53 protein-coding genes (1 of these 53 running past the window's edge) are annotated in these 57,671 nt (G+C 46.2%); 31 read left to right on the forward strand and 22 right to left on the reverse strand.

The window, feature by feature from the left end; genetic code table 11:
* Positions 1 to 57: 57 nt before the first annotated feature.
* The 7 genes from QUA74_RS19360 to QUA74_RS19385 form a co-directional block, all read right to left on the reverse strand.
* Positions 58 to 447 (reverse strand): Uma2 family endonuclease, encoded by a 390-nt coding sequence (locus tag QUA74_RS19360; RefSeq protein ID WP_445302158.1) that lies wholly within the window; start codon positions 445 to 447, stop codon positions 58 to 60.
* 22 nt (positions 448 to 469) lie between these two features.
* On the reverse strand, positions 470 to 592 hold the full coding sequence (locus QUA74_RS29910) for a hypothetical protein (RefSeq protein ID WP_445302159.1): 123 nt from the start codon (positions 590 to 592) through the stop codon (positions 470 to 472).
* A gap of 362 nt (positions 593 to 954) precedes the next feature.
* Positions 955 to 1,533: a HEAT repeat domain-containing protein gene (locus QUA74_RS19365; RefSeq protein WP_445302160.1), complete on the reverse strand. Its 579-nt coding sequence runs from the start codon at positions 1,531 to 1,533 to the stop codon at positions 955 to 957.
* 6 nt (positions 1,534 to 1,539) lie between these two features.
* Positions 1,540 to 1,632, reverse strand: a complete 93-nt coding sequence (locus tag QUA74_RS19370; protein ID WP_445302161.1) for a HEAT repeat domain-containing protein — start codon at positions 1,630 to 1,632, stop codon at positions 1,540 to 1,542.
* A 6-nt stretch (positions 1,633 to 1,638) separates the two neighbouring features.
* On the reverse strand, positions 1,639 to 2,505 hold the full coding sequence (locus tag QUA74_RS19375; protein WP_333332402.1) for a HEAT repeat domain-containing protein: 867 nt from the start codon (positions 2,503 to 2,505) through the stop codon (positions 1,639 to 1,641).
* Positions 2,506 to 2,647: 142 nt separating this feature from the next.
* Complete coding sequence (locus QUA74_RS19380) at positions 2,648 to 2,944, reverse strand: type II toxin-antitoxin system MqsA family antitoxin (RefSeq protein ID WP_333332405.1); 297 nt, start codon at positions 2,942 to 2,944, stop codon at positions 2,648 to 2,650.
* A 4-nt stretch (positions 2,945 to 2,948) separates the two neighbouring features.
* Complete coding sequence (locus tag QUA74_RS19385) at positions 2,949 to 3,248, reverse strand: DUF4258 domain-containing protein (protein ID WP_333332408.1); 300 nt, start codon at positions 3,246 to 3,248, stop codon at positions 2,949 to 2,951.
* Between the two features lie 52 nt (positions 3,249 to 3,300).
* On the opposite strand from QUA74_RS19385, the gene QUA74_RS19390 reads away from it, so the two are divergent.
* The 15 genes from QUA74_RS19390 to QUA74_RS19460 all read left to right on the forward strand — a co-directional run bounded on the left by QUA74_RS19390 (position 3,301) and on the right by QUA74_RS19460 (position 22,069).
* The gene (locus tag QUA74_RS19390) at positions 3,301 to 4,113 is read left to right on the forward strand and encodes an ABC transporter ATP-binding protein (RefSeq protein WP_333332410.1); all 813 of its coding nucleotides are present in this window, start codon (positions 3,301 to 3,303) and stop codon (positions 4,111 to 4,113) included.
* A 170-nt stretch (positions 4,114 to 4,283) separates the two neighbouring features.
* Positions 4,284 to 5,021 (forward strand): ABC transporter ATP-binding protein, encoded by a 738-nt coding sequence (locus QUA74_RS19395; RefSeq protein ID WP_333332412.1) that lies wholly within the window; start codon positions 4,284 to 4,286, stop codon positions 5,019 to 5,021.
* Complete coding sequence (locus tag QUA74_RS19400) at positions 5,018 to 5,878, forward strand: EamA family transporter (protein ID WP_333332415.1); 861 nt, start codon at positions 5,018 to 5,020, stop codon at positions 5,876 to 5,878. The genes QUA74_RS19395 and QUA74_RS19400 overlap by 4 nt, the downstream gene beginning before the upstream one ends.
* 189 nt (positions 5,879 to 6,067) lie before the next feature.
* On the forward strand, positions 6,068 to 9,889 hold the full coding sequence (cobN, locus tag QUA74_RS19405) for a cobaltochelatase subunit CobN (RefSeq protein ID WP_333332418.1): 3,822 nt from the start codon (positions 6,068 to 6,070) through the stop codon (positions 9,887 to 9,889).
* 45 nt (positions 9,890 to 9,934) lie between these two features.
* Positions 9,935 to 11,053 (forward strand): ATP-binding protein, encoded by a 1,119-nt coding sequence (locus QUA74_RS19410; protein ID WP_333332421.1) that lies wholly within the window; start codon positions 9,935 to 9,937, stop codon positions 11,051 to 11,053.
* On the forward strand, positions 11,053 to 11,736 hold the full coding sequence (locus tag QUA74_RS19415; RefSeq protein WP_333332424.1) for a DUF3226 domain-containing protein: 684 nt from the start codon (positions 11,053 to 11,055) through the stop codon (positions 11,734 to 11,736). Before QUA74_RS19410 ends, QUA74_RS19415 begins: the two co-directional genes overlap by 1 nt.
* 41 nt (positions 11,737 to 11,777) lie before the next feature.
* Positions 11,778 to 13,379, forward strand: coding sequence for a hypothetical protein (locus tag QUA74_RS19420; RefSeq protein ID WP_333332427.1), 1,602 nt, complete (start codon positions 11,778 to 11,780; stop codon positions 13,377 to 13,379).
* A 394-nt stretch (positions 13,380 to 13,773) separates the two neighbouring features.
* Positions 13,774 to 14,694: an NAD(+) kinase gene (locus tag QUA74_RS19425; RefSeq protein ID WP_333332430.1), complete on the forward strand. Its 921-nt coding sequence runs from the start codon at positions 13,774 to 13,776 to the stop codon at positions 14,692 to 14,694.
* Positions 14,695 to 14,856: 162 nt separating this feature from the next.
* Entirely contained in the window at positions 14,857 to 15,342 is a 486-nt protein-coding gene (locus QUA74_RS19430; protein ID WP_333332433.1) for a hypothetical protein, read from the forward strand.
* A 168-nt stretch (positions 15,343 to 15,510) separates the two neighbouring features.
* On the forward strand, positions 15,511 to 17,487 hold the full coding sequence (locus QUA74_RS19435; protein WP_333332436.1) for a carbamoyltransferase: 1,977 nt from the start codon (positions 15,511 to 15,513) through the stop codon (positions 17,485 to 17,487).
* A gap of 92 nt (positions 17,488 to 17,579) precedes the next feature.
* Entirely contained in the window at positions 17,580 to 17,987 is a 408-nt protein-coding gene (locus QUA74_RS19440) for an SxtJ family membrane protein (protein WP_333332438.1), read from the forward strand.
* Positions 17,988 to 18,152, forward strand: a complete 165-nt coding sequence (locus QUA74_RS19445) for a DUF5989 family protein (protein ID WP_333127910.1) — start codon at positions 17,988 to 17,990, stop codon at positions 18,150 to 18,152.
* 4 nt (positions 18,153 to 18,156) lie between these two features.
* On the forward strand, positions 18,157 to 19,389 hold the full coding sequence (locus QUA74_RS19450; RefSeq protein ID WP_333332441.1) for an SGNH/GDSL hydrolase family protein: 1,233 nt from the start codon (positions 18,157 to 18,159) through the stop codon (positions 19,387 to 19,389).
* 13 nt (positions 19,390 to 19,402) lie between these two features.
* On the forward strand, positions 19,403 to 20,728 hold the full coding sequence (locus QUA74_RS19455) for a hypothetical protein (protein WP_333332444.1): 1,326 nt from the start codon (positions 19,403 to 19,405) through the stop codon (positions 20,726 to 20,728).
* A gap of 6 nt (positions 20,729 to 20,734) precedes the next feature.
* Complete coding sequence (locus QUA74_RS19460) at positions 20,735 to 22,069, forward strand: hypothetical protein (RefSeq protein WP_333332447.1); 1,335 nt, start codon at positions 20,735 to 20,737, stop codon at positions 22,067 to 22,069.
* A gap of 67 nt (positions 22,070 to 22,136) precedes the next feature.
* On the opposite strand, the gene QUA74_RS19465 is transcribed toward QUA74_RS19460, so the two are convergent.
* A complete protein-coding gene (locus tag QUA74_RS19465) occupies positions 22,137 to 23,465 on the reverse strand; it encodes a hemolysin family protein (RefSeq protein ID WP_333332450.1) in 1,329 nt (442 codons plus the stop codon).
* Positions 23,466 to 23,888: 423 nt separating this feature from the next.
* Here QUA74_RS19465 and mfd point away from each other — a divergent pair, with 423 nt between their 5' ends.
* From mfd to QUA74_RS19480, 3 genes are all read left to right on the forward strand, one after another.
* Entirely contained in the window at positions 23,889 to 27,446 is a 3,558-nt protein-coding gene (gene mfd / locus QUA74_RS19470; RefSeq protein WP_333332453.1) for a transcription-repair coupling factor, read from the forward strand.
* 126 nt (positions 27,447 to 27,572) lie between these two features.
* Positions 27,573 to 28,232, forward strand: a complete 660-nt coding sequence (locus QUA74_RS19475; protein WP_333332561.1) for an S-layer homology domain-containing protein — start codon at positions 27,573 to 27,575, stop codon at positions 28,230 to 28,232.
* A gap of 112 nt (positions 28,233 to 28,344) precedes the next feature.
* Entirely contained in the window at positions 28,345 to 28,572 is a 228-nt protein-coding gene (locus tag QUA74_RS19480) for a hypothetical protein (RefSeq protein WP_333332456.1), read from the forward strand.
* Here the strand turns inward: QUA74_RS19480 and QUA74_RS19485 are convergent.
* Positions 28,559 to 29,275 (reverse strand): heme oxygenase (biliverdin-producing), encoded by a 717-nt coding sequence (locus QUA74_RS19485; RefSeq protein ID WP_333332458.1) that lies wholly within the window; start codon positions 29,273 to 29,275, stop codon positions 28,559 to 28,561. The genes QUA74_RS19480 and QUA74_RS19485 overlap by 14 nt on opposite strands.
* Before the next feature lie 248 nt (positions 29,276 to 29,523).
* Positions 29,524 to 31,464, reverse strand: coding sequence for a DNA topoisomerase (ATP-hydrolyzing) subunit B (gyrB, locus tag QUA74_RS19490; RefSeq protein WP_333293594.1), 1,941 nt, complete (start codon positions 31,462 to 31,464; stop codon positions 29,524 to 29,526).
* Between the two features lie 257 nt (positions 31,465 to 31,721).
* Here gyrB and miaA point away from each other — a divergent pair, with 257 nt between their 5' ends.
* Positions 31,722 to 32,624: a tRNA (adenosine(37)-N6)-dimethylallyltransferase MiaA gene (gene miaA, locus QUA74_RS19495; protein WP_333332461.1), complete on the forward strand. Its 903-nt coding sequence runs from the start codon at positions 31,722 to 31,724 to the stop codon at positions 32,622 to 32,624.
* 109 nt (positions 32,625 to 32,733) lie between these two features.
* On the opposite strand, the gene QUA74_RS19500 is transcribed toward miaA, so the two are convergent.
* A complete protein-coding gene (locus QUA74_RS19500) occupies positions 32,734 to 33,396 on the reverse strand; it encodes a Uma2 family endonuclease (protein ID WP_333332464.1) in 663 nt (220 codons plus the stop codon).
* Between the two features lie 267 nt (positions 33,397 to 33,663).
* Positions 33,664 to 34,647 carry a protein-methionine-sulfoxide reductase catalytic subunit MsrP gene (gene msrP, locus QUA74_RS19505; RefSeq protein ID WP_333332468.1) on the reverse strand — a complete coding sequence of 328 codons (984 nt, stop codon included), beginning with the start codon at positions 34,645 to 34,647 and terminating at the stop codon, positions 33,664 to 33,666.
* A 425-nt stretch (positions 34,648 to 35,072) separates the two neighbouring features.
* On the opposite strand from msrP, the gene QUA74_RS19510 reads away from it, so the two are divergent.
* Positions 35,073 to 37,127, forward strand: coding sequence for a serine/threonine-protein kinase (locus QUA74_RS19510; protein ID WP_333332471.1), 2,055 nt, complete (start codon positions 35,073 to 35,075; stop codon positions 37,125 to 37,127).
* On the opposite strand, the gene QUA74_RS19515 is transcribed toward QUA74_RS19510, so the two are convergent.
* A complete protein-coding gene (locus tag QUA74_RS19515; RefSeq protein ID WP_333332474.1) occupies positions 37,102 to 37,380 on the reverse strand; it encodes a hypothetical protein in 279 nt (92 codons plus the stop codon). The genes QUA74_RS19510 and QUA74_RS19515 overlap by 26 nt on opposite strands.
* A gap of 123 nt (positions 37,381 to 37,503) precedes the next feature.
* Here QUA74_RS19515 and QUA74_RS19520 point away from each other — a divergent pair, with 123 nt between their 5' ends.
* The 3 genes from QUA74_RS19520 (at position 37,504) to QUA74_RS19530 (ending at position 39,480) form a co-directional block, all read left to right on the forward strand.
* Positions 37,504 to 38,073 carry a tetratricopeptide repeat protein gene (locus QUA74_RS19520; protein ID WP_333332477.1) on the forward strand — a complete coding sequence of 190 codons (570 nt, stop codon included), beginning with the start codon at positions 37,504 to 37,506 and terminating at the stop codon, positions 38,071 to 38,073.
* A 55-nt stretch (positions 38,074 to 38,128) separates the two neighbouring features.
* Positions 38,129 to 39,037, forward strand: a complete 909-nt coding sequence (locus QUA74_RS19525) for a hypothetical protein (RefSeq protein ID WP_333332480.1) — start codon at positions 38,129 to 38,131, stop codon at positions 39,035 to 39,037.
* Positions 39,038 to 39,186: 149 nt separating this feature from the next.
* The gene (locus tag QUA74_RS19530) at positions 39,187 to 39,480 is read left to right on the forward strand and encodes a DUF3288 family protein (protein ID WP_333332482.1); all 294 of its coding nucleotides are present in this window, start codon (positions 39,187 to 39,189) and stop codon (positions 39,478 to 39,480) included.
* A gap of 57 nt (positions 39,481 to 39,537) precedes the next feature.
* Here the strand turns inward: QUA74_RS19530 and secA are convergent, their stop codons facing one another.
* Both secA and QUA74_RS19540 read right to left on the reverse strand, forming a co-directional pair.
* Positions 39,538 to 42,354: a preprotein translocase subunit SecA gene (secA, locus tag QUA74_RS19535; protein WP_333332485.1), complete on the reverse strand. Its 2,817-nt coding sequence runs from the start codon at positions 42,352 to 42,354 to the stop codon at positions 39,538 to 39,540.
* A 475-nt stretch (positions 42,355 to 42,829) separates the two neighbouring features.
* Positions 42,830 to 43,762: a ribonuclease Z gene (locus QUA74_RS19540; protein ID WP_333332487.1), complete on the reverse strand. Its 933-nt coding sequence runs from the start codon at positions 43,760 to 43,762 to the stop codon at positions 42,830 to 42,832.
* Between the two features lie 268 nt (positions 43,763 to 44,030).
* Here QUA74_RS19540 and QUA74_RS19545 point away from each other — a divergent pair, with 268 nt between their 5' ends.
* Positions 44,031 to 45,206 (forward strand): SpoIID/LytB domain-containing protein, encoded by a 1,176-nt coding sequence (locus tag QUA74_RS19545; RefSeq protein WP_333332490.1) that lies wholly within the window; start codon positions 44,031 to 44,033, stop codon positions 45,204 to 45,206.
* On the opposite strand, the gene QUA74_RS19550 is transcribed toward QUA74_RS19545, so the two are convergent.
* Entirely contained in the window at positions 45,187 to 45,333 is a 147-nt protein-coding gene (locus QUA74_RS19550) for a hypothetical protein (protein WP_333332493.1), read from the reverse strand. The two genes, QUA74_RS19545 and QUA74_RS19550, sit on opposite strands and share 20 nt — an antisense overlap.
* An 85-nt stretch (positions 45,334 to 45,418) precedes the next feature.
* Between QUA74_RS19550 and QUA74_RS19555 the strand changes: the two genes are divergently transcribed.
* Complete coding sequence (locus tag QUA74_RS19555; protein ID WP_015174403.1) at positions 45,419 to 45,643, forward strand: hypothetical protein; 225 nt, start codon at positions 45,419 to 45,421, stop codon at positions 45,641 to 45,643.
* A 310-nt stretch (positions 45,644 to 45,953) separates the two neighbouring features.
* On the opposite strand, the gene QUA74_RS19560 is transcribed toward QUA74_RS19555, so the two are convergent.
* Positions 45,954 to 47,267: a hypothetical protein gene (locus tag QUA74_RS19560; RefSeq protein WP_333332496.1), complete on the reverse strand. Its 1,314-nt coding sequence runs from the start codon at positions 47,265 to 47,267 to the stop codon at positions 45,954 to 45,956.
* A gap of 145 nt (positions 47,268 to 47,412) precedes the next feature.
* Positions 47,413 to 47,562: a hypothetical protein gene (locus tag QUA74_RS19565; protein ID WP_333332499.1), complete on the reverse strand. Its 150-nt coding sequence runs from the start codon at positions 47,560 to 47,562 to the stop codon at positions 47,413 to 47,415.
* A 338-nt stretch (positions 47,563 to 47,900) separates the two neighbouring features.
* Between QUA74_RS19565 and QUA74_RS19570 the strand changes: the two genes are divergently transcribed.
* From QUA74_RS19570 to QUA74_RS19580, 3 genes are all read left to right on the forward strand, one after another.
* Complete coding sequence (locus QUA74_RS19570) at positions 47,901 to 48,422, forward strand: photosystem I assembly protein Ycf3 (protein ID WP_333332502.1); 522 nt, start codon at positions 47,901 to 47,903, stop codon at positions 48,420 to 48,422.
* Positions 48,423 to 48,567: 145 nt separating this feature from the next.
* Positions 48,568 to 48,849, forward strand: a complete 282-nt coding sequence (gene gatC / locus QUA74_RS19575; RefSeq protein ID WP_006635952.1) for an Asp-tRNA(Asn)/Glu-tRNA(Gln) amidotransferase subunit GatC — start codon at positions 48,568 to 48,570, stop codon at positions 48,847 to 48,849.
* Between the two features lie 209 nt (positions 48,850 to 49,058).
* Positions 49,059 to 49,775: a TrkA family potassium uptake protein gene (locus QUA74_RS19580; RefSeq protein WP_333332504.1), complete on the forward strand. Its 717-nt coding sequence runs from the start codon at positions 49,059 to 49,061 to the stop codon at positions 49,773 to 49,775.
* On the opposite strand, the gene QUA74_RS19585 is transcribed toward QUA74_RS19580, so the two are convergent.
* The 3 genes from QUA74_RS19585 to QUA74_RS19595 all read right to left on the reverse strand — a co-directional run bounded on the left by QUA74_RS19585 (position 49,732) and on the right by QUA74_RS19595 (position 55,272).
* Entirely contained in the window at positions 49,732 to 51,363 is a 1,632-nt protein-coding gene (locus QUA74_RS19585) for a sodium:proton antiporter (protein ID WP_333332507.1), read from the reverse strand. The two genes, QUA74_RS19580 and QUA74_RS19585, sit on opposite strands and share 44 nt — an antisense overlap.
* 585 nt (positions 51,364 to 51,948) lie before the next feature.
* A complete protein-coding gene (locus tag QUA74_RS19590; RefSeq protein ID WP_333332510.1) occupies positions 51,949 to 52,476 on the reverse strand; it encodes a hypothetical protein in 528 nt (175 codons plus the stop codon).
* Positions 52,477 to 52,557: 81 nt separating this feature from the next.
* Entirely contained in the window at positions 52,558 to 55,272 is a 2,715-nt protein-coding gene (locus QUA74_RS19595) for a cation-transporting P-type ATPase (protein WP_333332513.1), read from the reverse strand.
* 338 nt (positions 55,273 to 55,610) lie between these two features.
* Between QUA74_RS19595 and QUA74_RS19600 the strand changes: the two genes are divergently transcribed.
* Entirely contained in the window at positions 55,611 to 56,015 is a 405-nt protein-coding gene (locus QUA74_RS19600; protein WP_333332516.1) for a BON domain-containing protein, read from the forward strand.
* Between the two features lie 132 nt (positions 56,016 to 56,147).
* On the opposite strand, the gene QUA74_RS19605 is transcribed toward QUA74_RS19600, so the two are convergent.
* Positions 56,148 to 56,525, reverse strand: a complete 378-nt coding sequence (locus QUA74_RS19605) for a hypothetical protein (RefSeq protein ID WP_333332519.1) — start codon at positions 56,523 to 56,525, stop codon at positions 56,148 to 56,150.
* Between the two features lie 157 nt (positions 56,526 to 56,682).
* On the opposite strand from QUA74_RS19605, the gene rppA reads away from it, so the two are divergent.
* Positions 56,683 to 57,360, forward strand: a complete 678-nt coding sequence (gene rppA / locus QUA74_RS19610; protein WP_333332522.1) for a two-component system response regulator RppA — start codon at positions 56,683 to 56,685, stop codon at positions 57,358 to 57,360.
* Positions 57,361 to 57,378: 18 nt separating this feature from the next.
* Positions 57,379 to 57,671: the start of a HAMP domain-containing sensor histidine kinase gene (locus QUA74_RS19615; protein ID WP_333332525.1), read on the forward strand. 988 nt of this gene lie beyond the right edge of the window; the window shows 293 of its 1,281 coding nt (coding positions 1-293); the start codon lies at positions 57,379 to 57,381; the stop codon falls past the right edge of the window.

The following is a 57,671-nucleotide window of genomic DNA, read 5'->3' on the forward strand; positions in this document are numbered from 1 at the left end:
TTAAGACTCAGATGTGCATATTTAAATAATGAGATTAAAATGGGTAGGTATGCTTAGTTAAAAAGCGGGATGCTCCCCCTCATCTTCAGTTCCCGGTGACAGCACTTCTACTACTACCAGAGGACTGACATTTTCTTGCCACATCACGTAGCTGAGGCGCAATTCGTCACCTCGATAAAATCTCGGAGCCCCCAAGACGACAAACCAATCAGGTCTTTTGTACCAATTGAAATGGTTAGAATCGTAGTAGAGATTTAGGTCTGTCGCTATAAATATTTGTTCTGGCGGATGATTGGCGGGGCGGCAGGTTAGACGCAGCAGTTCGGGTTGAAAGTCGTGGAATTCGTCAGGCAAACCGGGTTCCTCCGGGTCTTCACTGGGTAAATCATACATCGTAGGGAGGACTTTTGTTTGCGAAGGCGACGAATCCGGTTCGTACATCGTCATAAGATTACCCAGGCGAGACGGCTTAAGGAGATTGAGGCGGTACGGTAATTGTAATATTATAGCGCGATGTGATTTCTTGCGGCAGAAATTCGGTATCTTTTGCACCTGGGATTTTATCGAGATAGCAATTTTTTACTGCTAACAGAAAGCCTTAGATGGCCGCTGGTGAATTTTGGGACTCTGCCACCTTCAAAAAAAATTCCCATTTACTCTAATCTTGACCGTTGATATCTAGCCAATATAGGGCAGCTAAATACTCCGCTAGCGGCTCTAAAGCAAAGTTAAGTGGGGCATGGATTACAGCTTTTGTGCGGATAATAATGAGTTTTTATTCTAGATAGTTGAGCCGTAATTCTGCCTTTTCTTCACCCAGAAAACTTATCGCATTTTGACAGTTGGTAACTGCGGGGCGATAGGTTGGTTTCAGGGATTTCCAGGCTAGGATTTTAGCATCTTTGTGGACGGTTGAATCGCTGAATTTATTCCCTGGTACACTTCTGTCGTCGGCTATTTCGGTTTTAAAGTTTCGTAGATTTTTCGCCACCACCGCCTGGGAGTGGCAGAGGTTCCGAAGAGGAAAAATAAGTAAATTCCCCAGATGTAGGGATTTGTGGGAATTGATTGGATGAATGGGCGATTGCTTTGTGCGGCTTTGAGAGCATTGATGTATATGCGGAGATTTGCGATCGTGGATTGTGAGAAATTAGCTTCAGGTTCTGCTACAATTTTTAAGGCCGATTCTAAGTTTGATACAGCTATATCTAACTCCAGTGAAGTTAGCCAATGTGCTTTTTTTTGAAGGCTAAGACCGATTTTCTCGAAAGCTTTAGCTACAGCGTCGCGCACGCCTGAATCGGAGTCTTTAAGCAGGGGAACTAGCTGCGACAGTGCAGTTTTAGCTTCTGCACCGATATCCCCCAAAGCGAAGGCTGCATCGCTACGCACGCCTGAATCGGAGTCTTCAAGCAAGGGAATTAGCTGTGGCACAACAGTTTCAGTTTCTGCACCGATACTCCCCAAAGCCAAGGCTGCATCCCTACGCACATCTGCATCGGAGTCTTCAAGCAAGACAATTAGCTGCGGCAGTGCAGTTTAAGCTTCTGCACGGATTTTATTCAAAGCAGAGGCTGCACTACTACGCACATTTGGATGGGAGTCTTTCAGCAAGACAATTAGCTGCGGCAGTGCAGTTTAAGCTTTTGCACGGATTTTATTCAAAGCAGAGGCTGCACTACTACGCACATTTACATGGGAGTCTTTAAGCAGGGAAATTAGCTGTGGCTGTGCAGTTTTAGCTTCTGCACCGAAACTTCCCAAAGCAGAGGCTGCACTACTACGCACAGTTACATCTGAGTCTTGAAGCAGGGAAATTAGCTGTGGCAGTGCAGTTTTAACTTCTGCACGCATCCTTGCCAAAGCATAGTCAGCACGGCTACGCACCTTTGCATCGGAGTCTTTCAGCAAGAGAATTAGCTGCGGCACAACAGTTTTAGCTTCTGCACCCATACTTCCCAAAGCATTGGCTGCACGGCTACGCACAGTTGCATCGGAGTCTTTCAGCAAGAGAATTAGATGCGGCACAGCAGTTTTAGCTTCTGCACCCATCCTTCCCAAAGCATAGTCTGCACGGCTACGCACCTCTGCATCGGAGTCTTTCAGCAAGAGAATTAGCTGCGGCAGTGTAGTTTTAGCTTCTGCACCAACCGACACATCTGAGTCTTTCAAGGTTTTGACAAAGGCAGGAATAGCAGGAAAACCAATTTGTCTTAGAACCTCAGCAGCACCCTGGCGGACTGACAAATTCTGAGCCTGCAAAGCTTCCATCAAATCAGGGATGGCTGGTTCACCTATTTTTCGTAACTGCTTAATAGCTGCATCAAGTTCCGTTTCATTGTTACTCTTTAACTTCTCGGTGAGGGAGGGAATCTCTTTGGGATTAGCTGTGGGTTCGTCCGCAATTCCAGCCACAGCATTGCGAGTCAACAGCAAAGGCGATGTGAAAGATAGAAACGAGAGGGAAATTACGGCAACTAATCTTTGTCGGTAGTGCTTCGTCATGGGCCAGAATCCTTGTGTTTGATGAGCCATCTCAGCCATTTGAATAATTGTGTATACATTCTCATCAAACTGTTTCAGGACTCCGGGCGATCTAAATTTGTGCTTGTCTGTGGTGAAATCGATCGCCCTAAATACTGCTTTTCTAGGGGGACTTTAAGAAGATTCTGGGTCTTCCCTTAACAGACAATTCTTTACGTGGAACTCTTGCTGGGGTTTTCAATCTAGGAATCGGCATTTCCTTCTGCTGGTGAATAGCAAAGAAACGGCGCTCAATTTCTTTAAGAACTGCTGCATCATAATAAATCAGGCCACACTCAAGACAAATCTCTACAGGCGTGTTAGGAACTAGCAAGTATTTACCTTTATGACTGTAAAGGTAATCGATTCTACGTTCCTCATAGCGGTTGCTACCGCAGGTATTGCATCGGATTTCTCGCATGGGTCTATCCTCTAGTTCTAGGGTTAATAAAATTGGGGGGACTGGGAATATATACAGTTATAATTGCTACTCTTTCACCGCGCCAACCACAGACTATATGAATAGGACTTTCATCGGCATAACCTAATATTAGACAACTTTCACCTCGACCAGTGTTAGGATATTGCTCAAGGATCTCTCCGTTGAGTAAAGCTTTCTCAACCTGAGTAAAGGTTAACCCATCAGCCTGACGCTCGATATCTCCATGAGCTGTGTAAACATACAGATTTTGGCGAACTCTTGCTTGAATTTCCTCTACTTTCATTTATACTTAAGTCTAAGGCATAATTAGATAATCACTATTTTATCATTTCTTTATGATTTCCGAACCCCTTACCCTCTCAAGCAGCAATCCTGTTTTAGCAGCCAAAGGATTAACTCGCCGCTTTGGTGGTTTAATTGCTGTAAACAACGTATCTTTTACAGTTGAAAAACACGAAATTTTTGGATTGATTGGCCCTAACGGCGCGGGCAAGACAACTCTATTTAATCTCATGACTGGACTGATACCTGCATCGAGTGGCACTCTAATTTATCAAAACGAAAATATTTCTAAACTGCGACCTTATCAAATTGCTAATAAAGGTATAGCCAGAACATTTCAAAATATTCGGTTGTTTGGAGAACTTTCGGCTTTGGAAAATGTGGCGATCGCCCGACACATCCACAGTCGATCGGGCAATCCCGTGTTATCGGTGCTGGCGGGGATTTTCGGCTTGCCAGCATCTAACGCAATGGAACGCAAAACCCAGCGAAAAGCCTTAGAATTGTTGGATTTAGTCGGATTGGGCGATCGCGCGGGCGAACAAGCCAAAAACTTGCCCTACGGCGACCAGAGGCGCTTAGAAATTGCCCGCGCTTTAGCCTTAGAACCGCAAATACTCTTGTTAGATGAACCTGCGGCGGGCATGAATCCCAATGAAAAGCACAAATTAAGCGAATTTATCCGCGAAGTGCGCCAACAATTCAATTTAACTGTAATATTGATCGAGCATCATGTACCGCTAGTTATGGGATTGTGCGATCGAATTGCCGTCTTGCATTTCGGTCAGCTTATTGCTTTGGGAGAACCTGCTGTTGTGAGGAATAACCCAGCGGTGATTGAGGCTTATTTGGGAGATGAAACGTAGAAATTGTAAATGTTTCCCTGCTCTGGCGGGGAACGAGTAAAATTAATAGTTAGCCTTAAATGAATCTTCCAGTCCTCTTAAGAGGACTTCAGCTATGCTCCAGGGGTTTCAACCCCTGGCGGACTGCTGGAAAAGAGACAATTTTGTCATCAAAAATCAAGTCACAGAAAATGCAACAGAGTCCACCAAAAACCACCCAAAATATCCTCTTAGAACTCAAAAATGTTTCTGTAAATTATGGCGGAATTCAAGCCATACAAAATATTAATCTCACGATTAATGCGGGGGAGGTTGTCAGTCTCATCGGTGCCAACGGTGCGGGCAAAAGTACCACCTTGAGAGCTATTTCTAAAATAGTTAATTTGCGACAAGGACAAATTATTTATAGCGGGCGCGATATTAGCCGCCGCCAAGCTCACGAAGTTGTGAAATTGGGAATCGCCCACAGTCCAGAAGGGCGGCGGGTTTTGGCGCAGCAAACGGTGTTGACTAACTTAGAATTGGGGGCCTATATTCGATCGGACTCAGCGGGCGTAAAAGCCGATTTAGAACACCAATTTGAAATATTTCCGCGCCTAGCAGAAAGGCGCCGCCAGCTAGCAGGAACCCTCAGCGGCGGGGAACAGCAAATGCTGGCGATCGCCCGTGCTCTGATGAGCCGCCCGAAGCTGCTATTATTAGACGAGCCTAGTTTAGGTTTAGCACCTGCGATCGTCAAAGAAATTTTTGCAATTATTCAAAATCTGCGCTCCACAGGCGTTACAATCCTCTTAGTCGAGCAAAACGCCAGTTTAGCACTGCAAATTGCCGATCGGGGTTACGTACTAGAAGCTGGTAATATTACCCTCACAGGTATTGGAGCGGATTTGCTAAACGACGAGCGAGTCAGGAGCGCATATTTAGGTTGACTTGGTTAATTTTAGGAATCTTGACCGCTTTCTTTGAAGCCGTCAAAGACGTTTTTGGCAAACAAAACCTCAAAAAAAGTGACGAATATGTCGTCGCTTGGTCTTTCTCATTTTTTTCAGTCATCTGTTTGATTCCCTGGGTAATTTATACAGGAATTCCGGCATTAAACTCTCAATTTTGGCTCGCCCTACTAATCGGAGGTAGCATCAACGCTGTCACAGCCCTCCTCTACATCAAAGCCATCAAACTATCAGATTTATCCCTGACACTACCGCTGGTAGCTTTGACACCATTATTCATGTTGGTAACTTCACCGTTAATTGTTGGTGAATATCCCAAATTTTTTGATTATATTGGTATTTTACTAATCGTAGCAGGCTCTTATTTATTAAATATCAAAGAGAAATCTAAAGGATATTTAGCCCCATTCAAAGCACTGCTGGATGAACCCGGGCCAAAATTGATGTTAATCGTCGCATTACTATGGAGTATTGCCGCAAATTTTGACAAAATAGGAGTTACAAATTCCTACCCTATTTTTTGGATATTCTCTTTGTTTGGTACAATGAGTGTTTTGCTACTGCCAGTTTTATTGCACAAAACCCCAAATCCAGGGCGACAAATTCTCAAAGAATTACCAATGCTAGCTGCTATGGGGTTTATCAATGCTATTGGACTGATTTTTCAAATGCAAGCTTTGACATTAACTTTGGTAGTGCAAGTGATCGCGATTAAGCGTACTAGCGTGTTAATGGGTGTATTGTTCGGTCATTTCATTTTTAAGGAAAAAGATATTCAACAAAGATTATTAGGGGCCGGAATCATGATTTTGGGAGTTTTATTTATCAGTTTATAGGTTGAGATTTCCGGGACTTTGACGCTCATTCTCCCCCCGAATGTAGGGGCGGTGCCCCCGTGCCCGCCCTCTCGGTTGGGCGGGAATGTCCGGGTGGGAAACACGCCCTAGCCTCTATTGATGTATAAGTCATGTTATACTCAAGGCGATCGCACTTTCTCTCACTATTTATTAAAATAAAAAAAATTAATGCACAAAATAGCCGCCACACCCGGAGGTTGGAACCCTCAAGCAGAAGGAGTAATTTTTATTCAGCAAACCCCAGCACCAATAGTATTTATTAGTGCTGCTGACACCGACATTCAAACTCTCGCAGCCGCCGCATCCAAAATGCCGGCAAAATTTCCAAAAGTGCGCGCAGTAAACCTGCTTCAGTTGCAGCAACAACTAACAATTGATACTTATGCCGAGGAAGTTTTAGAACGCGCAGAGGTGATAATCTTAAGGCTGTTAGGAGGGCGTTCTTATTGGTCTTACGGGTTAGAGATTCTGCGGGAAACTGTGCAGAAAACTAACGCAGCACTGATTGTAATGCCGGGAGAAGACAGTCCCGACCCCGATTTAATCAGCCATTCCAATGTATCGCTATCAGCAGTCAATAAACTGTGGCGTTACTTCACAGAAGGTGGAGTCCAAAACTTTGTTAACGCACTCAAGTTTGCCGCCGATACTTGCCTGAAAACTGCTTACAAGCCGCCGCTACCTCAAACAGTTTCCCGCGTCGGAATTTACGATTGGAAAAAGCAAACTGAATCGTCTCTAACTTGCGTACACGGGGACATTACTTCTACATCTAAAGTCGGAATTTTATTTTATCGTGCTCATTACTTATCAGGAAACTTAGCACCAGTTGATGCACTTTGTCAAGCTCTAGCAGAGCGAAACTTAGTACCCGTTCCCGTCTTTGTGTCTTCTCTGCGGGAACCTGATTTGCAAATAGAATTGCTGGAATATTTCCCGCCCAAAGAATCAGAACAAATTCAATTATTGCTCAACACCACAAGTTTTGCAGTCTCCGGTTTCAGCAGTCAAGAACCGGAACAAAACAGCTTAAAATCCTTAGACGTTCCCGTATTGCAAGCAATCTTCAGCGGTGGGGGTTTGGAACAGTGGGAAACCGAACTTCAGGGACTTTCGCCCCGCGATGTGGCGATGAATGTAGCATTGCCAGAAGTAGACGGAAAAATCATTACTAGGGCGGTTTCTTTTAAAGCCGTACAGACTTGGAACAGCGAATTAGAAACAGATGTAGTAGGCTATGTAGCAGCGGGCGATCGCATTCAATTTGTAGCAGATTTAACCGCGAATTGGGTGAAGATGAAACAAACCCCAGCCGCCAACAGACGCATCGCCATAATTCTGGCAAATTACCCCACTCGCAACGCCCGCTTAGCCAACGGCGTCGGCTTAGATACACCCGCTAGCTGTGTCGAAATCCTCAAAGCTATGCAGCAAGCCGGCTATCAAATTGAAAACATCCCCGCTAGCGGCAACGAGTTAATTGAACTGTTAACTTCTGGCGTAACCAATGACCCGGAAGGACGCGAATTGCGGCCTGTTAATCAATCTTTGGATTTGGCACAATATGAAGAATATTTTGCTAGTTTGCCACCGGAAGTACAGGAGGGGATTTGTAAAAGATGGGGGCTTCCGGGAAGCTATGCACAAGATTTTATAAGTAACAATACGTCTTTTCCGATTCCGGGAATTCAGTTTGGGAATGTATTTGTGGGAATTCAACCATCGCGGGGATATGAAATTGACCCTAGTTTGAACTATCATGCCCCCGACTTAGAACCAACTCACAATTATCTAGCTTACTATTATTGGCTACGAGAAAAGTGGGGAATTGATGCTATAATTCATGCCGGAAAACACGGCAATTTAGAATGGCTTCCCGGTAAAAGTATAGCCTTGTCTAACAAATGTTATCCAGAAGTAGCATTAGGCGCGATGCCGAATTTTTATCCCTTCATTGTCAACGATCCGGGGGAAGGTTCCCAAGCAAAAAGACGATCGCAAGCTGTGATTATCGACCACCTGACACCGCCGATGACTCGCGCCGAACTCTACGGGCCTTTGCAGCAGTTGGAAACCTTAATTGATGAGTATTGCGAAGCCCAAAGTTTAGATCCGTCCAGATTGCCGATGATTCGCGATCGCATTCTCGCCCTCACCAACAAAGAAAACTTAGATAAAGACTTAGGAATACAACTAAATAAATCGGAATTTACAGAATTTATCACCCGCACAGACGGCTATCTTTGCGAACTCAAAGAATCCCAAATCCGCGACGGATTGCACATTTTCGGTCAGTGTCCCGAAGGTAGACAGTTGAGAGATTTGATAATTGCGATCGCCCGCCATCCCAGCAACGGGCGATCGGGCCTAACCCGCGCCCTAGCAGAAGACTCAGGCTACGATTTCGACCCCTTAACCTGCGATCCAACGTCGATAATTCAGCACCGCACAGCAGGCGATTTAACAGCAGAACTCGAAGAAAAAGCCGCTGAATTAGTAGATAACTTAATCGAAAACATCCGCGTTGATCCGCGTTCATCTGCGGTCACAAATTCTCAAATAGGAGAAGCAACTAAACAAGAATTAGACTGGATAAATAACTATCTTTTACCATCACTCCTCCAGACAAACCAAGAAATTACCAACCTTTTGCGCGGACTAGATGGGCGGCACATACCAAGCGGCGCATCCGGCGCGCCCACTCGCGGCCGACCAGATGTATTGCCCACCGGTCGCAATTTTTACTCAGTAGATATCCGTGCCATTCCCACAGAAACCGCCTGGAGAGTTGGCAGAGTTGCTGCTGAAACTTTAATCGAAAGATACACCCAAGAAAACGGCGAATATCCGAAAACTTTGGGTTTGTCAGTGTGGGGAACATCCACCATGCGGACGGGGGGAGACGACATAGCCGAAGCCTTGGCGTTGATAGGAGTTCAACCAGTTTGGGATGGCCCTTCGCGCCGGGTTGTAGATTTTGAAATCTTGCCAGTTTCTGTTTTGGGGCGGCCGCGCGTTGATGTTACTTTGCGAATTTCTGGCTTTTTCCGCGATGCTTTTTTTAATTTAATTGATTTGTTTGACAGTGCGGTAAAAGCTGTGGCAGATTTAGACGAATCGGCAGAAAACAACCCTTTAGCGGCACAAGTTAAGGAAGAGATTTTGTATTGGGAATCTACAGGTTTGAGTCAGGAAGAGGCGCAAGGGCGATCGCAATTTCGAGTCTTTGGCTCAAAACCAGGTGCTTACGGCGCAGGACTTCAAGGCATAATTGAAGCTCAAAACTGGACAGACGACAGCGATTTAGCAAAAGCTTACATTAATTGGAGCAGTTACGCCTATACCTCCTCTAGTTCCTCAAATTTGCCGGGAGATGTAGCAGGAGTTAAACAGAGTGAATGGGGATGTTCTGCACCCGAAGCATTTGAAAAACGCCTCGGTCAAATGCAAATAGTTTTGCAAAACCAAGACAACCGCGAACACGACATCCTCGACTCCGACGATTATTATCAATTTCAAGGCGGAATGACGGCTGCAATCCGCAATTTGCAAGGCAAAAACCCTGAAACCTATTTCGGAGATAATTCAATTCCTGAGAATCCGAAAGTGCGGCAACTGCGAGAAGAAATTGCGCGGGTTTATCGCAGCAGGGCTGTGAATCCCAAATGGATAGAAGGTGCAATGCGACACGGTTATAAAGGCGCGTTTGAAATTGCAGCAACTGTAGATTTTTTGTTTGCTTACGATGCTACGGCAAATTGTGTAGAGGATTTTATGTATGAAGGAATCGCAGAGGCTTACATTTTTGATGAGAAAGTGCAGGCATTTATTCAAGAAAACAATCCTTGGGCACTGCGAGATATGGCGGAAAGATTGCTAGAAGCTCGTCAGCGGGGGTTGTGGGAGAGTGCGAACCAGGATACATTGGATAAATTGAGGTCGATCGCCCTGCAAGCCGAAGCAGTCATCGAATCCCATACTGGTTTCTAGTCTAAACGGAGAAATGATAGAATTTAGTTAATATGCGAGGAATCCATGTTGCGCGATCTCACCATCCAAAATTATCGCTGTTTTAAAGATTTTCATATCGACGAGCTAGCTAGGGTTAATCTGATAGTTGGTCAGAACAATAGCGGTAAAACTACTTTTTTGGAAGCCATTTATTTATTAGTCCAACAACAGAGTATTCAAGCTTTGTTTGATGTACTAAATGGCCGTGGTGAAATGAGCAACATAAAAACTCAACTTGCATCGGGCCAAGCAGTAAACCGGAGCAAGTATCAATTTGAACATATTTTTTACGGACATCAACTAACCCCAGATCGAAGTATTTATATTCAATCCCAGAAAGAAGAACAACTCTCACTCAAAATCCAAGCAACTCCTACAAACCAACAAGTGGTAATTCCGGTAGCTGAAGAACTAGAAACAAGCTTTTTAGCATGGGAATTAATTGCTTACTACAATCAAAATTCCCAAGTCAAAATTTCACTGCTGCGCGATGCGACTATTGCTAATATTAGTAGTTTACTTTCTGTTCAGTCAACAGAGATAAATGATAACTCTTTGTCGCTTGTTGGAGCCAACCAAGATAATTATAATTTAATCAAAACTACGGCAATAACTTTTAAAAAAATGGCTGGGCTTTGGGATGCTATAACACTGACACCAAAAGAAGAAAGCGTAGTAGCAGCACTGCAAATCTTAGAACCAGATGTAGAACGTATTAGTTTTACCAGTAATCCCACTAATAACAGTGGTATTTTGATTAAAATTAGAGGACACAATCACCCAATTCCTCTAGGCAGTATGGGAGAGGGTATGCAACGAATTCTTAGTATAGCAATGGTAGCCGTCTCATCAGAGAATGGGTTTTTGTTGGTTGATGAAATTGATACAGGTCTTTACTATCAAACCCAAACTGATATGTGGCGATTGATATTTGAAACAGCACAGCGATTGAACGTTCAAGTCTTTGCAACTACCCACAGTTGGGACTGCATAGCCGCATTTCAAGAAGCCTTAGAACAGTCAGAAGATAGTTCAGTTGGCAAATTATTTCGCTTGAGCCGGCGCGGCGAGGATATTCGTGCAGTTGAATACACTCCCGATGAATTGTCCGTTGCAGTGCGCCAAAGTATCGAGGTGCGCTGATGCCAAAAGCACGAAAACCTCCTCAATCAAAACCTCAACAGTTATTGGTAGAAGGTAAGAATGACCGACACGTAATCTGGGCTTTGTGCCAGCAATATCAACTGCCAGAAACATTTTCCGTCGAAGTACCGCAAGAAGAAGGTACAGAAGGAGTTGAAGCGCTGCTAAATGGCTTGCCAGAAAGATTGAAAGCAGAGAATTTACGCACCTTGGGAATTGTGGTTGATGCCGATCGCAATTTAAGTGGGCGGTGGCAATCTCTTAAAGATAAACTGAGTTCGATCGGCTATCGAGACATCCCGCAATCTCCCCCTCCCGAAGGCTGGGTTTGCACACCTTCAGATCCATACTTGCCTCGCGTCGGAGTTTGGTTGATGCCAAACAATCAACTTCCTGGAATGTTAGAAGATTTTGTCGCCTATCTCATCCCCCCTGGCGACACCCTGCATCCGAAAGCCGAAGCAATTTTACAAGAGCTCGAACAAGCCGGACTTAACCGCTACACTTTAATTCATCATCCCAAAGCACTAATCCACACTTGGCTGGCATGGCAGAAAACGCCTGCAATGCCGATGGGACAAGCAATAACAGCGCAGGTGCTTAGCTGCGATTGCCCGATCGCCTTAATTTTTATTGAATGGTTAAAACATCTGTTTGAGCTAATTGCTCGATCCGCCGAATAATTAGTAATATCTAGTAATGTTTCGCGATCGCTGAAAGCTTTATGATTCGCCGCTACATTGCTAGCATCAGCACCAGCATCCTCAAACGTACCTGCGCCGCAACCGCCTTGCTAGCCGTAACTTTGGGATGTTCGTCAACGAAGGCGCCCAACACCGCAGCGCCATCGGGTTCGATCGAATCTGCCGTCCTAGCCCAGCCCCCAACGTCTCTGTTAGCTCAAAACCCCAACAAATCCAAAAAATCCCTCAGCGTTGCTTCATGCCCCCAAAACGATGGCTTCACGGAGTCGGTTAACTTTGCTACCCAAGCTTCTAATTTGGCTCAATCAGCCAATTCAAAACAAGACTGGGACGAAGTAGCCGCCCTGTGGGTGCAGGCCGTCGCTTGGATGCAAGCGGTTCCCCCCGGCAGTCCCAGACGGGCGTTTGCTGAGAAAAAAGTAATCGAGTACATGAGAAACCTGGTTTATTCCCAGCAGCAAGCGAGCGCAACCAGATCGCAAGCCAGTACAGTCAGCTTCAGCAGCGATTTGCTAAACGAACAACTCGAACTTTACCTATCCTACGTTGCTGCCGTCGGGCCACCAGATGTTTTGATTGTCGGCAGTTCCCGCGCATTGCAGGGCGTCGATCCCAAACAGCTAAAACAATCTTTGACCCAAAGGGGTCGTCCGGGCTTAAAAATATTTAACTTTTCAGTCAACGGCGCCACTGCACAAGTAGTTGACTTTCAACTACGGCGGCTTTTGAAGCCCGGTCATTTGCCTCAAATGATTATCTGGGCAGACGGTGTGCGGGGATTTAACAGCGGCCGGGACGATCGCACTTTTAATTCGATCGTCGATTCTGAAGGCAGCCAACTTTTAGCCCTAGGCCTTCGCCCCGAACTGCCGTCGGATGAACCGAATGTGATTCCGCTGTGTTACAGATTCCCGCAGCCCTGCGCTAACAAAACTTTCCGCAGAGCATTTACCTCTGTCGATCGACCTTTAAGGGGCGGGCAAGATGCCCAACCCCTACTCCCCACAATTGAATTCATCTCTAGTGGAACGGGCATCTTGCCCGTTGCTGAGAATGCTGCCAGATATGAGTTAAAACCAATCGCAGCGGATGCAGCAAATCAAAAAGCACAATTGATTCCAGTCTCGCGACGGACAACAGTAGCAATGAGGCAAGTCAACCAATTGGCAGATTCGATCGACTCAAACGGATTCATGGCTATGTCGGGCAAGTACAACCCCAACACTTATTATCGAGAACGCGCCTACGTTTCAGGCCAGTACGATCGGGACTACGAAAACTTCAACCTCGGAGGCAAACAAGCAACAGCCTTTAATTCAGTTGTAGCATTTACCAAAGCTCGCAAAATTCCCCTAATTTTCGTCAATTTGCCCCTCACCAACGACTACTTAGACGGGACTCGCCTGCGGGCAGAACAGCAGTTTCGGCAGCGAATGCAGCAACTCTCGCGGCAAAAAGGCTTCGCTTTCCGCGACTTGTCGCAGCGGTGGCCGGGCCGCAATGACTATTTTGTTGACCCCAGCCACCTCAACCGCTTTGGGGCGAGCGCAGTTTCTAGCCTACTCGCGGCCGATTCCAGCATTATCTGGCCACGGCCCAAATCCAGCCGCAGCGAGGGATAATACCATTTTCGATTTTCGATTTTCGATTAAAGAATTGGGAATGACAGATAGACATCTCCCAAAAAGCCTGTCAAGAACAGGCAAGATGCCTGTTCCACAATAATTATTGGAGATGTCTGATGAGATAAGGGTTGGGAGTTTTCCAACAATTGCATTACTTTTTGGAACTGGTATAAACCAGAGGGATAGTCTCCGAGGGGAGATTTCCTGTGGCATCGGCATAATATTTTTCCGAGTACAGTGCGATCGTCCCGCTCGTGGCGATTCAGTCTAAAATCTAATAGACATCTCCTAAAAAGCAGGTTTTGAACAGGCAGGATGCCTGCTTTACAAGAATTATGGGAGATGTCTAATAATCTAAAATCCAAAATCTAAAATCTAAAATCGATAGGTTGTGCAACTAAAACAAGTAATTATCGCCCACAAAGCCAGAGATACCCTCAGCCAGCGGTGGGCAGAACAGTGTGCCCGCCAATTAGAAAGTCGAGGGTGTCACGTTTTAATGGGGCCGAGTGGGCCGAAAGATAACCCGTATCCAGTGTTTTTAGCTTCTAGTAACAGCCCAATTGATTTAGCGGTAGTGCTCGGCGGCGACGGTACGGCCCTAGCTGCTGCGCGGAATTTGGCGGCTGACGGCATCCCGATTTTGGCAGCGAATGTGGGCGGACATCTGGGTTTTTTAAGCGAGTCTTTTGAGGATTTCCAAAATACTGAGGAGATTTGGGACAGACTTTCGGAAGACAAGTATGCCGTACAGAAGCGGATGATGTTGCAGGCGGCGATTTTTGAGGGAAACAGAACTAATCTTGAACCGGAAAGCGATCGATTTTTGGCACTAAATGAAATGTGTGTCAAACCTGCTTCAGCCGATCGAATGCCGAGCTGTATTCTAGAAATGGAAGTTGACGGCGAAGTAGTCGATCAATATCAAGGCGATGGTTTAATTGTGGCAACTCCCACAGGTTCGACTTGCTACACCGCATCTGCCAACGGGCCGATTATTCATCCCGGCATGGACGCGATCGCAGTTACTCCGATTTGCCCTTTGAGTTTATCCAGTCGGGCGATCGTCCTCCCGCCCGGTTCAGTCGTCAGCATTTGGCCTTTAGCAGATTACGAACTCAGTACCAAACTCTGGACAGACGGCATTTTGGGTACTGCAATTTGGCCAGGACAGCGCGTAGACGTGCGGAGGGCAGACTGCGAAGCCAAGTTTATCATTTTGCGGGAAAACTATTCTTATTACAACACTTTGAGGGAAAAACTTCACTGGGCAGGAGCCAGAATTCGCTACAGCAACAATCACCGCAATTAATCCGAATCATCCACCATGAAACGGCATTAACCCGTGGAGCAGGTAAGCGTGAAAAAACCTGTTAAATCACCAACAATCTAGATACAAAAACCGCCATCAGCCAACCCATAATCTCTGTACTTTGTTAAGATCTCTCAATCATCTTGACAAACAGCCTGATCCATGCAGATTTCCAAAAAATCAACCCGACCTTTCAACCCTCAAGATACATATCCCTGTCCCGTGTGCCGCACCGGCCAAATTTCCACCCTAGCGCTGATGGACGCCCTAGCTTGCAACTTCTGCCAGCACATTTATACCGCAAGCGTTGAAAGACAATCGCTCCAAATGGCAGATCGCCAACCGCCCGTAACTTGGCACTGGAACGGCAAACAGTGGATAGGAGCCCACCTCGAAGGCGTAGAATTCGGATGGCCATACTTTGCCGCGGCTATTGGTCTAATTTTCCTTCCCACTACCTTGCTGGGACTTTCAGCTTACTATTTTCCCCCGGTTCCCGGCAGCCGCTTGTCGTGGCTGCCCGCAGCTTGGACAGGTTTAGCTTTTTTGTCCCATTTAGGCATTGTGCTGTGGTTGGTAGGTGAATTTTATCAATTCCCGGTGGCAACTTACTTCAGAGCTTGGGGGCGCAGGATTGGCCGACGCTAGCTTGATGCTCTCAAAAACCCGATCGCCCCAGGACGGCGCACCGACATCGATCCAGGTAAAATTAGAGGCGATCGCAAAACTCTCGCCCAAATCCGCACTTAAGCAGCTATAATCGTTAGCTATTCTAAATAGTCAAAAGCAAACGCATTGCGATTTGTGAGGAGAGCGATGAACATACTTGGAATCTCGGCGTACTATCACGACAGCGCCGCAGCCTTAATTCGCGACGGAGAAATTATAGCAGCAGCGCAGGAAGAAAGATTTTCCCGCAAAAAGCATGACGCCAGATTCCCTAAGAATGCGATCGCTTATTGCCTGAAAGAAGCGCAAATAGATTTGCGGGAAGTCGATAGAATAGTCTTTTACGACAAACCTTTAGTCAAATTCGAGCGCCTTCTCGAAACCTATTTAGCCTACGCACCCCAAGGTTTTCGCTCTTTCCTAACTGCCATGCCGATATGGCTCAAAGAAAAGCTTTACCTCAAAACCATGCTCAAAAGAGATCTGGCAGCAATAGCAAACTGCAAAACGAATAAACTGCCATCTCTGCTATTTACCGAACACCACCAATCGCACGCAGCATCGGCATTTTTTCCCAGCCCCTTTGAAAAAGCCGCCGTTTTGTGCCTAGACGGCGTGGGCGAGTGGGCCACAACCTCAGTTTGGTTGGGAGACGGGAACCAACTGACACCTCAGTGGGAAATCGATTTTCCCCACTCCTTGGGTTTGCTTTATTCAGCTTTCACCTATTACACCGGCTTCAAAGTCAACTCTGGTGAATACAAACTCATGGGTTTAGCACCTTATGGCGAACCCAAGTATGTAGACAAGATTCTCAACTATTTAATCGACCTCAAAGATGACGGAACTTTTCGTTTGAACATGGATTATTTCAACTATACAGTTGGCTTAACCATGACAAACAAGAAGTTTGACGAACTTTTTGAAGGGCCACCCCGTCAAGCTGAAGGAAAATTGACACAGCGGGAAATGGACATTGCAGCTTCCATTCAAGTTGTTACCGAAGAAGTTGTTTTGCGACTTTGCAGAACAGTTAAAAAAGAATTGGATGTCGATTATCTTTGTATGGCCGGCGGCGTTGCTCTCAACTGTGTTGCTAACGGTAGACTCTTGCGGGAAGGTATTTTCAAAGATATTTGGATTCAGCCGGCGGCGGGAGATGCTGGCGGTGCTTTGGGCGCGGCTTTGGCGATTTGGTACCAATATTGCGAACAAACTCGCACTGTGAGCGCGAACTCGATACCAAATAGTATAGAATCCCTCAAAACTGAACTTGTCACTGCAAATGCAGCGGTTGAGGAGAGGACTGAAGTTCTCACTGCAAACCCAGCGGTGGCAACTGTGGCGAAGTCTGTTGCTCATTTAACTTGTCACGATCAAATGCGTGGCTCTTATTTGGGCCCGAGGTTTACTGACGCAGAAATTCTCGAATATTTGGATGCAGTCAAAGCCAGCTATCACCGATTGGACGATGCCGAATTAATGCCGCAGTTGGCTGAGATTTTGGAACAGGGAAATGTGGTGGGATGGTTCCAGGGGCGGATGGAATTTGGGCCGCGGGCTCTGGGCGGTCGATCGATCATTGGCGATCCCCGCAGTGCTAAAATGCAGTCCGTGATGAACCTGAAAATTAAATATCGGGAATCATTTCGACCTTTTGCGCCGTCAATCTTAGCAGAGCGAGTTGCGGATTATTTCGAGATTGACCATTCCAGCCCTTATATGCTATTGGTAGCACCTGTCAAATCCAGTCTCCGCATTCCGATGACTCCCGAACAAGAGCAGTTGTTTGGCATTGAAAAGCTCAACATTCCGCGTTCCGAAATTCCGTCTGTTACCCACGTCGATTACTCGGCTCGCATCCAAACTGTTCACAAAGAAACCAATCCTCGGTACTATGACTTAATCAGCCATTTTGAAGAGCGATCGGGCTGTTCTATTGTGGTAAATACTTCTTTCAACGTCCGAGGCGAACCCATTGTTTGCACTCCAGAAGATGCTTACCGCTGTTTCATGCGAACCGAAATGGACTATCTGGTTTTGGAAAATTACTTGCTTCCCAAGTCCGAACAAATTCCTTGGAAACAAGATGATGCTTGGAAAAATGAATTTGAACTAGATTAGTCATTAGTTATTAGTTATTAGTTATTAGTGGAACGAATAACTAATTCCCAATTCCCAATTCCCAATTCCCAATTCCCAATTCCCAATTTCTAATGAGCGACGAAATTAAAAAACTCGACAAAAAAGGCTTGCGCGATTTCGGGCTGCTAATTGGCGGCTTGATTGCAGTGCTGTTCGGTTTAGCAGTACCTTTACTGCGGCGGCATTCTCTACCTTGGTGGCCCTGGGCAATCGGCGCAGTCCTAATCGTGCTAGGATTGGTTGCGCCGAAATCGCTGAATCCCGTTTATCACGCGTGGATGCGGTTTGGACTTATTCTTAATAAGATCGAAACGCCGATCGTCTTAGGGATAGTTTTTTACCTTATAATTTGGCCGATGGGAGTGCTCAAAAAGATTTTCGGCGAAGATGCAATGCGACGAAAATTGAATCCGAAAATGGATACTTACCGCGTCCAAAGTAAAGAAAGAACCAAAGTTAGTATGGAGCGTCCTTTTTAAGTGTTTGAAGCAACTTTAGATTTTATCAAAGATTTGTGGGCGTTTATGAAAGAACGCCAAAAGTATTGGCTGTTGCCGTTAATTGTGACTTTAGTCTTTTTGGGAGCTTTGATTGTATTGAGTCAGGGTTCTGTGATTGCTCCATTTATTTACACGCTGTTTTGAAATAATGAGCAAGTTGAAAAATTTGGGTGTCAATTTGGGTTTGACACTCGGCGGTTTATTGATGGGGGTGGTAATTGGTGAAATTGGATTGCGAGTTGCTAAAGTTGAGGGCTATCCAAAAATAGGAGATTTCGTAGACTCGGCGCCAACTCGTTTTCACACTTCCGATCCAAATTTGGGCTGGAAACTGAAACCGGGTGCGTCGGGGGAGTGGAATGGGGAAGGTGCAAGTTTTGTGCAGGTGAATAGCGAGGGTTTGCGCGATCGTGAACATACAAAAGCCAAACCTCCAAATACTTTGCGGGTTGCGGTTTTGGGTGATTCTTTCACCGAAGCAATTCACGTACCTGTCGAACAAACTTTCTGGTCGAAATTGGAACGAAAGTTAGGCAACTGCGAAGCTGTTAAGGGACGCAAAAATGTTGAGGTCATGAATTTCGGGGTGCAGGGCTACGGTACTGCTCAACAATTGATAATGCTGCGAAAAAAAGTGTGGGATTACAGTCCTGATATTGTAATTCTTGCTTTTTTTATTGGTAATGATATAATTAACAATTCGCCGCAATTGGAATACGATCGCTACCGACCATTTTTTGCTTATGATGCTAGCGGCAAGTTAGTACCGGATATGTCTTTTCGCAATCTGGCGCCCATTGACCGCAACGAAAGAGCAGTTTCCTTTGTAGACCGAATGCCCAGTCTGATCGTCAACAATTCGCGCATTCTGCAGGTCATTAAAAAGGTAGACTTAGAGCGGAAAAAGCGGGAGTTATCGGGACACTTTACCACTTTAAGTACCCTGAACCTCAAGGAACCTCAGGATGCAGCTTGGCAAGAAGCTTGGAGGGTGACAGAGGGTTTGATTGTGACGATGCGGAATGAAGTTGTGCACAAAAATGCTGATTTCTTGGTTGTGACGATCGGCGATCCGATGCAAGTTCGACCGGAAGCCCAGAGGCGAAAAAATTTTATGAGAAAGAACAACATTCAGGATTTATTTTATCCCGATAGGCGGCTGGAAAATTTGGGCGCGCGCGAGGGTTTTCGGGTACTGAATTTATCGGAACAGATCCAAGGTTACACTGAAAAATATCAAGTCTGCGCCCACGGTTTTGAGAATTCTGTACCCTGTGGGGGTCACTGGAATGAACTCGGGCATCGGCTGGCTAGTATCCTGATTAACCGAAATTTGTGCGAAAATTTGAAGCAGTCTCAAGTCCCCAAAAAACAACCGTAATCAGTCAAATTTCATGAAAGATTCAACGGCTTTGAAAAAAGGCAAAAACATATTAATTATAATCGCGGTTAATTTGGCGACCGCCTTTATTTGTCTGGAAGCTTTGTCGCTAGCTTTTTATTTTATCAACCAAAAGCAGTTTTTTTATACCCGAACTAAAGCCAAAGAAAAAGTAGTAGAAGATATTGAAAGGATCGGCATTAGGCTTGATGAATCTATCGTAGAAAGACTGCACCCACTTTTTGGCTATGTACTCAAACAAGGTGCCTTCACCAATGAAAAATTAAAGTTAAAAGTCAACAAACACGGCTTTTTTTCCCTATACGAATATCCCTTTATTAAAACTAATAAAAATCAACTTATTATCGGACTTTTTGGCGGTTCAGTTGCGAATAACTTTGCAGTTGATGAATACGTAAATCGCAGATTGTCTAACAAATTGAAGAGTTATCCAGAATTTGTCAACAAAGAAATTATTGTTTTAAATTTTGGCAACGGCGGCTACAAACAACCCCAACAATTATTAATTTTAAATTACTTTCTGGCTTTGGGTCAAGAGTTAGATGTAGTCATCAATATTGACGGTTTTAACGAAGTAGCACTGTCAAATTTAAATAACAAAGCCCAAGTAGAAATAGGAATGCCCAGCGTTCAGCACATACAGCCTCTGACTGGTTTAGCCAACAACAACTTGTCACCGGAAGCGATGAGCTCGATCGTGAAAATTAACGAAAACAAAAAACAATTGAAAGCAGGTATTGACAAATTGCAAATTTGTCAACTTGCTTTGTGTCACGCTGTTACCTCGCTACAGGTGAAACAATTAGTCAACAATTACCAGCAAGCAGTTGTCAAGTACGATTCGCAAGTCAAACCATCAAACCCAGACACGGCAAATAGCGGTATAGTATACATTCCCAAAGCTGACTCTGTTTTGCAGGATACCGTTGCTTTTGACAAAATGGCATCGATGTGGTACGAATCGTCGATCGGCATGAATCAAATTTTATCAAGTAGAAAGATAAAATATTTTCACTTTATCCAGCCCAACCAGTATTATCCCACCAAGCGAGCCTTTACCGCCAAGGAAAACGAAATCGCGATCGACCCGAAGAGTCCTTACATTGAAGGGGTGAAAAAAGGTTATCCGGTATTGTTGTCCAAAGTCGATGATTTGCAAAAAGCTGGGGTTAATATTTTTAGCGCAGTGAATATTTTAGACAATACAAAAGAAACTGTTTACAAAGATGCCTGTTGCCACTATAATTCAGTGGGAGAGGAAGTATTAGCTAACTATGTTTCTAGTTCCATTATTAAAGTAGTAAGAGAGTCGAAATAGAGGTTTATGAAAAATTTTAAATCCCTCAAAAAAGGACAAGAATTTCTCAAGATAACTTTGATTAATTTAGTGCTTTTACTGGTTTTCCTCGAACTCGGTTCCTTGGGATGGTATTTTGTCAAGCATAAGCAATTTTTCTATACTAGAGAAAAGGTGCAAAATAAGTCGGATTTAGGAATTAACTTAGAAGGAGTGCGGCTGAATCAGTCTATTGTTGAAAGGTTTCATCCTTTTTTGGGCTTTATTCAACAACCAGGCCCCGATTTTCGCCCTGGTTTTAAAGTTAACAATTACGGATTTATCTCTCCTTACGATTACCCTTTGAAAAAAACCAAGAAAAATCAATTTGTTGTCGGAGTTTTTGGCGGTTCTGTGGCTTCTAATTATGCAGTATTTGAAGTTCAAAACAAAATTTTACCTCAATACCTCAAGCAGGTTCCCGGTTTGAAAGATAAAGAATTTGTAATTTTGTCTTTTGCTACGGGAGGCTACAAACAACCCCAGCAATTATTAATTTTAAACTATTTTTTGGCTTTAGGGCAAGAACTGGATCTAGTCGTCAATATAGATGGTTTTAATGAAGTAGCACTTTCTAACTTAAACAATAAAAATCAAGTCGATTTGGCGATGCCAAGTATTCAGCATATTTTGCCGCTGACTAGCTTGGCGAATAATAGCCTTTCTACAAAAGCGATGAAAGCAACTATCAGAATTAAAGAAAATAAAGCTAGGATTAATCAGGGTTTGTCAAGTTTGCAAAACTGTTCTTTCGCTGCGTGCGATGCTTTGACTTCGGTTTACGTTCAAAATCTAGTTAATAACTATAAAACCGATGTCATTAAGTTTGAAAAAGAACGGAATAAACAAAAAAAAGATGACACTGGCAGCGTTATTTACATCAATACTAATAAGTCGGTTTTACAGGATTCATTAGCTTTTGAACAAATGGCCCAGAATTGGGTGAAAAGTTCAATTTTTATGCACAAAGTTCTGTCTGCTAGTAATGTACCTTATTTTCATGTTCTTCAGCCTAATCAATATTATCAGACGAAAAGGGTGTTTGGTGAAGCCGAAAAGCAGATTGCTTTTAACAAGGAGACTCCTTATGCTAAATCTGTGCAAATTGGATATCCGGCTCTTTTCAAAAAGTTTCCGAATTTGGAAAAAAATAATATCACTCTAGTGAATGCTGTCAATGTTTTTGACAAGACTAAAGAGGCTGTTTATGTAGATAGCTGCTGCCACTACAATCAAGCTGGAGAGGTGGTTTTCAGCAATTATGTAGGTCGTTCTATTCTGGAATCTTTGCGGAAAGATGAGGCTAGAAGCAAAAAGAAGTAGGTCTGAAATATCCGCTGAATGGTGGATGTAGGGTGCGCCTAGCGCACCTTACCGCTGAGTTTAAATTTTAGGTTTTTGGTTGGGTTCTATGTCGATCGCCCGCTGAGTCGATCGGCATTACCAAGATTTTATCAACTCGGTTGCCGTCCATATCGACTACTTCCACGCGCAAACCGTTCCACTCAAAATGCTCGGCTGCTGTGGGAATTTTGCCCAAATTAGTAATCACAAAGCCGCCCATTGTGTGGTAACTTCCTTTGTGTTCTGCTGACTCTTCGATTCCAAACAGCTCAAAAAAATCTTCGACTGCTAGCATTCCGTCTAACAGCCAAGAACCGTCTTCGCGCTGCACGGCTTCCGGCTCGTCAGCATCTTCTATTGAGGGAAAGTCGCCAACGAGTTCGACTAAAATGTCGTTGACTGTAACCAATCCTTGAATTACGCCGTATTCATCTACTACCAAGGCAATTTGATTGCTAGATTGTTTGAAAAGTTCTAATACTTTTAAACCCCGCGTGCTTTCCGGTACAAATAACGGTCGTCGTAAAGAAGCGCTTAAGTCCAGGGGTTGACCAGTTAAAGTCCGAGACAGCATATCAGTAACGTGTACTAAACCGACAACGTTGTCGAGCCCTCCCTGACACACCGGAAACCGAGAATGACCACTGCCGAGCATTTTTTGGCGGTTTTCTTCCACTGAATCATCTAGATCGAGCCAGGTAAGATCGGGACGCGGGGTCATTAAGGCGCTGACTCGCCGATCGCCCAAACGAAACACTCTTTCTACCATGTCTTGTTCGGCTTCTTCAAAGGTTCCGGCTTCGGTGCCTTGCTCGATTAAAACTTTAATTTCCTCTTCTGTAACTTGCGGTTCTGTCGAGGGGGCTATCCTCATCAGCCGCATCACTAAGTCAGTGGAATGACTTAACAGATAAACCGCAGGAGCGCCAATTTTTGAGAGCATTCGCATGGGAATTGCTACGCTAGAAGCGATCGGCTCCGGGTTGTTGAGCGCTAGCCGCTTCGGCACGAGTTCGCCGATAATTAAGGTCAGATAAGTGATGGTTAAAACTGCTACTACTGAGGCGATCGTCTGAGAATAGGGCGCGAGGGCAGGAATCAGGCGCAACACAGGCTCTACTCTTCTAGAAATCGTCGTTTCTCCGAAAGCGCCCGACAGAATGGCCAGCATCGTAATCCCGATTTGAACTGTCGGCAAGAACTGATTGGGAGCATTAGCCAGATCCAAGGCTACGCGGGCATTGGCTGAACCTTGGTTGGCCATCTGTTGCAGTCTCACCTTCCGTACAGAGATGATGGCCATCTCTGACATCACAAACAAGCCATTGAGGAAAATTAGCAGGAGAACAATCAGAATATCGGTACTTGGGGACATTTCTAAAATTTTCGGTAGTAACGGCGAAGCGCTCTGCCCGGTTAGTCGATTTTAGATTTTAGATTTTAGATTTTAGATTGACTCCGCAGCCAGTATCTGGGGGATTTCCCTAATGTCTAAAATTCTTCGATCTTCACAACTTGAGTCGGGGGCTGGTATCCGTCTTTGGGTGCAGTCACAGGAGAGGTCTGGAAGCTGCGAATCTCGATCGCAAAATCGAAATTTTTTCTAAACCTGTCACTAGATTAACGGAACTGGCTCGATCGCGATCGCAGGATCGAGATATTAAAGGAGAAATCTATCCCCAGTTAAGTTCCAAGGCGTCAACAGCAGATCGCCACAATCATGGATGTTTGTCGTACAATCTCCTTAACAGGCAAAGGGAAAGAGCCTTCGCCGATCGGGGATTAAAATTAAAAGCGCATGACTTTCTCTTCAATAATTCGTACCCTAGGGCGATCGCCCCTAGCAACAGAACTCCTCAACAAGCTCAAGCGCCATCGCTACGTGCAACTCTCCGGCATCGCCCGTTTGCCTAAAGCTTTGGTAGCTTCCGCCCTCGCACAGCAAGAGGGGCGAAACTTATTGGCAGTAACGGCTACTTTAGAAGAAGCCGGCCGCTGGGTTGCCTCTTTAGAGGCGATGGGCTGGCAAACCGTACATTTTTACCCGACTTCGGAGGCTTCACCCTACGAGCTATCTTACTCCGACGAGAACGAAATGACGTGGGGGCAAATGCAGGTGCTGGCGGATTTGGTCGAAAAACAAGAAACAAACGCTAATTCTAAGCCGATCGCGATTGTAGCTACCGAAAGAGCTCTGCAGTCTCACTTGCCGCCGCCTGCTGCTTTTAAACCCTATTGTCTGACGCTGAAGCGAGGTGCGGTTCAAGACTCGAAGATACTGGATCGTCAACTGGTATCGATGGGGTACGATCGGGTGACTCTGGTGGAAATGGAGGGCCAGTGGAGCCGCCGGGGCGATATTGTCGATGTGTTTCCGGTAGCGGCGGAGTTGCCGGTGCGGCTGGAGTGGTTTGGGGATGATTTGGAGCAAATTCGGGAGTTTGACCCGTCTTCGCAGCGATCGCTCGATAAGGTAGATCGGTTAATATTAACTCCTACTAATTTTAACGCCATTATTAAAGCAGTTTTAGCCGAAAAGAAGCTTGACGAAATTAACCACTTAGGCTCTGTTGACACAGAAAATGAAACCGAAAAATTTGTCCGCCGACTGTTGGGTTTAGCGTTTGAAAAACCCGCATCTTTGTTGGATTATTTGCCAGAAAATACTTTAGTTGTTGTTGACGAACCGCAAGGGTGCGAAGCTCACAGCGACCGCTGGTTTGAGAATGCACAGGAACAGTGGAATAATTGTAATCGCGAATCGGAAGTTGCGGAGGCGGGAACAGAAAATTTGCCAATTTCTAATTTGAAAGTTCCGAAAATTCACCGCACCTTTGCTGAATCTATGGCAGATGTCGCAGCTTTCGATCGGCTAGAACTTTCAGAATTAGCAGAAGATTCTACTACTAAAAAATCTCAAAGCTCTGGGGATGGCGACCAGCTACCGTCTGCGATTAATTTGGCTTCTCGACCTGTGCCGGTGATGCCTCACCAATTTGCGAAGCTGTCTCAAATGCTCAGGGAAGAGCGCGATCGGGGTTTTACTATTTTCCTGGTTTCTGCTCAACCCAGCCGCTCGGTTTCTCTGCTGTCGGAACACGACTGTCCGGCTCAGTTTGTGGTGAATCCGCGCGATTATTTGGCGATCGACAAGTTGCAATTGCAGCACATTCCGGTGGCTTTGAAGTACAGCGGACTGGCCGAATTGGAAGGGTTTATTCTGCCGACTTTTCGGATTGTGTTAATTACCGATCGGGAATTTTACGGTCAGCATTCTTTGGCTACTTTTAGCTACGTCCGCAAGCGCCGTCGTGCTGCTTCTAAGCAAGTAGACCCGAATAAATTAAGCCCAGGTGATTATGTGGTTCACCGCCAGCACGGAGTGGGCAAATTTATCAAGTTGGAACGTTTGACGATCGATCGCGAAACTCGCGAATATTTGGTACTTCAATACGCTGACGGTACTCTCAGGGTGGCGGCAGACCAGTTGGGGGCTTTGTCGAGGTTTCGGACTGTGGGCGATAAAGTACCCGATCTCAACAAACTGACCGGTCAAACTTGGGAAAAAACTAAAACAAAAGTTCGCAAAGCTGTTAAAAAATTGGCAGTGGATTTGCTGAATCTTTATGCTAAAAGAGCTAAGCAAGTAGGTTATGCTTTTCCTCCCGATATGCCTTGGCAACAAGAATTAGAGGATTCTTTTCCTTACCAACCAACGCCGGATCAGTTGAAGGCAACTCAGGATGTGAAACGCGACATGGAGGGCGATCGACCGATGGATCGCCTGGTCTGCGGCGATGTCGGTTTTGGCAAGACAGAAGTCGCTCTGAGAGCTATTTTTAAGGCGGTTACAGCGGGCAAGCAGGTGGCTTTGCTCGCACCGACGACGATTTTAACCCAACAGCACTATCACACGCTCTCGGAGCGTTTTTCTCCTTATCCGATCGAAGTTGGTTTGCTCAATCGCTTTCGCACAGAAACCGAACGCCGGGAGATTCACAAGCGTTTGGCAACTGGGGAGTTAGACGTGATTGTCGGTACTCAATCTGTTTTGAGCAAAGCGATTAAATTTCGGGATTTAGGCTTGTTGGTGGTGGACGAAGAACAGCGGTTTGGGGTCAAGCAAAAGGAAGCGATTAAAGCTTTGAAAACTGAAGTAGATGTGCTGACTCTGACAGCAACGCCGATTCCCCGGACTTTGTATATGTCGCTGTCGGGGATTCGCGAGATGAGTTTGATTGCGACTCCGCCTCCCAGCAGGCGCCCGATTCAGACGCATTTGGCTCCCTATAACCCCGAAGTGGTGCGATCGGCAATTCGTCAAGAATTGGACAGGGGCGGTCAGGTTTTTTACGTGGTGCCGCGGATTGAGGGGATTGATGAGTTGGCCGCTCAGTTGCAGGAGATGGTTCCGTCTGCCAGAATTGCGATCGCCCACGGTCAAATGGAGGCGTCGGAACTAGAATCCATCATGCTGACTTTCAGCGCGGCAGATTTCGATATTTTGGTGTGCACGACGATTATTGAGTCGGGTTTGGATATTCCGCGAGTCAATACCATTTTAATTGAAGACGCGCAGAAGTTTGGTTTGGGTCAGCTTTACCAGTTGCGGGGACGGGTGGGACGCGCGGGGATTCAAGCTCATGCTTGGCTGTTTTATCCGAAGCAGAACAAGCTGTCTGATGCTGCAAGGCAGAGGCTGCGGGCAATTCAAGAGTTCGCGCAGTTGGGTTCGGGCTATCAGTTGGCTGTCCGAGATATGGAAATTCGCGGTTCGGGTGATGTTTTGGGTACTGAACAATCTGGTCAAATGGAGGCGATCGGTTTTGATTTGTATGCTGAAATGTTAGAGGAGGCTATTCGGGAAATTAAGGGTCAGGAAATTCCGAAAGTTGAGGACGCGCAAATTGACCTCACTTTGACGGCGTTTATTCCTGCAGATTACATCGCAGATTTGGATCAAAAGATGAGCGCTTACCGGTCTGTGGCTTCTGCTAATACCCCTGAAGAATTACAGCAGATTCAGGCTGATTGGTGCGATCGTTATGGGCCAATTCCTCTTCCAGCCCAGCAACTTATCCGTGTGGTCGAACTCAAACAAATTGCTAAAAAAATCGGTTTTTCTCGGATCAAACCGGAGAATAAGCAGAACATAGTTTTGGAAACTGCGATGGAAGAGCCTGCTTGGAATTTGCTCAAGGCTAATTTGCCGGAACATTTGCGCTCTCGTTTTGTCTACAGCAAGGGGAAGGTTACTATTCGAGGTATGGCGGTTTTGACGGCCCAAAAGCAATTAGATAATTTGATTGATTGGCTGGGTAAAATGCAGGGCGCTTTGCCGGAAGCAAATGTTTGATTTTAATATATAGTCCCCAAATCTCGCGCACCGCCGAAACCACAGAATAATACCGATGGAACCATAAAAAATATTACTGCTGTTTTCATGATGGTTTTAGCGACAGAAAGGATTAAAATCGTGAAAATGTTAGTGAGTATTTTTTTGGCGATCGCGCTAGTGCAAGGAGTGCCAATGGCGGTTCAATCTCAACAAATAATTGACCCGATCGATAGGGTTGTGAGTGCAGGATTGATGAATAAAGATGCCAGTGGCAATTTTAATGCTGAGGGCCTTGTCAGTCGCGCAGATTTGGCGATGATTTTAGTGAAAACTTTTGGTTTGGAACGCCGGAAAACCGCTCAAAAACCGGATATTGAATTGCCGGACGTACCGAAGAGTTACTGGGCTTACAGTGCTATTCAAACTGTTTTGAAAACGGGAACGATGAGTGGATATCGTGACGGAATGTTTTTTCCGAATCAAAGGGTGACTCGCGCTGAAGCTTTGGCGATTTTTGCTCAAGCTTACGGGGTTTTTCAGTTCCCCGATCCCAGCATTTCCGAGATTTTAGCTAAGTATCCAGATGCAGGGGAAATCCCTAATTGGGCTAGAAAGTCTTTGGCTACTGCACTTTATGAAGGGTTTGTTAATGTTGATTTCGGAACTAATAAAATTAATCCTTTGAAGCCGATGACTCGTGGGGATATCGCTTACGCTTTGAGCAAGTATTTGGAGCGGCAAGTAAGGCCCAGTTCTTTGCCTGTCCCGGACGATGAGCCTCCCGATCGCGGCATGGGAAGGTGATAATTGTTCTGCATTTAAATTAAATTTTTGGGGCGGGCAGGATGCCCACCCCACAAGAGTTTCAATAAACAGGATTGTGAAAATTAAATGCACACCAGCTTAGTTGTAAGTTGTGGGAACCGTCTTGACGTTTACGACGTTCTTAATTCCTTCTTCCTTCTTCCCTCTTCCTTCTTCCCTCTTCCTTCTTCCTTATTCTAGAAAAAGTCGATCGCCCGCCATGCAAAATCCCGGAGCTTTGGTGACTGTCAAAGCAGCCATCAAACCCCCAGGATTTAAAGTTTTCCTCTTAAACGAGGCTCAAATTATTGCCAATGGGTGTTGGCTCAATCAGCAGTAGCCAATTCGGTACTGGCGCCGCCGCGCTTCCGCGTCAGGGTATTGAAAAGCATCTGACCAACAGCTTTAATCAAATTGCCTTCTAATTCCATGAACATCTTCATGTTCATGCCAAAAGCTGCATTAGCTTCGCCAACAATTCGCTCTGCTGTGGCTTCGTCAATCGGCAGTTCATTCATTGCCTGACGGTAGTTAGCTTTGAACTCTTTTTCATCAGGAATATCCTGGAATTCATAGAAAGCAGTGCCTTCTCCCTCGGAAAGATTCATTCCGCGCTGGGCAATTCCCTTCAGGATTTGTCCGCCGGATAAATCGCCCAAGTAGCGAGTGTAAGAGTGAGCTACTAACAGTTCCGGTGCGGTCGCCGAAATCTCGTGAATCCGCTGCACATAAGCTTTAGCGGCGGCTGACGGAGCTACTTGTTCGCGCCAATTCGCACCGTAGTAGTAAAATAAATCTTGCTCTAAGCTTTGTTTGCGATTCAACTCAGAAAAGTAAATTTTTGAAACAACCGGATGCTGCTTTTGGCGTTCCATTTCCTCTTCGATTGCCGAGTAGACAAAGTAGAGGTTTCCTACTAACTTCCGGTAAGAAGTTTTTTCTACAACGCCTTTTAAAAAACACTTGACAAAACCGACGTTTTCTGCCATTGTGTGGGACTTTTTCGTTCCCTCACGCAATTTGGTCGCTAAATTGATGCTCATGCTATATTGTCCAACCTTCTATTTTTGTGGTAGTTGATGGATGCGCCAAAAATCTAAAATTTACCTAAGCATTTACCTTAGATCGATTTGATGAGAGATTGTATTAATTTTTATAACAAAACCTAGAGAAATCAAACGACCCTGATGCCCGATCGCCCGAAAGGGCAGAAGGCATCAGGGCCGCAAAAGTTTAGTCATTAGCCCTCAGCCATTAGCTGTTAGCTAACGACAAATGACTAATGATTAAGTTAGATGTCCAAGTCGAGGAGGTTGAGTTTGGGGCCGTAGGTTTCGATGAATTCGCGGCGGGGGGCGACACGATCGCCCATTAAGATCGTAAAGATGCGATCGGCCTCAGCAGCGTCTTCAATCTCCACTCGTTTCAGCGTGCGAGTTTCTGGGTTCATCGTCGTATCCCACAACTGTGTCGGCATCATTTCACCCAAACCTTTGAACCGCTGAATGGTGTAGTTAGCATTCGCCGGAAATTCATTGCGGATGAGATTGTTCATTTCGCGATCGCTGTAACAGTAGTAATGATTGCGTCCCCGTTCCACTTTATAGAGAGGAGGACAAGCAATATAGATGTAACCTTGGTCTACAAGTGCGCGCTGATAGCGGTAGAAGAAAGTCAGCAACAGCGTGCGGATGTGAGCACCATCTACGTCAGCGTCCGTCATAATTACGATGTGGTGATACCGCAATTGACCCGGATCGAATTCTTCGCCTTTGATGCCCAAACCCAGGGCTGTAATTAACGACTGAATTTCGTTATTTTTGTAGATTTTGGCATCGTCGGTTTTCTCAATGTTGAGAATTTTACCGCGCAAAGGCAGGATTGCTTGGAATTGGCGATCGCGCCCTTGTTTTGCCGATCCGCCCGCAGAATCCCCCTCCACCAGGTAGATCTCAGACAGGGCAGGGTCTCTGGAACTACAGTCCGCTAATTTTCCAGGCAAAGGAGACGATTCTAAGACTGATTTTCGGCGCACTAAATCGCGGGCACGGCGGGCGGCTTCAGCGGCCTTAAATGCTTGAATTGCTTTTTCCAAAATAGCGTCAGCTACTTGGGGGCGAAACTCCAAATATTCTGTCAATACTTCGCCTACCAAGGAATCGACAATTCCCCGAACTTCTGTATTGCCTAGCTTGGTTTTAGTTTGACCTTCAAATTCCGGATCTGGGACTTTGACAGAAATCACTGCTGTCAAACCTTCGCGAACGTTTTCGCCGGCGAGGTTGGGCTCGTTTTCTTTGATTTTGTTGCGCTTGCGGGCGATCGAATTCATCGTCCGCGTCAAAACAGCCTTCAAACCTTCTAAGTGCGTGCCACCGTCGATCGTCCGAATGTTGTTAGCAAAACCTAGAACGTTGTCGCTAAAAGCATCGACGCACCACTGCAAAGCCACTTCTATCTGCACGTTGTTGCGTTCTCCTTGCACGTAGATCACTTCTTCGTGCAGAGGCTGCTTGTCGCGGTTCATGTAGGCGATATATTCCTTGATTCCGCCCTCATAACAGTATGTTTCGATGCGAGGTTCGCTACTTTTAAGCAGTTCCAAACGGTGGTCGCTAAACGTAATTCTCACGCCCGCATTCAAGTAACCCAATTCTCGCAAGCGCCCGGCGAGTATAGTGTAATCAAATTCAATGCCAGTGCTAAATATTTGAGTATCTGGCAAAAAAGAAACTGAAGTACCGGTGCGAGTGCCTTTGTTGGGCTTGGCAGTAAGTTCAGTAACTGGATTGCCTCTTTCGTAGCGCTGTAAATGTTCTTTTTGGTCGCGCCAAACTGTCACTTCTACCCACTCGGACAGCGCGTTAACAACAGAAATACCTACACCGTGCAATCCTCCAGAAACCTTGTAGCCACCACCGCCAAATTTACCGCCGGCGTGAAGTACAGTCATTACTGTTTCTATTCCCGATTTGCCAGTCTTGGCAACGATGCCGGTCGGAATACCCCGGCCGTCGTCTGTCACGGTAACGGAACCGTCGGCGTTGATGTCAATCTCGATGTGAGTGCAGTGGCCAGCCAGCGCCTCATCAATGGAATTGTCCACAACCTCGTAAACTAGATGGTGGAGTCCTCGCGGGCCGGTAGTACCGATGTACATCCCCGGTCGTTTACGGACTGCTTCGAGACCTTCGAGAACTTGAATCTGGTCGGCGCTGTAGCTGCTGGTCATACAAAAATAGCTCCAATAATGAGGCCTAAAGCCCCAAAAGCTTCTAATATGGGAAAACTCCTAAAATTATAGCACAAAACCGTTAAACGCGATGCTAGGGCTTTCTGAAGGGAAATTTATTAGGGGGAGGGAGGGGAATAGTTTTGAGATTACTTAGCGACTCCCCAGGCGTAGCGCGGTGAATCAGTGTAGGAGAGACGGGAAAGCATGGAGAGGAGAGAATTTGAGAGTTTTTATAGGGAAACGTGCGACAGCTTATGCCTAGATTAATTACGATTTGCGGGGCGACGGCGACGGGGAAGTCTGGAGTGGCTTTGGCTTTGGCGGGGCGACTACAATCCTCGATCCTGAGTGCGGACTCCCGTCAAGTGTACCGCGAATTTGACATCGGAACCGCAAAACCGACGGCGGTCGATCGCACCTGTGTACCGCATCACTTAATTGACATTTGCGATCCGACGGAAACGCTGACAGTCGCAGATTACCAGCAACAAGCTCAAAAATTAATTGCTGCTGTGGATTTTCCTGTTTCTCCCCCCCTGTTGTTGGTGGGAGGGACGGGCTTATATATTAAATCGATCGTGCGCGGTTTAAAAATTCCGAGGGTAGCACCGATGCCCGAATTGCGATCACAACTTGCGGAACTCGGACAATCTCAATGTTACGCGATGTTGCAGCAGGTCGATCGCTCTGCCGCTGAGAAAATTCACATCAATGACCCAGTAAGAACTTTGAGGGCACTGGAAGTATTTTATGTCACCGGTCGCTCTATTTCCGAGCAGCAGGGCGAAAATCCTCCCAATTATCCTATTTTACAAATTGGGTTGGATTGCGAGATCGATGTTTTGGTCGATCGGATCAAACAGCGCACCGAACAAATGCTAGAGCGCGGTTGGATTGCTGAAGTAGAATATTTGTGTAAAAAATACGGCTGCGAGTTGCCACTGTTGAACACGCTGGGATACCAGGAAATGAAACAATATTTGGCGGGCGACATTAAGCTTGAAGAAGCCAAAGAATTAACAATTTTGCACACGCGGCAATTTGCGAAGAGACAGCGAACTTGGTTTCGAGCTTATCCTGAAATTGAATGGTTTGATGTTAGCGCACCAGATTTGCTAGAAAGAGTTTGGCAGAGAGTGCAGGAATTTCTCAAGTGATTTTATATCGAAATTAATTTTTTTTAAACCGCCGATGAACGCTGATGAACGTTCATGTAAGTTAAATGGACTTGCTAGTTCTTCAACTAAAGGAAGTCGGATTTTTGCGTTAACTTTGACTAGGCAAAATCTCTCTAATTCTTTCGCGAAACAAAGGCACAGCAGCACGCTGTCCGATTGTTCTGCTTTGTTCGATGAAACCGGGAATTTCGGCAACGGGTAAAAACGGAAAAGCTAAACTGCGATCGCACATTTCATATTTCCCATCTACAAGTTGATAAACTTGCAGAGATTCCCGGCGATACCTCCACAGTTCGGGAACACCAAGAGCAGCATATATGGAATCTTTATTAACAGAAGAATTCGTGTAATCCGACTCTATTGCTAAATCGGGCGGCAAATCCTCTGGGAGGTTGATATCTCTTTTACCTCTGACGCTGGCTTCATTTTGAATGTAGAAACAAGTATCAGGTTCGACAGCACGAGTTAAATCTTCCCGTTCCAGAGTCAGAGAACCAGCTTTCATCACTTCGATTTCTAGCTCGTCTGCTGTAGCTTCAATAAAGCTTTCTATCAGTCCTTTCGGGACTTCATGTTCTAGATGTGGCATCCTGATTTCTAATAGTCCTCCATCGTAAGCAATTCTCCAAGCTCTATCGTCCCCAACATCTGCCAGCAATGCTTTAAAAGTTGACCAACTGACACCTTTTAAAATAACTCGGTTTTCGGGGGTAGTTTGCTGCTCTACGGGAGTTGATGTTGTTGTTACCATTTAACAATTCCTTGGTAGCTTCATCAATTTTTATTGTAGTCGCTCGACTTCAAATTTAAGGATAAATTTACAAACATATTGCAGGTATTGCGTAGGGACACGGCAGTGCCGTGTCCTGTCTTTCATTTTTATTGAGCCAACAAAAAAGATTTTTTTTAATTAACCGCAGAGAACGCAGAGGGCGCAGAGAAAGAGAAAACAGAGAAATTAATAATTTGAGGAACAAGCCGAAAAGCCTGTTCCTCAAATTACATCTCGCGTAGTTAATTAACTGTACAAACTCGCCACATATTCGCCGTAACCGTTATAGGGCAAAGTTGGACGAGTTTCCCACGACCAACTGTTACCGGGACCGACTATGCGTTCGCTGGCCTGCGACCATCTGGGGTGCGGCTTGTCGGGTTCGACATTTGCTTCAAAAGCGTATTCGTTGGCGCCGATTGTATTCCAAAAAGTGGCGGGCTGCTGTTCGACAAATTCAATTTTGACGATAGACTTTGCGCCCTTAAAACCGTATTTCCAAGGAATCACTTGCCGCAGCGGCGCACCATTTTGTTTGGGTAGTTTTCGGCCATACAAGCCTGTGGCAAAAAATGCTAAATCGTTGGCCATTTCTTCAATTCGCAGACCTTCGGTATAAGGCCAAGGATAAAATTGCGACATCAAACCGGGGCCGGGAGTAATTTTGGGGTCGTAAAATGAGGTAAAGCGAACGAATTTAGCTTTCGATTGCGGTTCGACATCAGCCATCAGTAATTTCATGGGAAATCCGACCCAAGGAACTACCATCGCCCACGCTTCTACACAGCGAAATCGATAAACTCGTTCTTCGATAGGAAATTTTTTGTAGAGGTCGTCAATATCATAAGTGCGGGGATTTTTTACTAAACCGCCTACTTCTACTTTCCAGTTTTCTGTTGGCAAAGCTTGAGCGGCTTGCCAAATAGATTTTGTGCCGCCGTATTCGTAAAAATTGTTGTATTTTGTAGCTAAGGCTTCGTCGGTAATTGCCCGATCGACTTTCGCAAAGGCCGGATTCCGGCTCAATCCCGAATATGCTTGGGTTGAGCTTTGCTCTAGAGCAGTTTTTGAGCTACTATTGCTTTGGCAGCCGGTCAGTGGTAGCAGCGAAGCAGTCACGCCAGCACCAATTAAATTTGTCATGAAGCGGCGGCGGTTGAGAAAGGCTGTTTCTGGAGTAATTTGTGGGTTGAGAATTTCCCAAGATTTGGGTACGCGAATTAACGGCATAAGTAATAGTTAAAAGTTAGTAGTTAGTTGGGCAAATTTTGCCAAAATTTTAATCAGTCAACCGATTTTAGATTGACTAGAGAGAACAGACGATCGCGGATTTGAGGCAATGCTTCGCGATTACTTTACTTTGCGACCATGAAAGTATTCGCAATGACAGTATAACGTAATTGCGTAACACCCAACCCCACCGATCACTTGAACAAGCCAGCAATCGCTGGACCTATTAAACCTCGCTCGCAGGAAAGTCAGCAATAATTTACGTGCGATCGCCCGCGTGCAATTGTGGCGAAAATCTGGGAAACAATTATGATCAAGCAAAGATTCCAATTATTTAATTTGTCCACAGGAAGCGGCACGCACCGCCCCGCTTTCCTCCCCCACTCCTCTAGTATGTCGGACGGGGGTCTCCAGCGGAAAGACAAATGAGTTACTGCACCAATCCTAATTCCCAGAATCCCCAAAATCTAGATCGCGCGACAGTATGCAAAAGTTGCGAGTCGAACTTGCTGCTAAAAGGCCGCTACCGAGTCTTTCACACCCTCGGTCAAAGTCTCACTTGCCGCACCTTCTTAGCAGTCGATGAAGACCAACCTTCGCACCCCCGTTGCGTCATTCAACAGTTCTGCGGCTCAGCAGCCGCCGCAGACGGTGGCACACACCAAAACCGGGCATTTGGCGGCTCTGCCTCAGTTCTCGACGAGTTGGGCAAACATCCCCAAATACCGAAACTGCTGGCATCTTTTGAAGTCGAAGGCTGCCAGTATTTAGTGCAAGAATACATCGAAGGCCGTAATTTAGCCGATCGGCTTTCAGAAAAAGGTGTTGTTAAAGAAATTCAAATTTGGTATCTGCTGAGCGAATTGTTGCCAGTCCTGCAATTTGTTCACGAAAATCAACTGATTCACGGAGATATCAAACCGTCCAATATTATTCACCGCAAAACTCCCCAAGCATCCCCAGCGTTGGCAGGGAAAGAGGATCTACATCCCCTATCCCAGGAAAGTGCCGGGCTAGTTTTAGTCGATTTCGGGGCGGCAATTCCGGCAAACAGCGGGCCGCTGAAAACAAAAACGGTGACAGGTTCTGCGGAATACGCGGCCCCGGAACAAATTAAAGGCCAAGCGATTAAAAGCAGCGACATCTACAGTTTGGGCGTCACTTGCATTCACTTGTTAACGGGAATGTCGCCCTTTGATTTGTTTGACATCAAAGCCGAAAGTTGGGCCTGGAGGCATTATTTGAAAGTACCGGTTTCGGGGCGACTCGGCCGCATTCTGGATAAAATGGTGCAGCGAGAACCATCAAAACGCTATCGCTCAACCGAGGCAATTCTCACAGACATGAAATACGGCCCGGCACCGGTAGACGTGATTCTCAGCAAACCCAAGTGGACTTTGGCCATGTGGGGAGGAGCGACGGTTGCCCTGCTGTCCGTCGTGCTGGGTTCTCGCTTGCCATCTCCAGAACCGCAGGCTTTCACTTCTTCTGAGCCTGTTTCTACCATTCCTGAAATTCGGTTCAATCCGCCCCCCATGCAGGATTTCAGCAGTGGTGGTGAGTCGCAGTCCGGGCCGGCAGTACGCACTCTGGCGGATCAACACAAAAACCCGGTTTGGGCGGTTGCAGTTGCTCCCCAGGGCCGCGTGATAGTCAGCGGGAATAACGACGGTACAATTCACCTGCTGCACAAGCGTCACGGCAAGCTGCTCAAGGTTTTAACAGGACATTTGGGGCCGGTGTGGTCGGTGGCTGTCAGTCCCGACGGCAGGACGATCGCCAGCGGCAGCGCTGACGGTACGATTAAATTGTGGAATTTCTATTCGGGCAAGTTAATTCGGACTTTGGACGGACACACAGACGGCGTGTTCTCGGTGGTTTTCAGTCCTGACAGCCAGACCGTGGCCAGTGTTGGTAAGGACAAAACTTTGAAGCTGTGGGAAGTCCAAGGCGGGGCCGAGTTGGAAACTCTTAAGCGGGTTTTTGATGAGGTGCAGTCGGTGGCTTTCAGTCCCGATCGAGAAACTTTGGCGATCGGCAGCAGCGACGGTAAGATCAACCTGTGGAACTGGCAGACTGGGGAATTGAAAGAAACTCTTTGGGGTCATTCCGAGGGGGTTTGGTCTCTGGCCATCAGCCCGGACGGTCAAACTCTCGCCAGTGGCAGTTGGGACAAGACGGTGAAGTTGTGGGATATCAGCACAAATAATCAGTTCCGGCAGGCCAACGGTTCTCTGCTACGGACTTTGATCGGCCATTCCGACAAGGTTAAGTCCTTGGCTTTCAGTCCCGACGGAGACAAACTCGCCAGCGCCGATTTGAGCGGGACTATCAAGCTGTGGCGCATGAGTTCCGGCGATATCGCGGGCACGCTGAAGGGTCATTCTACTTGGGTGGAATTGGCTTTTAATCCTCAAGACAAAACTCTGATCAGTGGCAGTTTTGACGACACGATTAAGGTGTGGCGACTGTCTCCTTAATTTTTTCGATCGCCCGTTCAATTAATTTTTGAACAGCTAGGGCGATCGAACATTTAGCTAATTTATCTATCAACACTTCCGACAGTTTCAATGCTGACGAATGGGGTGTTAGAAACCCGGTTCCTAGGATTTTTAGTAACAAGAACGAGAAATCTACTGAGCAACCGGGTTTCAGAGCGTCAAGAGTGCGTCCAGGACTTTGCTGGCTTTGATAGGGGTTCCCTAAAACCCCTATTCTACGGTTGGTAATCAAAAACTGTCCGAAGTGTTGGTACAGAAATAAATCTCAAATCTCAAACAGTCAGAATCTTCTGATAAATCGCGGTTGCTAACTAACACTTGTGGTAAAGTAGTTTCGGCTGTTAAAGTAAAATCTATGACCGCAAATTCCGAGTTAACAGAGCAGTATTTGTCAGCGGGCGATAGCCTTCAGAAATCAGGAAAACTTGAGGAGGCGACCGCCCAATACGAAAAAATACTAGCCCTCGATCTCGATCAGGCTATTGCACACACCAAGATAGCTGATATTTATTATACACAACAGAAATATGCCGAGGCGATCGCCTCCTGTTACCAAGCACTTCGCCAGCAACCCAATTTCGCCGCCGCCTACAAAACCCTAGGCAATATCTTGCAAGCCCAAGCCAAAATAGACGCAGCGATTCGCGCATACTCAAAGGCGATCGAATGTGATCCTAATTTTGTCGAAGCCTATGTTAACTTGGGCAGTATGTTTTACAAACAAGGCCAGCTTGATGACGCCATAATGTACTATCAAAAATCTATTGCTCTTCAACCAGATTTAGCCGTCGCTTATTGGAATTTAGGCAAAAGTTTGGAAGAGCAAGGGCGAATCAATGAAGGTTTATTTTATCAAAAAAAAGCTCTAAATTTACAGCCGGAGTTAGAAGGTAGAAGCAATTCAGTAAAAAATAACACTTACTGAAGAGGAATGTTATAGTCAAAATAATTCACTCATTAACGATGCAAGCTGGATCAACATGGAAATTAGCCAGAATCCGCTCGAATTCCTAACGGCTAAAGTACAAGAAACTGTTGCCGATACCCAAAACTTAGCCAACAAAATCGCTGCTAAAGTTGAGGAAAGTGCAACTGTATTAACGGCGTGGGTACAATCAACGCCCAGTTCAATTGTTAGTGCCGGGGCGATCGCCAGTCAAGAAGCTTTTAAAATAGCACACAACATCCGTTTTGAGAACCTGCCAATAAATCTGCAATCGAAATTTGCTAGGGCTGGGATGCGTGACGGAATGCGAAATGTTCAAGAAGCAGTAAAAGTATTTGAATCCATACCCGCCCAAATTCGTGCCCAAGGCCCAGAAGCAATTCGCAACTTCTGTCAAGATAAAGATTGGAGTCACATCCAAGCCCACGTCAATGGAGGCGGAAGCGAAGCTGCTAACGGGATTTTTGAATATTTTTGGGTGAATCGTGCTCGCGGTGGTGCAGACATGACTGCCGCAGAATTAGCAGTCGCTAAGCAAGTTTTAGCGGATGCAGCATTTAAAGCAGCAGTTGCCGAAATCGTTGGGGCTGCAATGAAAGGGGCGATCGCCGCTGCAGTAATTGAGTTAATATTTTCTATCTTAGAAAACTCGCTATTGTGCGTTGAAGGCAAAATTACGCAGTCAGAGTTAGTCGAACAAGTCGCCACTGCCACCGCCAAAGCTGGCATTGCTGGCGGTGTTATTACTGGCATTCTCTTAACACTGTGCATGATATTTCCCCCCATTGCCGCGCTTTTAGGTGCCGCAGCGATGCCCTTGGCGGTGGCAGGTATTGGTTTTATGGGAATTCGCGCCTGGGAAATCTTTTGTCACGGCGATCGACTATTTGGTATTGCTGAACAAACACAAAAATTTCTGGGGATGACTGAAGCGACAACTTAAACAGTTGAAAGTTGACAGTTATGATACCCGAATCAAACCGTTTATGAAGCGCGGATTTAAGACTCTATTCATTAGCTTATTTATGTCCGCGCTTTTGGGTGGCGGTTGCTTGTAGCAAGATTTTCAGATGATTGGGAAACATAAATAGTATGGATTCAGTAGCAAAAACTCAAGATCAGCAGCATCCGCAATACAAGCGCGATCGAGCCAGTGTCAATACTTTATTAGCAGGAGAAGCAACCGACTACAATTTATCGGAATTAGCAAGATTAATAATTCGCTACCGAGGCTTTCCCGGCGCTAGAGATATTCAATCAGACTTAGAAAAAGTCCTGCAAAAATGGAATCATACCGAAGAAACTCTTTACCAACAAACCCGTCAAATTCACGTCAAAGGTGAAGTTTATAGAAAGCAAAAAAGCGATCAAGAAGATTGGGTCTAATCAAGTCAACAGTCAACAGTTAACAGTCAAGTGTTAACTGTCAACTGTTAACTATTTTCAAACCATCTCTGGCGAAACTTGCATTGCCGGCTGGGGCTGGAACTGGAACAGCGAATAAACCACATTGCGGCGGATATCCGTCATCATGTCCAAAAACAGCTCGTAACCTTCAGTTTTGTACTCAATCAGCGGATCTTTCTGGCCGTAACCACGCAGCCCTACAGACTCGCGCAAAGCATCCATTTGTTGCAAGTGTTCCCGCCACAAAGTATCAATTTGCTGCAAAATAAAGAACCGTTCCGCATCTCGCATCAATTCAGCTCGGATTGCATTAACTTCCGATTCTTTCATGTCGTAAGCATTGCGGACTTGTTCGTGCAAGAAACTTTTAATTTCCTCAACTGACAAATCTTCTAGCTGATCCGGTGTCATGTCAGCGAGCAGATAAACAAATTCTTTCACCTTGCTCACAAGTTTGTCGAGTTCCCATTCTTCCGAAGGTAAATCGGGATTTATGTATGCTCCCACGATGTCGTCCATCGTCTGTTCGGCATACTTAATTACCTGTTCTTTGGAGTCCAAACCTTCCAATACTCGGCGGCGTTCTGCATAGATTGCTCGACGCTGATTGTTCATCACTTCGTCGTATTCAAATACCTGCTTGCGGATGTCGTAATAGTAGGTTTCGACTTTTTTCTGAGCGCCTTCGAGGGAACGAGTTAGCATTCCAGATTCGATCGGCATATCTTCCTCAACACCGAAAGCCTTCATCAAACCAGCCACCCGTTCGCCGCCAAAAATCCTCAGCAAATTGTCTTCCAAACTCAAGAAAAACCGGGTAGAACCAGGGTCTCCTTGGCGTCCCGCCCGGCCGCGCAACTGATTGTCGATCCGGCGCGATTCGTGGCGTTCTGTACCGATGACGTGGAGCCCTCCCAGCTGCACGACTTCATCGTGTTCGGTGCTGGTAAAAGCATCGTACTCGCTGCGAGTTAAATTGTAAGCTTCCCGCAATTTTTGAATTACCGGGTCTTTTGTCGGTGCTTTTTCCGAAGCTATAGCCACGATATCATCGGCTTGCAATTCCGAGAGCGATCGCTCCCCGTACTCTTTCACCGCCAATTCCACGGCCGCCTTGAGCATTTGCTCGGCATTTTTCGATAGCTGCGTCGGGAAAATCTGCGCCGAAGCTTTCCAAGACTTTACCTTTTTCGTAGTCGGGGCAAAACCTTGAGGTGCGGGGCGACCACTAATACCCGGTACTTGCACCACCGAAAATCCGTCCTCATCCTCGGGTTGCACGATCCGGGGCATAAAATACTCCCGCAACTTCAGGCGCGCCATGTACTCAGAATTACCGCCCAAAATAATATCAGTACCGCGTCCCGCCATGTTTGTCGCGATCGTCACAGCGCCTTTGCGTCCGGCTTGAGCAATAATTTCTGATTCCCGCTCCACATTTTCCGGTTTAGCGTTGAGCAAATTGTGAGGAATTTTGCGTTCCAGCAGCAGCCGCGACAGCAACTCCGACTTTTCCACACTTGTCGTGCCCACCAGCACCGGCCGGCCGATCTCGTGCATTTCTGCACAGTCTTGGGCGATCGCATTCCACTTCCCAGCCTCCGCCTTGTAAACCATATCCGAAAGGTCAGTGCGGCTCGTAATCCGGTTAGTAGGAATCAGCGTCACTTCCAGATTGTAAATCTTCTCAAACTCCGTCTCTTCAGTCTTCGCCGTCCCAGTCATCCCCGACAGCTTCGGATAAAGCAAAAAGAAATTCTGATAAGTAATCGTCGCCAGCGTCTGAGTTTCCGGCTGAATTTCCGCCCGTTCCTTGGCTTCGATCGCCTGGTGCAAACCGTCACTCCAGCGCCGTCCCGGCATCACCCGGCCCGTAAACTCATCGACAATCACCACTTCGCGATCGGCATTGACGATGTAGTTAATATCCTTAATAAACAATTCCTTCGCCTTAATCGCATTAAAAATGTAATGCGCCCAAGGGTCAGCCGGGTCGTACAAATCCGTAACGCCCAACAAATTCTCAGCTTCACCAAATCCTTCATCGGTCAATAGCACATTCCGAGCTTTTTCGTCAACCTCGTAATGTTCTTCATTTTCCTTTCTCAGGGAAGCAGCCACCTCAGCCGCCCGCATGTACTTCTCACTAGGGCGTTCCACCTGGCCCGAAATAATCAGAGGCGTCCGTGCTTCATCAATCAGCACCGAGTCAACTTCGTCAATCACGCAAAAATTAAAAGGACGCTGCACTACATCTTCCATGACAGTAGCCATGTTGTCCCGCAAATAGTCAAAGCCGACTTCGCTGTTAGTCGCGTAGGTAATATCGCAGTTATAATTTTTCTTTCGTTCCACCTGATCCATGCCCTGCTGAATCAGTCCCACAGTCAATCCCAGGAAGCGGTGCACCTGTCCCATCCATTCCGCATCCCGCCTTGCGAGATAATCGTTGACGGTGATGATGTGTACGCCTTTACCGTTGAGGGCGTTGAGGTAAGCCGGCAGCGTCGCCACCAAAGTTTTGCCCTCACCGGTTTTCATTTCGGCAATTTGGCCTTTGTGGAGGATGATGCCGCCGAGGAGTTGGACATCAAAGTGGCGCAGTCCCAAAACCCGCTGTCCCGCTTCCCGCACCACTGCAAAAGCTTCCGGCAAGATTTCGTCTAGGATCTCTTTTTCTTCGTTGAGAGAGCTAGCTTTTGCCAGACGTTGTTGAAACTCGGCCGTTTTCCCTCTGAGGCCGTCGTCTGAGAGTGCGCGGAAGTCTTCTTCCAAAATATTGATATCAGCTACCCAAGGCTGAAATTTTCTCAGTTTGCGCGCGTTGGGATCGCCTAGCAGATTTTTAAACATGGCAGGAGAGGCAGATTTTTAATAATTTAGCTATTAGCTTTCAGGGTTACGGGCTGTAGTGTTAGCCACAACATATACCCTCCCCGATTGTAGCAACCATTGGCTCAGAAGAAGGAGTCGTCGGGGGCGATCGCTCGATTTTGGATTTGAGATTTTGGATTGAACTTGGTGAAGGTGGGTCACGATCACAACTCAGGTATATGTGCTTACTGACAATTGCAGGGCGTAACAGGCATCTTGCCTGTTCCATAAGAGATTAATGTTTTTGTGGGATTAATTTCCGCAAGAGGCAAGATGCCTGTTCCACAAGAAATCAGAGATTAATGTTTTTGTTGCACTAATTTCAGTAACAGGCAAGATGGCTGTTCCACAAAAAATCAGTGTTTTTGTGGGGAGTAGGAGTGGGCCCCCAGAGCCTTGCCCGATCGCTCTTATTGAAAATGCTGTCAAATCTCAGGTCTGATTAACCCTAGTTTTAAACAGGCCTGGGCACTTCGTAAGTTAAAAAGTCATAGGCCATTTTCGTATTGGGAAAAATAGCCTGCGCTTCCTTGAGCAAATCATCCAGGACGATCGCATTCCCTGGAGCATAGCGCGGGCTAAAATGCGTCATAATTAACTGTTTCGCCCCAGCAATCAAAGCAACTTGAGCCGCCATTGTTGAAGTTGAATGCAGGCGATCAAATGCCATTTGAGCATCTTGATGAGCAAAAGTAGCTTCATGAACCAACAAATCAGCATCCTTGGCCAATTCCACGGCCCCCTCACAAAAAACCGTGTCAGTACAATATACAAACTTGCGCCCGATTTGATCCGGGCCACAAAAATCAGTACCTTTAAACTGTCGCCCGTCCTCTAACTTTACCGTCTTTCCTTGTTTTAATTGACCGTAAAGCGGCCCCGAAGGAATACCCACAGCCTTTGCTTTTTCAACATCAAAATGTCCCGGACGGTCTTTCTCAGTTACTCGATAACCAAAAGCAGTAACTCGGTGCTTCAAAGGGCCGCAGCTAACAATATATTCGTCATCTTCATAGATGACTCCCTCGTGAATTTTGTGTACCTTAACCGGGTAAGAAAAATGAGTTTGAGAATAGCGAACACCAGCTTGCAAATATTCTTCAAGTCCCGGAGGCCCGTAAAGATCGATGCGCTTGACATTCCCCGCCAAACCGCAGCTAGCCAGCAAACCCATTAAGCCAAAAATGTGGTCGCCATGCAAGTGAGTGATGAAAATGCGGCTTAGTTGGCTGACTTTGAGGTCGCTGCGGAGAAACTGGTGCTGAGTTCCTTCGCCGCAGTCAAACAGCCAGAGTTCCGCTCGCTGGGGCAAGCGGAGGGCGATGCTGGAAACGTTGCGCGATCGCGTGGGTACGCCGGAGCTTGTTCCGAGAAATGTAATCTGCAAGAGTCAAATCACCTCAATTAAAGTTAAAAAATATGTTACATATATCCTGAGTGCGGTCAATCCGCCATTCAGGAAATAGTCGCAGGCAGGAACCGGGATAAATCGCTGTTCCTGCGAACATCTATTCGCTAAAATCATTTTTGACAAGCGCACAGAGTGATCAACCCAATTCTAACGTTTTGTTTCTTCCGTTCCCCTTCCTTTTTCCCTCCCATTCCCTTGCCTTAAAAATTCTTAAACTCATACAGCACAGGAGGAAAATTTTCAAATGCAGTCAGGAGTATTTTTTGCTTCCGTTTTTTCGACATTAAAAAAACGCTACTTTGGGATTTCGCTGTTGTTTTGGCTGGTAATGGTAGCCCCAGCACAGGCCGCGCTGATCTTGCGAGTTGCGGTACAAGACGGGGCAAGTCAGGTAAAAGTCGGCAGTTCTACTAAGGCTGCAATCCGCGACGGTAGCGGGCGTAATTTGGGCGAACTGTCGGCAAACAGTTCTCAGTCAGCTCAATTTCGATCGGGAACAGTGGCGATCGGTCGCTGGGCCGCCAACCAAGTTTGGATCGAGCCGACGGGGAACGGTTATGTTTGGATTGGCGATCGTTGGTATCGGGGACGCACGCTTCTAGTTCCCCAAAAAGGAGGCTTGACTGCCATCAACTACGTCAATATCGAACAATATCTCTACAGCGTTCTCGGCGCCGAGATGAGTGGCAATTGGCCTCAAGAGGCTTTGAAAGCCCAAGCAGTCGCCGCCCGTTCCTACGCTATCCACCAGCGCCTGAAAAGCGAAACCGACCTTTACGACGTGGACAGCACTCAGTATTCGCAGGTTTACAAAGGATTGCAAACAGAATCTTCTGGCACTTATTCCGCAGTCGATGCAACCGCTGGTCAAGTTCTGGCCTACAACGGTCAAATTATTTTAGCCGCTTTCCACTCTGCGTCTGGGGGACATACTGAAAATGTCGAGGATGTTTGGACGGAACCTCTGCCTTACCTGCGTGCTGTTCCTGACTTCGACCAAGGGGCGCCGGTTTACCAATGGAAAGAAAATTTTTCTCGGGCTCAAATCAGCAGTAAGATTTCTGGCGTGGGCAATGTGATCTCGATGAAGCCAGAACGGACTACCGCTTACGGCAGCGTTTTGAGGATGAAAGTAGTTGGAGATGGCGGTTCTAGGGTCATGACAGGCGCAGATTTACGCCGGGTTTTAAATTTGAGGAGTACGCGGTTTACCGTGATTCCTCAGTATGGGGGTGGTCGGAACCCAAGGAACAGTGGCCAAACTCCTACGGGTTTTCAAGTTGCTGGCAAAGGTTTCGGCCATGCTGTAGGAATGAGTCAGTGGGGGGCATACAATTTGGCCAGACAAGGATACGGCTACCAGCAGATTTTGTTGCATTATTACCGGGGTGCTACTTTGGCTAGAATTGCAGTCCAGTAACTGCTGGGAATTGGGAATTGGGAATTGGGAATTGGGAATTGGGAATTGGGAATTGGGAATTGGGCCGAAAAGCATTGGTAATTGGTAATTGGGAATTGAGCCGAAAAGCATCTTCGCCGAAAAGCATTGGTTATTAGAGCCAACAACAAATAACCAATAACTACTAACTACTGCCAACTGCCAACTGCCAACTAACTACATTAAGGATTGCTATGCAAAAGTGGGAGTATTTATTTGTGGATGCGAATATGTATCCTTTTGGAAACAAGCTGATTAGTTTATATGTAAACGGTGAAGAACAGCGAGATTGGAAACAAGGCTCGCTGCATCTATTTGTCAATCATTTGGGGGAGGAGGGATGGGAACTTGTGGCTCTGGATCACGACTCGAAGTATGACCAAAATTGTTTGATTTTTAAACGCCCTAAGCTTATTTAATAAAACTCGGAGTATAAAAAATTATGACATCAATAAAAATTGATATTTTCGACAATTATTAAGAAAGAGCTAAAAGCCCGTTCCCAACAAAGGTATTTGGCGTTGCTGATTTACGGTATGAAACACTAAATATGCCCGTCATAGAAAGCAGTAGCCACAAAGCTTTTGGATTTTAAAGTTATTTTTTCATACCCTGATTAAACAAGACCCGATATTTTATTTTGGAACAGGCATACTACCTATTCTTGATAAGGGTGCGAGATTTTAGTGCAACCTAACTTAACAACAAAAAACAGTTTTTTCATTAGTATTACAAGTTGTCCGAGCGATCGATCCTGCGCTGCCATTCGGCATCTATTTTGGCTGACTGTTCTAGTTCTTGTTGGGTTAATTCTGTTTCTGTTGTATAAGCTAAGTCTTCTCCAGTCAGAACGTTTTCTGCTGCAAATTTCCGAGCGTAGACCAGTTTTTTGAGCAAGTTGGCATCGGGTTCGTTTAATAACATTGCTCGCTGCTGACGCTTTTGATTGCGGGCTTCTATGCGGCTATTTTTCCACTGAATCCAGAAGTAGCGAATTAAAGGAATTGCGAGAAATCCGACGCCGTAAATCAGGATCATGGGATAAACAGCGCTGACGAAACCGATAAATCCACCTGCGATTAAATTATTAGTTAATAGATTTCCTAAAACTAACGCACCGACAAGATTGACGGCTCCTAACCCTGCTGCGAGCATGATTTGGCCGGAACTGGCGTTGCTGAAACGCCACAGCATTTCTCGCAAATAAGCTGCTACTGGTTCAGAATTTCTCTCGGTGGCTGTGGTTTGCAATTGCGGGAAGTGGTAGACTATTTGCCCTTCGGGACTGACTTCGGGGCGGCCGTCAAAACGGGCGAGGGCCGGTAACATATATTCTTGGTATTCTCGGGCGTATCCTTGTCCGAGATTGTCGAGATACGGGGCAATTTGTTCGGCGGCGACTGCACCTCGGTTGTTGCGAATTGCAGTCGCAATATCGCTCCACTTGCGCTCTTCTAGATTGTTATTGGGATTGCCGTCTCCAAATATAAAGGAGAAAACTGCTTCTAGAAAACTCATCTGGGGTTTTTGACCAGTTAAGCGCGATCGCTGCTGGTAGTATGGTTGGTCATGGTTCCAGTAAAATATCCAGATTAAATCGTTCCAGAAGTAGGGAAAAAAGAAAAAGCCGCCGCCTCTGCCGCCCCCGCCACCACCGTCTCCTCCTCCTCCGCCATTATTGTCGCTGCCGCTGGAGAGTAAAATCGTGATAGCAACAAAAATTAAGAGGATAGAAGCTACCAGCACTATGCCGAAAGATATCCGAATCAGATAAAATAAAATGCGCCAGATTTTTTGCCACCATTCCTGCAACTGCAAGCGCAAGAATTTGTTTCGCAAAATATCTCGAAAGTTTTTGGGAAATAGGTAGGCAATGTCGCCGGATTCTGCTACTTGCAGGTTGCCGCCTGCTTCGGAGGCGAGGGTTAACAGTTCTCGCTGGGCAAAATTGATATCTAATCCAGCTTTTGCCGCCACGTCTCCAACCGTAACGCGGTAGCCAAGTTGTTCGACGGCTTGCATAATGGTGGGATTCGGAGCCATAGGTTTCTCTCTGTGAAAATTACCCGGTTATTTTTATTATATATTGCGGGAATTCGAGCTGGTTTTGGCGATCGGGTTTCTGATTTTTTTTGAGGCTGCCCTTGACTTTGGGGCAAAATATTGCTAGTGTTTTGCCGAATAACTTTTAAGTATGGGCTGAACTCGGATAGCTTAATAAAACTTTGTGATTGAATTTCTCCTCGGCATTTGCTTTTGCTTGTTTGCTCTGAGGGTCAACGAGGGGGATGGTGGGTACTGTTAGTAGGGTACGGGGCGCGCGATCGCGCGTTGGCATTAGTTTTCGCAATCCGAAGGAAAGCCATCGAAGAGGATTGCCCCTGCACCATCGAGCAGAAATTTTTCCGTCGGTGCGGGTTTTTGTAAGTTTTGTGTAGAGTGCGAGAGAGAGGTTAAAGAAATCTGGTTTTTTTGCAAGTCTTGCAAGACTTATATAAAATAGATAGAGCTTGCGCGGGTGTTAAACCCAAGGGCGTGTTTTAAGGTTCGCAGTTGCGATCGACTAAACTTTTTAGCGCCCTCAACACAACGGCCCACTACAACAGTGGCGCAATTATTAATAGGAAAACTTTACAGGCTAATTTTTCTGATTAGCCACTAACCAAAGAATCGCATATGCCAAGAACTCAACGCAACGATAACTTTATTGACAAAAGTTTCACGGTAATGGCTGATATCATTTTGAAGATGATGCCGGCGAAAAAGCAGGCGAAGGAAGCTTTTGCTTATTACCGGGATGGTATGTCAGCTCAAGCAGATGGCGAATATGCTGAAGCGCTGGAAAATTATCATGAAGCGCTGAAGCTGGAGGAAGATCCTTACGATCGCAGTTATGTCTTGTACAATATGGGGCTGATCCATACTAGCAACGGCGAACACGATAAAGGTTTGGAATATTACAGCGAAGCCCTGGAACTCAATCCGAGAATGCCACAAGCGCTGAATAATATTGCTGTGATTTACCACTATCAAGGGGAAAAAGAAAAGGAAGCAGGCAATCTTGAAGCGGCGGAAGGGCTGTTTGATAAAGCTGCCGATTATTGGAAGGAGGCTATTCGCTTGGCCCCGAACAATTACATTGAGGTGCAAAATTGGCTGAAGACGACAGGTAGAGCGCAAATAGATGTGTATTTTTAACCTCAGTTGTTAGCTACAAGAAGCCTGATTGGGTAAACAGAAAGTTGTGGGTTTTAAGTGTTGAGTAGTGAATTGAAAACTCTTTTACTTAAAACTTACAAATCCCCAGTCAAAACTACTCACTAATTCCCAATTACAGATTTTTATGATTGACAGAGAAGAAGTTCGCAAAGTAGCGAATTTAGCGAGATTGGAATTAACGCCGGAAGAAGAAGAGCAGTTTACTGGTCAACTTAACGGTATTTTGGATTATTTCGAGCAGTTGAGTGAACTAGATACGAGTAAGGTGCAGCCGACTACGCGGGCGATCGATGTTAGTAATGTAATGCGATCGGACGATTTGCAACCTTTTGCTAAGGGAGAAAGTATTTTGGAGGGAGCTCCCGATCGCGATGGGGAGTTTTTTAAAGTGCCTAAGATTATGTAGGGTTCCCCCTACGCACCTAACTGAGGAAAATCTCTTGAGGGGCGGGCTAGCAATGCCTACCCCAAAAGCTGATTAAATTAACTGTCGAACAGGTAATAAGTAAGCCCGGTAGAAGCCACCTCACAAGCCGATTAAACTGATAGAAAATCAACACAATCTCACTCATAGTGATAAATCTGTAACGTTCATTTTTGGGGTGACAAATATTCATGTATGTATTAATTGGTGGAGCAGGAATGATGGGGCTGGGTTTAGCCCAGCAGCTATTAAAACTCGGTCATACGGTGGCAATCATCGATGCCGACCCGCTTGCTTGTCGCTTTGCTCGTGAAAAAATCGGAGTGATGGCCTTTGAAGGCAGTGCAGTGAGCACAACGGTTCTTCTGGAAGCGGGAATTAAACAAGCAAACGCAGTCGTTGCAGCACTCAGGGATGATGCACTGAATTTAGCGCTGATCACCCTATCCAGGAGCTATGGCATTTCCCATATTGTGGTGCGAATGCGCGATCGCGAATTCATGGAAGCCTATCGACTTGCCGGAGCCAGTCACATCATCAGCACTATTGATTTGGCAGTTGCATCAATGGCGAATGCGATTGAATACCCCCAAATCGAGTCTATGATGCACTTTGAACACGGGCAAGTCGAGGTACTAAAGCTGCCAGTTCCAGGCGATTGCAAGGTGGCAGGTCGCACCGTTGCTCAAATTGCTCAAGACCCTCGTTTTCCAACAGGTTCGCTGATTATTGGTTATCAATGCCATGCCTGCGCCAATCTGGAGATTCCGAACGGCAATACTGTTCTTGAAGCAGGTTCTACCATCTTGGTCGTCACCCGTCCAGAGCTAGTTCACCACATGATTGATTACCTCGGCATTCGCGCTAGTCATCTGCCAACGTTAGAAGTTTCTCATCCAAATCTTTGATGTAAGGATGAACCAGATCCTCTGGAACAATTCGCTTGCGGAGCGCATCGCTAACGGCTCCTTTTTCTGCTATAAGCAATCGCCGTCGAATCTTATCTAGCCCGCTGCCATCTCCCTGTAATTGCCCTGCCCGATGTTGATTGTAGAGATCGCGCAGCACTCGCTCAGAGTGTGCTACTCGTGCTTGATATGATGCCCATAACTCCTCGTAAACTGCCTTCGGCAACACGCCAGATTTCAGCAAACTATCTAGCTCATCTTGAGCCGCTTTGGAAGCAATCAACTGAATCTGTAACTGCCCAGCTTCCTGCATTACATCAGAAACACGGCTAATTTTTAGTCGTTTTACCATCCACGGTAAACTTAATCCCTGTCCGACCAAGGAGAATAAAACTGCACCGAACACCAGGGCAATGATGTTATCCCGTCCTGGTAGAGTCAAGGGAATCGTAACAGCTAAGGCCATTGATAGAGACCCTTTAATATTCCCTAAAACCAAAATGTGCTGCCAGCGTAGGGGAATGGGGCGATCGAACCAACGCAGCCCCGCTAATAACAAATAGACCGAGAGAATCCGTCCCAGTTGATAGGCCAGAATGACCAATAAAATGGATGGCAAAATTCTCCACAGCGTCAGCGGGTTAATTTCAATTCCAATCAGCAGGAAAATAAACGTATTGACACCAAAACCAGCGTATTCCCAGAAACTCAGCAAGGTAATCCGATCCGAGGCAGACGAACTGCGAGGCAGCCCAAGGTTGCCAAAAACAAGTCCGGTGATGACCACCGCCACTGCGCCCGATACGCCTAAAAATTGTCCGATTTGGAAGGTTCCCAATGCGAGAGCGACGGTTAGCAAAAGGCTACTCAACGGATCGTTTAAGCGAACAAATATCGGCACGCTCAAGTAACCTAAAACACCCCCGACCACTGCCCCACCTAAGGCAACCACGAGTAGTTCCTTCACCCCTTGTATAGCGGTCAGAGAGCCTGTCGCATAAATGACCAAAACCAAATTAAAGGAAATTAGAGCAGCCGCATCATTGAACAGAGTTTCTCCCTCAACAATGGTGGACAATCGAGAAGGCACACGGATCTCTTTAAAAACCGCGATCATCGAGACTGTATCAGTGTTTGCCAGAATGACTCCGATCAGCAACGCTGGAATCCAGTCTAGCCCCAGCCCAAATTTAACCAGAACAGCGATAATTGCTGAGGAAAAGATAGAGCCTGGACCCGCCAGCAGAGCGATCGGCTTAAAGGTGCTGCGGAGACGGCTGATATCGGTATTGATAGCTGCTTCAAAAATCAGAATTGGTAGGAAAAGATTTAATACTAAAGAGGGGTCTAAACCAATTCGACGCGACAAGACCTCCGTAATGGGCAAGCCTGCTAACACTAAGCCCGTCACATAGGGAATTCGCAACCGTTGGGTTACGAGTGCCACAACAGTTGCAATCAGCAGCAGAATGATCAAGATGATGACCAATTCAGGAATGACTCCTGCCGTTTGGCTATTTGTAGCAGGATTGCTGTCCAAGGGAGGTGGTTGCGCTACAATCGACTCCATCACCGATACTCCTGTCATAAACTCGTTTTCCTCAAAGAAATTGACAGATTAACTACGGTTTTAGTCTACAGGAAACGGTTCACTCTGTTGTACAATTAACTGCAATTTATGTGGTGTATTTGGATGAATGCCGATGAAGCTGAAACAGGATTTCTGGGTGGCTGGGCGATCGGATCGTTTTTAGAGTGCAATTTTTTTGGCAGATCTGGATGATTTCCCAACCCTGACAGGATGCTAATTCCTCTTAATTGTGCTGGTTTTTAATATTTTTTTAACTGTCTCTTCTGAAGCATTGCCGACCCGATCGCTGGGGAGCATCTCAATGAAAGCAGCCAAGCTAGAAATAGGAGTTAGGAGTTAGGAGCCAGGAGCCAGGAGTCAGGAAGAAGGAAGGAAGGAGGAAGAAGAAGTGTTTTTACAAATATGAGATGCTCCCGATCGCTGTTGCCGCTAAGGCGGGTAATGGAAGTTGTCGATCCATATGTCAGGAGTGGGAGAGCGATCGCCCACAGTCATCGACCCTCCAATTTTTGAGTTGATTTTGGACGTTCTGATTCGCGGGACTAAATTCCTCGAAGGTAATCGTCCTTTCTTACCTTGAATTTAGGTAGCATCATACACACGCCACGTCAGAATCTCCCAACGTTTAAGGACAGGTTCAGCAATCACGATCTCATTTTCTCTTGCCTCCATGACGATCAAATAATCTCCCTGGTTAAATCTGCCGTTGTAAATTCTTGCTTGTTCTTCTGGCACCAACCATCCTTGAAGTGCGCCATATAGACCGCCAGCAGTTGCAGCAATCCCACTTCCAACGAAAGTTGCTAAAAGGCTTTCCACCGCTAATGCCTGACCAATACCGGGAATTAGCAGGCTGCTGAGTCCAACAATTAACGCTAGTGAACCTAGTCCTATGCTGCCTAAGATCGCGCCTACTTGTGCACCTGCTGCTCTTGTGATTAAAATTTTCTGCACACCCAGAGAGTCCAGATCACCATTGTCAGAAGGTTTAGCAATCACTGAAATCTTGTGCATGGGGAAGCCCCTGCTTTTTAGCTCAACTAGCGCCTGCTCTGCGTTTCGATGATCAGTAAATAGGCCGCTAGCACGTTTGAGATTTTGGGAATTCATGATAAATATTCAATATTCAACGCTACAAAATTGGTAAATAGTGTGTAAAGCCGCTGTGAAGGGCCGCCTCACAAAAACCACTTAGTTCAGAGGTGCAAAACGCTTTAGCAAAGCTGACAAAGCAATCATGGGCAGTCCGAATCCGATACAAATTAAGCCTTGGATTGTGCTCAAAGCTTCAGTGTCGAATAACTGATTCATAATGCCCCATTGGCTAAACAGGAATTGGAGAATGAAAATAGCCGCAATGCCGATCGCCACAGGATAGCCAACTGATTCATCTTTACCGCGTAGTTTGGCTACGATCGCCGGAACGAAGCGACTGATGCTTAATAGGTAAAAAGCTTCGGCCGCAACCAATGCTTGAATTGCCATCGTCCGGGCTAGAGCTTCATTGCCTGTGGTTTGGACGATCCATTCAAACATCCCAAAGATCACAATCCAGTTAAATACCGAAACTGTCAGAATCCGAGCGGTCAGCCTGCGAGACAGAAGCGGTTCATTTGCCGGTCGAGGTGGATGTTGCATGACATCGGGAGAGGGCGGCTCAAATGCCAACGGTAAGCTCAACGCAACTGAACTGACCATATTCAGCCAGAGAATTTGTACTGGCAAAATGGGTAGTGGGGTTGCCAAAAGTACGGCAATCAAGATGGTCATGGACTCTCCACCATTCACGGGCAGGATGAAGGCGATCGCTCGCAGCAGATTCTTATAAACCGTGCGCCCTTCCTTAACTGCTTTCTCGATCGAAGCAAAGTTGTCATCCGTCAGAATCATATCTGCGGCTTCTTTTGTGACTTCAGTGCCCGTGATGCCCATCGCTACCCCAATATCAGCTTGCTTCAAGGCGGGAGCATCGTTAACTCCATCTCCAGTCATCGCCACAATCTCGCCCTTAGACTGAAGTGCTTCGACAATGCGGAGCTTTTGTTCTGGCGCTACACGAGCAAACACGCAGCTTTGTTCAACAGCATTGGCTAATTCCTGCTGATTCATGTCAGCGAGTTCTGGACCGGTAAAAACGCGAGCCTCTTGGGTTTGATTTAGTCCCATTTGGTGGGCGATCGCTGCTGCTGTTTTGGCATGATCGCCGGTAATCATCTTGACCTGAATTCCCGCAGACCGACAGGCTTGAATCGCTTGAATCGCTTCGGGGCGAGGCGGGTCGATCATGCCTTGCAGACCCACAAAAGTTAACCCTTGCTCAATATCAGAATGCTCAATTGAAGATTGAGAAGCGGGTACAACTTTCTTGGCAAGTGCCAGAACTCGTAACCCTTTTTTCGCCATTCTGTCCACGGTTTGCTCGATCGGCGCCCTGTTGAGGGATCTCGCCTCTCCCTCTTCATCGAGCATCTGGCGACACCGCTGGAGAATTGCCTCAATTGAACCCTTGACATAAATCAATCGTTCTGGACGATCGTCATGTAAGGTTGCCATGTATTGAAACTGAGATTCAAACGGCAGTGTATCGAGCCGGGAAAGCGATTCCTCCAGTTTCTCAGTAATTAACCCCGCTTTTTGGGCTACCGCAACCAGCGCCCCTTCCGTTGGGCTACCGACTACAGTCCAGTTTCCATCTTGCACTTCTAGATGCGAATCGTTGCACAACAGTCCTGCTTGCAGGCATTCATATAAGGCAGGTGCGTTGGTTAAGTCAACGGAATGTCCATTTACAGAAATTTCCCCGTCTGGTACGTATCCTCCACCGCTAACCCGATATCGCTTTCCACCAGCATCAATCTCCTGAACTGTCATTTGGTTCTCAGTCAAGGTTCCGGTTTTGTCGGAACAAATCACGGTGGTGCTGCCGAGTGTCTCAATGGCCGGAAGTTTGCGAATAATGGCGTGCTGCTTTGCCATTTGGGAAACCCCGATCGCCAGTGTCACCGTTAAAATCGCGGGTAAGCCTTCAGGAATTGCGCTGACGGCAAGCGCCACAGATGCCTTGAACACCTCAACCCAAGAAAATCTCTGGGCAATGCCTGCTGCAAAGGTGAAGGCAGCTAAGCCTAAAATTACATAGAGCAAGGTTGTGCTAAATTTGTCAATTTTGCGACTCAGTGGGGTTTCCAGTGTCGTGCTTTGCTGCATGAGTTGGGAGATGTGTCCGGTCTCGGTCATGTCACCAATGCTGACGACGAGTCCGCGTGCCTGTCCAAACGTTACCAGGCTTCCGGTATACGCCATGTTCGTGCGCTCGGCCAGTGCAGCGTCTGCCTCTAGCGCCTGGGATTGCTTCTCAACCGGGACAGACTCTCCCGTTAACCCTGACTCATCGACCTGTAAGTCACGGACTTCGATCAGCCGTAGATCCGCAGACACTTTATCCCCAGAAGACAGCAAGACGAGATCGCCAGGAACCAGTTCGCTGGATGAAACCACTTGCTTTTGACCGTTGCGGAGAATGGTTGCCTCCGTTGCAACAGATTTTGCTAAAGCGGCGATCGCATTCTCTGCCTTTGACTCTTGAACGAAACCAATGGTGGCATTCGTCAGAGCAACCCCAAAAATTACCCCTGAATCAATCCACTCTTTCAGAAATGCTGTCACTATCCCAGCAGCTAACAAAATGTAGATTAGCGGCTGATTCAATTGCTGAAAAAATCGCAACCAGGGACTTTGCTGCTTCGGAGGCGTTAGTTGATTGGGACCGAGGATCTCGCGCCGTTGGGCTGACACGTCGGAAGATAGACCTATTTCCAGGTCAGTCTCTAAAATCCGAGCCACTTTCTCGACACAGAGGTGATGCCAAGAGTGTTCTACTAATTTTTCTACATTCGTTGCAGTCATAACGTTTCTTGTCAAGCCAAGTGCTTCTCTGTTATTTCGTCTTGTTTCTAGCGTCATTGATGAAAGTGAGCCAAAAGTGATGGACTGATTTCTGTTACTCACATTTGGATCACATTTGCTCCTTATACATAGGCAGAGAACCGATTGAGATAGCTTATGGACTTGCCAACCTTAGTTCACTGGATTTGATTTATTGTTGCCTTTTAAGGTTGCAAAAAGCATTCCTTTTGATGGATGACCTATCGTACATTCACTTGTTAAGTTGAAAGGCTCAAAGACTTCATGCTGATGTTTATCGGCAAAATTGCGTTTCACAACAAACAAAACAAACAAAAGATATGCAATTATTAAAGCTATTTGTGCAAGGAATCAGCGTCAGCACTGTTGCAATTTTGGGTTTAGCTGCTTGCAACCCCCCCAATAATTCACAGACAACTGTCCCATCTACTTCTGCTCCCACAACTACCACTGAAAATACGACTGTTCCAACCGCTTCTGCGCCTGCAACCACGACCGCACAGACGGCTCCGAATCAAGACCTTGACGATATTGCCGATCGCGTAGAAGATGCCTTAGACTCCGATCGCACCCTCAAGCCCTTCGATTTGGACGCAGACGATCGGGATAATTCGATTGTGTTAACAGGGCGCGTTCAAACGGCAGAACAAAAAGCATTGGCAGAACAAATTGCTCGGCAAACTGCACCGAATATTTCGTTCAATAACCAAATCGTCATTCAGTAGTTCCTAACAGTGAAGTGGCAAGAGCATTTGGCGCTTCTTGCCACTTAAAAAATTGCGCGATCGCAGTGAGGAAACCTATGGATTTGCCAACCTTATTGGACTGGATGCGATCGAAATATTGAAACAATAAACTTATTCAACGATCTCGTAACGAACTAACTGGCGAACATTTTGACGTGATAACTGTAGTTCTTGGGCGATCGCTGCCTCTATCTGGCTTGCGTCAGTCATTGGCAATTCTAATTCCAATCGCTTCAAAATGGGTTCTGCTGTTTCTACCGCAACCTGGGTGGTTCCTTGTTTTCGGTTAATCACCGCATTAATCAGCAATATATTGACAGACACCGTTGCTTTAAGCTGGGTATCTGCCTGAAGTTTATTCTTTACGATCTGGGGTTGTTGTAATTCTTGAGCCATTAGGAAACTGGAACCAACCCAAAACGCGATCGCCACAAACGGCAATGGCAACCAAAACTCAGCGCCTGATGCTTTTAGCCAACGTCTAATCATCCGCTATTCTTTCCCATCCATTCTGACGCTAATACTATCTATGGGCACTTTAATACAACTTTATCTCTCCTAAAATCTAGCTTAAAGAAGATGCGCCAATCACCTCAAACTCTAATAATTCTGAAAACTGCAAGCTGCGAAGGAGGCGAGCCGAGATATGAGAGTTTTGCTGGTGGAGGACGACCCAAAGCAACTGATGCCACTTCAAACTGTGCTGTCTCAAGCAGGACATAGCGTGGATGGGGTTAAAGATGGAAAGACGGCACAGTGGCTTTTATCAGAAAAAGAATATGATTTGTTGATTTTGGACTGGATGTTGCCACATATTAGTGGGGTAAATCTCTGTCGTCAATATCGAGCTGCAGGGAAAACAGCGCCGATTTTGATGATCACGGCAAGAGATACCACGCCTGAAAAAGTGACCGGCTTAGACGCAGGTGCAGATGATTACCTGGTGAAACCGATCGATTTGGTTGAATTCATGGCACGAGTGCGGGCATTAAGACGGCGATCGCCCCTTTGGCAAGGAGATACGCTCAGCCTTGAGGATCTACACCTCCACCTCGATACTCTTACTGTTGAGCGACAAGGTGCAACCGTTTCCCTCTCCAGTCGAGAGTTTCAGTTGTTGGAGTATTTTATGCGTCATCCTCGACAGGTTTTGACTCGGAATCAGATTGAACAAGGCGTGTGGGAATGGGGGACTGAACCAGAGAGCAATGCGATCACTGTTCTAATTCGCAAACTCCGCCAACGCTTGCAGGCTGTAGGATCTGCAGACTGGATTGAGAGCATTTACGGTATGGGTTATCGCCTCAGTTCCCCTGAAAAGTAACGATCGTAAAGGCAAGCCGTGTTCAATCAAAGTCGTCGCAATCTGGCTCGTTGGTTCACCCTCTCAATGGGAAGCATTCTTGTGCTGTTTGCTGGGGTGATTTATCAGATTGAGGTAAAAGATAAACTAGAGGCGCTTGACCGACTGCTCTATGACAAGACTAGAGTCATGGCTGCCAGCGTGTATTATGAAGTTCACAAAAACGAGAGCCAGGTCGATCTGAGTCATGTCCCCTTGTTAGGCAGTGGGTCTCATCCCCTTGCAGAAGATCTGATTTATGTACGCTGGTATAACCCACAAAGGCGGCTCGT

Origin of the sequence: Microcoleus sp. LAD1_D3 (assembly GCF_036702135.1) — a bacterium.
Classification (GTDB): domain Bacteria; phylum Cyanobacteriota; class Cyanobacteriia; order Cyanobacteriales; family Microcoleaceae; genus Microcoleus.

Excerpts from the sequence above, each read along its gene's own strand:
- QUA74_RS19360 (WP_445302158.1), bottom strand. The coding sequence starts at position 447 with ATGACGATGTACGAACCGGATTCGTCGCCTTCGCAAACAAAAGTCCTC.
- QUA74_RS19375 (WP_333332402.1), bottom strand. The coding sequence starts at position 2,505 with ATGACGAAGCACTACCGACAAAGATTAGTTGCCGTAATTTCCCTCTCG.
- QUA74_RS19380 (WP_333332405.1), bottom strand. The coding sequence starts at position 2,944 with ATGCGAGAAATCCGATGCAATACCTGCGGTAGCAACCGCTATGAGGAA.
- QUA74_RS19385 (WP_333332408.1), bottom strand. The coding sequence starts at position 3,248 with ATGAAAGTAGAGGAAATTCAAGCAAGAGTTCGCCAAAATCTGTATGTT.
- QUA74_RS19390 (WP_333332410.1), top strand. The coding sequence starts at position 3,301 with ATGATTTCCGAACCCCTTACCCTCTCAAGCAGCAATCCTGTTTTAGCA.
- QUA74_RS19395 (WP_333332412.1), top strand. The coding sequence starts at position 4,284 with ATGCAACAGAGTCCACCAAAAACCACCCAAAATATCCTCTTAGAACTC.
- cobN (WP_333332418.1), top strand. The coding sequence starts at position 6,068 with ATGCACAAAATAGCCGCCACACCCGGAGGTTGGAACCCTCAAGCAGAA.
- QUA74_RS19410 (WP_333332421.1), top strand. The coding sequence starts at position 9,935 with ATGTTGCGCGATCTCACCATCCAAAATTATCGCTGTTTTAAAGATTTT.
- QUA74_RS19415 (WP_333332424.1), top strand. The coding sequence starts at position 11,053 with ATGCCAAAAGCACGAAAACCTCCTCAATCAAAACCTCAACAGTTATTG.
- QUA74_RS19420 (WP_333332427.1), top strand. The coding sequence starts at position 11,778 with ATGATTCGCCGCTACATTGCTAGCATCAGCACCAGCATCCTCAAACGT.
- QUA74_RS19430 (WP_333332433.1), top strand. The coding sequence starts at position 14,857 with ATGCAGATTTCCAAAAAATCAACCCGACCTTTCAACCCTCAAGATACA.
- QUA74_RS19435 (WP_333332436.1), top strand. The coding sequence starts at position 15,511 with ATGAACATACTTGGAATCTCGGCGTACTATCACGACAGCGCCGCAGCC.
- QUA74_RS19440 (WP_333332438.1), top strand. The coding sequence starts at position 17,580 with ATGAGCGACGAAATTAAAAAACTCGACAAAAAAGGCTTGCGCGATTTC.
- QUA74_RS19450 (WP_333332441.1), top strand. The coding sequence starts at position 18,157 with ATGAGCAAGTTGAAAAATTTGGGTGTCAATTTGGGTTTGACACTCGGC.
- QUA74_RS19455 (WP_333332444.1), top strand. The coding sequence starts at position 19,403 with ATGAAAGATTCAACGGCTTTGAAAAAAGGCAAAAACATATTAATTATA.
- QUA74_RS19460 (WP_333332447.1), top strand. The coding sequence starts at position 20,735 with ATGAAAAATTTTAAATCCCTCAAAAAAGGACAAGAATTTCTCAAGATA.
- QUA74_RS19465 (WP_333332450.1), bottom strand. The coding sequence starts at position 23,465 with ATGTCCCCAAGTACCGATATTCTGATTGTTCTCCTGCTAATTTTCCTC.
- mfd (WP_333332453.1), top strand. The coding sequence starts at position 23,889 with ATGACTTTCTCTTCAATAATTCGTACCCTAGGGCGATCGCCCCTAGCA.
- QUA74_RS19475 (WP_333332561.1), top strand. The coding sequence starts at position 27,573 with ATGTTAGTGAGTATTTTTTTGGCGATCGCGCTAGTGCAAGGAGTGCCA.
- QUA74_RS19485 (WP_333332458.1), bottom strand. The coding sequence starts at position 29,275 with ATGAGCATCAATTTAGCGACCAAATTGCGTGAGGGAACGAAAAAGTCC.
- gyrB (WP_333293594.1), bottom strand. The coding sequence starts at position 31,464 with ATGACCAGCAGCTACAGCGCCGACCAGATTCAAGTTCTCGAAGGTCTC.
- miaA (WP_333332461.1), top strand. The coding sequence starts at position 31,722 with ATGCCTAGATTAATTACGATTTGCGGGGCGACGGCGACGGGGAAGTCT.
- QUA74_RS19500 (WP_333332464.1), bottom strand. The coding sequence starts at position 33,396 with ATGGTAACAACAACATCAACTCCCGTAGAGCAGCAAACTACCCCCGAA.
- msrP (WP_333332468.1), bottom strand. The coding sequence starts at position 34,647 with ATGCCGTTAATTCGCGTACCCAAATCTTGGGAAATTCTCAACCCACAA.
- QUA74_RS19510 (WP_333332471.1), top strand. The coding sequence starts at position 35,073 with ATGAGTTACTGCACCAATCCTAATTCCCAGAATCCCCAAAATCTAGAT.
- QUA74_RS19520 (WP_333332477.1), top strand. The coding sequence starts at position 37,504 with ATGACCGCAAATTCCGAGTTAACAGAGCAGTATTTGTCAGCGGGCGAT.
- QUA74_RS19525 (WP_333332480.1), top strand. The coding sequence starts at position 38,129 with ATGGAAATTAGCCAGAATCCGCTCGAATTCCTAACGGCTAAAGTACAA.
- QUA74_RS19530 (WP_333332482.1), top strand. The coding sequence starts at position 39,187 with ATGGATTCAGTAGCAAAAACTCAAGATCAGCAGCATCCGCAATACAAG.
- secA (WP_333332485.1), bottom strand. The coding sequence starts at position 42,354 with ATGTTTAAAAATCTGCTAGGCGATCCCAACGCGCGCAAACTGAGAAAA.
- QUA74_RS19545 (WP_333332490.1), top strand. The coding sequence starts at position 44,031 with ATGCAGTCAGGAGTATTTTTTGCTTCCGTTTTTTCGACATTAAAAAAA.
- QUA74_RS19550 (WP_333332493.1), bottom strand. The coding sequence starts at position 45,333 with ATGCTTTTCGGCGAAGATGCTTTTCGGCTCAATTCCCAATTACCAATT.
- QUA74_RS19555 (WP_015174403.1), top strand. The coding sequence starts at position 45,419 with ATGCAAAAGTGGGAGTATTTATTTGTGGATGCGAATATGTATCCTTTT.
- QUA74_RS19560 (WP_333332496.1), bottom strand. The coding sequence starts at position 47,267 with ATGGCTCCGAATCCCACCATTATGCAAGCCGTCGAACAACTTGGCTAC.
- QUA74_RS19565 (WP_333332499.1), bottom strand. The coding sequence starts at position 47,562 with ATGCCAACGCGCGATCGCGCGCCCCGTACCCTACTAACAGTACCCACC.
- QUA74_RS19570 (WP_333332502.1), top strand. The coding sequence starts at position 47,901 with ATGCCAAGAACTCAACGCAACGATAACTTTATTGACAAAAGTTTCACG.
- gatC (WP_006635952.1), top strand. The coding sequence starts at position 48,568 with ATGATTGACAGAGAAGAAGTTCGCAAAGTAGCGAATTTAGCGAGATTG.
- QUA74_RS19580 (WP_333332504.1), top strand. The coding sequence starts at position 49,059 with ATGTATGTATTAATTGGTGGAGCAGGAATGATGGGGCTGGGTTTAGCC.
- QUA74_RS19585 (WP_333332507.1), bottom strand. The coding sequence starts at position 51,363 with ATGACAGGAGTATCGGTGATGGAGTCGATTGTAGCGCAACCACCTCCC.
- QUA74_RS19590 (WP_333332510.1), bottom strand. The coding sequence starts at position 52,476 with ATGAATTCCCAAAATCTCAAACGTGCTAGCGGCCTATTTACTGATCAT.
- QUA74_RS19595 (WP_333332513.1), bottom strand. The coding sequence starts at position 55,272 with ATGACTGCAACGAATGTAGAAAAATTAGTAGAACACTCTTGGCATCAC.
- QUA74_RS19600 (WP_333332516.1), top strand. The coding sequence starts at position 55,611 with ATGCAATTATTAAAGCTATTTGTGCAAGGAATCAGCGTCAGCACTGTT.
- QUA74_RS19605 (WP_333332519.1), bottom strand. The coding sequence starts at position 56,525 with ATGATTAGACGTTGGCTAAAAGCATCAGGCGCTGAGTTTTGGTTGCCA.
- rppA (WP_333332522.1), top strand. The coding sequence starts at position 56,683 with ATGAGAGTTTTGCTGGTGGAGGACGACCCAAAGCAACTGATGCCACTT.